Raw genomic sequence first — 56625 nt, forward strand, 5'->3', positions numbered from 1 at the left:
GCCGGCATCCTGTCGGCCGACGAGGCTTTGGCCAAGCGCTATATCGAGCTGGGCTGCACCTTCGTTGCCGTCGGCTCCGACCTCGGCATCCTCGCCCGCACCTCCGAACAGCTCGCCGCCAAGTTCAAGACGAACGCCTGAGAGGACCCCGTCCGATGTCCGACACTCCGCTCTACATCAAGGTGCATGGCGACGATAATGTCGCCATCATCGTCAACAACCTGGGCCTGCCGGAAGGAACGACGTTCCCCTGCGGCCTGAGATTGCGCGAGTTCGTTCCCCAGGGCCACAAGGTGGCGCTCGCCGATCTGGCGGAGGGCGAGCCGATCCTCCGTTACGGCGAGGTGATCGGCCTTGCCGCGCGCGACATTGCCCGGGGAAGCTGGATCGAGGAGTCGCTGGTGAGGCTGCCGTCCGCTCCGGCGCTGGGCAGCCTGCCGCTCGCCACCAACGTGCCGCCGGCGCAACCGCCGCTGGAGGGCTACACATTCGAAGGCTTCCGCAACCCGGACGGTTCGGTCGGCACCAAGAACGTGCTGGGAATCAGCATGAGCGTGCAATGCGTGGCCGGGGTGATGGACTTCGCCATCGAGCGCATCAAGAAGGAGCTGCTGCCCCGCTACCCGAATGTCGACGATGTCGTCGCCATCGAGCACGCCTATGGCTGCGGCGTGGCGATCAACGCCCCCGAAGCGGTGGTTCCGATCCGCACCCTGCAGAACCTCGCCCGCAACCCCAACCTGGGCGGTCAGGTGATGGTGGTCGGGCTGGGCTGCGAGAAGCTGCAGCCGGAACGCCTGCTGCCGGCCGGCACGGCCGGCGACACCAGCATCATGACGCTGCAGGACGAACGCCATGTCGGCTTCGGCGCCATGGTCGCCTCGATCATGGAGATGGCGGAACAGCGCCTTCGGGAACTGAACGGGCGCCGGCGCGTGACCTGCCCGGCCGCCGACCTCGTGGTCGGCATGCAGTGCGGCGGCAGCGACGCCTTTTCCGGGGTCACCGCCAACCCGGCGGTCGGCTATGCCTCGGACCTGCTGGTGCGGGCCGGCGCGACCGTGATGTTCTCCGAAGTGACGGAAGTGCGTGACGCCATCCACCTGCTGACGCCGCGCGCGGTCGACGAGGAGGTCGGCCGGGCCCTGATCCGCGAAATGGACTGGTACGACCGTTACCTCTCCGCCGGCCAGACCGACCGCAGCGCCAACCCGTCGCCGGGCAACAAGAAGGGCGGGCTGGCGAATGTGGTGGAAAAGGCGCTGGGCTCCATCGCCAAGTCGGGCAGCAGCCCGATCGTCGGGGTGCTGTCGCCCGGCGAGCGGGCCGAACGCAAGGGGCTGATCTACGCCGCCACCCCCGCCAGCGACTTCGTCTGCGGCACGCTGCAGCTGGCGTCGGGCTGCAACATGGAGGTGTTCACCACCGGACGCGGCACGCCCTACGGCCTCGCCATGGTGCCGGTCATCAAGGTCTCGACCCGGACCGCACTTGCCGAGCGCTGGCACGACCTGATCGACGTGGATGCCGGACGCATCGCCACCGGTCAGGCCACCATCGAGGACATCGGCTGGGAAATCTTCCGCATGATCCTGGATGTCGCCAGCGGCAGGAAGAAGACCTGGGCCGACCATTGGGGCATCCGCAACGCGATGACGCTGTTCAACCCGGCGCCGGTCACCTGATCGGACCGGTTCCCTTGCACAATGTCCCGGCGTCGGTTGCCGGACGCAAAAATTTGTTTCAGATTGTTGCAATCAAAAGGGTTGGATTGACACTGCACGTATGGCCTATTCCAGGCGCATGCGGGACGTGGGGCGCTTCCATGCCATGACCGGGCATCGCATGGAAAGACACGATACGCAGCATGATCATGTGGCTCGATTCCCTGTTCCGTCCCGCCGCGCCCGGCCCCTTGGACGCCGTGTTGGTCGGGTCCTACACCCCCTGGTTGGTGGGACTGTCCTTCCTGGTCGCGGCTTTCGCCTCCCTGGCTGCCCTGATGATCGCCCAGCGGCTGTCCACCGCCGCGCCGCTGGCCCGGGCGGTGTGGCTGGCCGCCGGTTCGGCCAGCATGGGCGGCGGAATCTGGGCCATGCATTTCATCGGCATGCTGGCGTTCGCGCTGCCCTGCGGCGTCAACTACAGCACGGGCCTGACCCTGCTGTCGCTCCTGCCCGGAATGATGGCCAGCGCCGTCGCCCTGCGGGTGATCGGACGGACCGACGAGATCGGGCGGAAGCGGCTGGCGCTCAGCGCCGTCCTCATGGGCGCCGGCATCGGCGCCATGCACTACACCGGCATGGCCGCCATGGATATCGACGCGGTGCTGCGCTATGACGCGCGGCTGGTGGTGCTGTCGGTCGTGGTCGCGGTGGTGCTGGCCTTCGTCTCGCTGAGCATCCGCGGCCTGACCCGCCGGGCCAAGGCGGCCGGCGGCCGGCTTCTGGCGATGTCGGCGGCGGCGGCCGTGATGGGCGGCGCCATAACGGGCATGCACTACACCGCCATGCATGCCGCGGTCTTCTTCCCCGCCGAACAGCCGGAGGCGCTCGTCGCCACGCTGCCGCCGACGACGCTCGCGCTGCTGGTCGTCGTCTTCGCGGTGTCGCTCGCCACCGCCACCATGGCCGCCGCCGTCGCCGGGCGCCAGGTCGAGACCGCCCAGGCTCTGCGCGAGGAGATCGCCCGCCGCGCCGCGCTGGAGCGGGACGCCAAGGCCGGCGAGGCGCGGCTCCAGGCGATCTTCGATACGGTGGTCGACGGCATCATCACCATCAACGAGCGCGGCACCATCCTGCGGTGGAGCCCGGCCGCCGCCCGCATTTTCGGCTACGGCGCCGAGGAGACCGTCGGCAACAACGTCTCCCTCCTGATGCCCGAGCCGCATCATTCGGCGCATGACGGGTATCTGCGTCATTTCCTCGACACCGGCGAGGCCAAGATCATCGGGATCGGGCGCGAGACCGTCGGCCGCCGCAAGACCGGAGAGCTCTTCCCGCTGGAGCTGTCGATCAGCCAGGTCCGGCTGGGCGACGAGATGCTGTTCACCGGCATCGTCCGCGACGTCACCGAACGCAAACGCGTGCAACGGGAGCTGGAGGAGGCCGTGCGCGGCGCCGACGCCGCCAACCGTGCCAAGTCGGCCTTCATCGCCAATGTCAGCCACGAGGTGCGCACGCCGCTGAACGCCATCATCGGCATGGCGCATATTCTCATGCGGGCCGGCATGGAACGGTCCCAGCATGACCAGGCGGCCAAGATTCTGAACGCCGGCCGCTCGCTTCTGTCGATCATCAACGACATCCTCGACTTCTCGAAGGTCGAGGCCGGCCAGCTCACCATCGAGGCGATCGAGTTGGACCTGGAGCGGGTGCTCCAGGACGTCGCCGACATGGTGGTGGAGAAGGTGGCGGCGAAGGGGCTCGAGCTGGTCGTCGACATCGGTGCCGACGTGCCGCTGCGCCTTGTCGGCGACCCGCTGCGGCTCGGCCAGATCCTGCTGAACTACGTCAGCAACGCCGTCAAGTTCACCCAGTCGGGCGAGATCAAGGTGACGGTGCGGCGCGACGACCGCGCAGGCGAACCGGCGGAAGGGCGCGTGCGCCTGCATTTCGCCGTCAGCGATACCGGCATCGGTCTGTCGGAGGAAGCGCGGGGCCGCCTGTTCCAGCCCTTCCAGCAGGCCGACGCCTCGACCACCCGGCGCTTCGGCGGCACCGGGCTCGGCCTCGTCATCAGCAAGCGGCTGGCCGAGATGATGGGCGGCAGCGTCGGGGTGGAGAGCCGCCCCGGCGAGGGCAGCACCTTCTGGTTCACCGCCGCCCTGGGCGTCGCCGCCAGCGCCGCGGACCGGAAGGCCGCCACGCCGGTCGGGCTGCGCGGCCGCCGCGCCCTGGTGGTCGAGGACAACGACAGCACCCGCACCGTGATCTGCGACATGCTGCGCTTGATGACCTTCGAGGTGCAGGGGGCCGCGGGCGGCAACGAGGCCGTCGCGGCGACCGGCGCGGCGCTCGCCGCCGGCAAGCCCTTCGACATCGTCTTCGTCGACTGGCGGATGCCGGGCATGGACGGAATCGACGCGGTGCGCGCGATCCGCGCCCTGCATGCCAAGGACCCGGTTTCCGCCGCCGACCCGGCCTTCGTGCTGGTCACGGCCTATGGCGGGGCGGAGATCATGCACCGTGCCGCGCGTGCCGGCGTCGACGAAATCCTGGTCAAGCCGGTGAATCCCAGCATCCTGCTCGACGCCGCATCCCGCGCGCTCGGCATCGTCGGCGCCGAGTTGGTTCCGCCCGACGCGCCCGATGCCGCGATCGGCGCGCAGTTGGCCGGGCTGCGCATCCTGGTCGCGGAGGACAATCCGCTGAACCAGGATGTCGCCCGCGAGCTGCTGACCAGCGTCGGCGCCCTGCCCGACATCGCCGACAACGGCGCCATCGCTCTGGAACGGCTGGCGGCACAGCGCTACGACCTCGTCCTGATGGACATGCAGATGCCGGTGATGGACGGATTGACCGCCGTCCGCCTCCTCCGCGAGCGGCCCGAACTGACGACGCTGCCGGTGGTCGCGATGACGGCCAACGCCATGGCAGGCGACCGCCGGGCTTGCCTGGACGCCGGCATGAACGACCACCTCTCCAAGCCGATCGATCCGGATGAGTTGTACGCGATGGTCGCCCTCTGGGCCGGACGTACGACTGAGGCTTCGGATGGGTCGGCGGGATGCTCCCAGGACACTGCCGCGCCCGGCATCCGCCGTGCGGCGGCCAGCGTGCCGTCACCCTTCGACGCCGTCGGACCGGAGATCGACGCGGCGGCCGGCCTGCACCGGGTGCTGAACCGGCCGCAGCTCTATCGCTCCCTCCTCGACCGCTTCCGGGCCGAACAGGAAGGATCGGACGCGCTGATCGCCGATGCGCTTGCCGATGGCAACCTCGCCCTTGCGGAGATCATCGTTCACACCGCAAAGGGCCTGTCGGCGCAGATCGGGGCCGGCCCGCTCGCCGATGCGGCGTCGGCCTTGGAGGCTGCCGTGCGCGCTGGCGAGACCGGGGCCGCAACGGACGGGCTCGTCGCCGTCTACGCGCAGGCGCTGCGCCGGACGCTGGGCGCCATCGACCGCGCGATCCCGCAACGGGCGGCACCTCCCACCGGATCGCCGGCTGCCGCGCCGTCTTGCGCCGCCACTCTCGACGCACCGTCCGGCACGCCAGCGGCTTTCGCCCCCCTCCCGCCGCTGAGCGCGGCGCAGGAGGACCTGCTGCGCCGGCTCGACGCCCTGCTGGCCGACGACGATGCCGATGCCCACGACCTGGTCCAGCGGGAGGAGCAGGCTCTGCGCGCTGCGCTGGGATCCGAAGCCTACCGGACTTTGGCGACGGCCGTCGGGCGTTTCGATTTCGACCAGGCGCTGGCCGTCACGCGCGGCCGCCTGGCCGCCATCGCCGCCTCCACCTGATCCCTGCCATGTCCACAGCCGACCTGCCGACCGAAAGACAGTTTGCGATGACCGACGCCGAAGTCCGCCGCCCCCTCGTGCTCGTTGTGGACGATACACCGGACAATCTGATGTTGATGGCCGGCCTGCTGAAGGAGAGCTACCGCGTCAAGGTGGCGAGCGGCGGCGAGAAGGCGTTGCGGATCGCGCAAACCGCTCCGGCTCCCGACCTGATCCTGCTCGACATCATGATGCCGGACATGGACGGCTACGCCGTGTGCCGCCGGCTGAAGGCCGATGCCGCCACCCGGGACATCCCGGTGGTCTTCCTGACCGCTTTGTCGGAGCAGGCGGACGAGCAGGCCGGGCTGGAACTGGGTGCGGTGGATTACATCACCAAGCCGATCAGCGCTCCCATTCTTCTGGCCCGCGTGCGCAATCACATCCGCCTCAAGGAGGCGGCCGACTACATCCGCGACAAGAATCTGTTCCTCGAAGCCGAAGTGGAGCGCCGCACCGCCCATGTGCGGGCGATCCAGGACGTGACGATCATGGCTTTGGCCTCTCTGGCGGAGACGCGGGACAACGAGACCGGCAGCCATATCCTGCGGACCCAGCATTACGTCCGCGCCCTGGCCGAAGAACTGCGCCACCACCCGCGCTTCGCCGCCTTCCTGACCGACGGCGTCATCGACCTGCTCTACAAATCGGCGCCGCTGCACGACATCGGCAAGGTCGGCATCCCCGACGCCATCCTGCTGAAGCCGGGCAAGCTGACGCCGGAGGAGTGGGACATCATGAAGACCCACGCCACGCTCGGTAGCGATTCCCTGGCGCGGGCGGAGGACCGGCTGGAAGGCGACACTCCATCCTTCCTGCGTTTCGCCCGCGAGATCGCCGATGCGCATCACGAGAAGTGGGACGGCTCCGGCTACCCGCGCGGCTTGAAGGGGGAGGAAATTCCCGTGTCGGCCCGGCTGATGGCGCTGGCCGACGTCTACGATGCCCTGATCTCCAGGCGCGTCTACAAGGAACCGATGAGCCATGAGCAGGCCATGGCGATCATCCTGGACGGGCGGGGCCGCCACTTCGATCCGGATGTCGTCGACGCGTTCCGGCGGCTTGCCGGACGTTTCCAGGAAATCGCCGAGCGCTACGCCGACCAAACCATGTCGTGAGAACCCCACTGGACCGTACCGGGCTTGCCGGAGGCCGACAGCGCCTTGGCCAGGCGATCAACGGCCTCTACAAGACCGAAGCGATCCGGCGCGGTTCGGTATTCGGGAGATCCGTCCTCAATCGGCCCTTTTGAAATCCATGGTCCAGTTCGTTTCCCAGCTTTCTCCGCCGTCGGCCGACATCGCCTGTTCCCACCGCGGAGTGGCGGTGTGGGTGTCCAGCCAGAGGAAACGAGTTTTGACCGGCCGGCCCTTGAAGCATTCATCCGCGTAGAAGGTCCCGACATTTTCCTCGAACCGGCCCACCACGGGCGTCTCGATTGAATGCGGGTCGGCAGCGGAAAGCCACCAGATGGCCCAGAGCCCGCGCTGCGGATCATAGGACCTGATCGCAATCGCCCTGTAAGCGCCCTGCGGAAGGTTCAGGAAATTATCTTCGATGTTCCCGTTCCCTCCGAGCACCGGCCGCATGTCCGCCGTCCCGGTAAAGCTGTCCCACTCCTGGCAACCGGCCAGACGCTCCCGCAGACGGCGATGCGAGACGTGCCAGGACCCGATTTCGAAATCAAAGGCACGCGCCATCAAGTCACGGTCACTCATCTGCAATCCTCCCGGCCGGAAACGGATAGCATGTTCGCTTTATGTTCCCTCAAGTGTCAATGGCATACTTCAACTGGCGCATTTCCGAACTGCGATGTCGCGTGAGGAGCGGGTGTCAGCCGAGGCAATGTTGTGGTCTGCGACTGGCTGAGGGAGGAGTTCGTCGGCCCCCCTCCCCCACCGCCAGGGTAATAGGACGCGAAGGGAATCAATGAGTGTGCGGGCGGGAGAGCGCGCAGTCCGGGTTCAGGCGCACACCGAAGCCGGGCCGGTCCGGAACCTTCAGCCGGCCGTTGACTGGAACCGGCTCGTCGAGAAGCAGCGGGTTGAACATCGGCACGACGGTGTCGGCCTTCGGCGCCATCATCAGGAACTCGGCGAACGGGCTGTTGTGGCGTGTCACGACGAAGTGATAGCTGTAGACACTCGACCCGTGCGGCACGACCAGCGTGTTGTGCGCGTCGGCCAGCGCCGAGATCTTGATCAGTTCGGTGATGCCGCCGCACCAGCCGACATCGGGCTGGACGATGTCGCAACAGCCCATCTCCAGCAGCATGCGGAAGCCCCAGCGGGTGGATTCATGTTCGCCGGTCGTCACCATCATGCCCTTGGGCACGTTGCGGCGCAACTCGGCATAGCCCCAGTAATCGTCGGGCGGCAGCGCTTCCTCGATCCATTTCAGGCCCAGGCCGTGGGCCGCCTGCGCCAGCCGGGTGGCGTAGTTGACGTCCAGGCTCATCCAGCAATCATACATCAGCCAGAAATCGTCGCTGACGCGTTCGCGCATGTCGGCCAGAAGCGCGATGTTCTTGCGAAGCCCCTCCTCGCCTTCGGCCGGGCCATGGTGCAGCGGCAGCTTGCCGCCGATGAAGCCCATCTGCTTGGCCAGATCGGGGCGGGCGCCGGTGGCGTAGAACTGCAACTCCTCGCGCACCGGACCGCCCAGCAGGTGATGGACCGGCTCGCCGCGCAGCTTGCCCAGCAAATCCCACAAAGCCAGATCAACACCGGAAATGGCGTTCAGGACGATGCCCTTGCGGCCGTAGAACAGGGTGCCGTTGAACATCTGGTCCCACATCTTCTCGATGTCGGTCGCCCGCTGGCCCTCGACGAAACGGGCGAGATGCTTTTCGACGATCCAGGCGCCGATCTCACCGCCGGTGGTGACGGCGAAGCCGACGGTGCCGTCCGACGCCTCGACCTCCACCACCAGCGTGCCCAGCACGTTCAGGCCGAAGGTCTGGCGGCTCTGGCGGTATTCGGGATATTTGCTCATCGGCGTGGCGATGTGGTCGTCGATCCAATGCCCGCCGCTCTGGTCGTGGTAGTCGGCGCCGCCGCCGCGCACGGTGAAGGCGCGGACCTGACGGATGGTGGGCGTGTGGGTGGATGCGCTCATGGAACGGATTTCCGATCAGGATTGGTGTTGCGGGAGGACGGCACTGGACGGCCGCTTGCCGCCTGCCGACGCTTCGACCAGCCCCAGGCCCTTCAGGCCGAGGATCAGCAGCGCGCCCAGCAGGGTGGTGCCGGCCAGCAGGTAGAGTCCGGCTGCGGGCGAGGCGAAGGCGCTTTCCGCCCAGGTCTTCACGTTGGGAGCGACGAAGCCGCCGAGCGCGCCGAGCGAGTTGACCATGGCTATGCCGCCGGCAGCCGCGACGCCGCCGAGGAAGCCGGTGGGGAAGGTCCAGAACAGCGGCTGCACCGCGATGAAGCCGGCGGCGGCGACGCAGAGCGCCATCAGGGCGACCAGAGGAGAGGCGACACCGGCGGAAACCGCAATGCCTGCGCCGGCCGCGGCCAGCGTGAGGGCGGCGGTCACCCGGCGCTCTCCGGTGCGGTCGGAATGGCGCGGGATCAGATAGGCGGCGGCCAGCGCGCAGATCCAGGGAATGGCGGTGACCAGACCGACCTCGAAGCCGATATTCTTGCCCAGCAGGCCGGCCACCTGGGTCGGCAGGTAGAAGACCACGCCGTAGACGCTCATCTGGATCAGGAAATAGATGGCGCAGAGATAGAGCAGCCGCGGGTTGGACAGGGCCGCCAGGATCCCGCGCGGGCCGTGGGCGTTCTTGTGCGCCTCCTCCGCGGCGACGGCGCCGGTGATGACCGTCTTCTCCTCCGCCGACAGCCAGCGGGCATCGCCGGGGCGATTGTCGAGATACCAGTAGGCCCAAACGCCGACGGCCGAGGCCGCCAGCCCCTCCACCAGGAACATCCACTGCCAGCCGAGCAGGCCGCCGGCGCCGTGCAGGTCGAGCAGCAGGCCGGACGCCGGGCTGCCCAGGATGAAGGCGATGGGGGCGCCGAAATAGAACATGCCCATGACCCGTGCCCGCGCATTCGCCGGGAACCAGTAGGTCAGGTACAGGATGACGCCGGGGAAGAAACCGGCCTCCGCGACGCCCAGCAGGAAGCGCAGGACGTAGAAGGTCGTCTCGTCATGGGCGAACGCCATGGCCGCCGACAGGATGCCCCAGGTCACCATGATCCGGCACATCCAGGCCCGCGCGCCGACGCGGTGCATGATCAGGTTGCTCGGCACCTCGAACAGGGCATAGCCGATGAAGAAGATGCCGGCGCCGAGCGCGAAGGCGGCGTCGCCGATGCCGGTGTCCGCCTGGAAAGCCTTCTTGGCGAAGCCGATGTTGGCGCGGTCGAGGAAGGCCAGCACATACATCAGCAGCAGGAAGGGCAGCAGCCGGGCCTGAACCTTGGCGACGGTGCGGTCGAGCAGCGCCGGCGGCGCCGCTGCGGAAGAAGCGGTTTGGGCCATGAGCGTTTCCTCAGGTAGGCGGGCTGTTCTTGTTTGATTGGTTGCCCGGCGAAGAATGGAGTCAGTAGACTGCGCGTCCGCCGGAGATGTCGAAGACCCCGCCGGTGGTGAAGGAGCAGTCCTCCGTCGCCAGCCACGCGATCATCGCCGCCACCTCGCCGACCTCGACGAAGCGGTTCATCGGGATCTTCGACAGCATGTAGTCGATGTGTTCCTGCTTCATCTGGGCGAAGATGTCGGTCTTCGCGGCGGCCGGGGTCAGGCAGTTGACCAGCACGCCCTTGGTCGCCAGTTCCTTGCCCAGCGACTTGGTGAGCGCGATCAGCCCCGCCTTCGACGCGCTGTAGTGGGAGGCGGTCGGGTTGCCTTCCTTCCCGGCGATGGAGGCGACGTTGACGATGCGGCCATAGCCGCGCCCGATCATGTGCGGGACCACCGCACGGCAGGTCAGGAAGGGGCCGACCAGATTGACGTCGATCACCCGGCGCCAGACCTCCGGCGACAGTTCCCATGTGGGGGCGTTGCCGCCGGTGATGCCGGCATTGTTGACGAGGATGTCGATCTTGCCGAAGCGCTCCAGCGTCGTAGCGGTGCCGGCCGCCACGCTGTCGGCGTCGGTGAGTTCCACTACGGCGGTGGCGACGCTGCCGAGTTCGGCCAGACGGCCGGCGGCATCGTCCAGGGCTGCGGCATCGACGTCCCACAGCGAGACGGCGGCGCCGGAGCGCAGCATACGGTCCGCGGCGGCATAGCCGATGCCGCGCGCTCCGCCGGTGACGATGGCGACGCGCCCATCGAGGTCGAGGCGGTTCATGATGGCGTACTCCTGCTGTGTGGGCGGTGACGGACGGTCAGGCGGCGATGGTGCGTTGCTGCTGTTCGCCCAGCCCGGCGATGCCCAGCCGCATGGTCTGGCCGGCGCGCAGGTAGAGCGGCGGCTTCTGGCCCAGACCGACGCCGGGCGGGGTGCCCGTGGAGATGATGTCGCCCGGCTGCAGCGTCATGAACCGGCTGATGTAGGAGACCAGATGGGCGACGCCGAAAATCATCGTGCGGGTGGAGCCGTCCTGGAACCGCTGGCCATCCACCTCCAGCCACATGTCGAGCGCCTGCGGATCCTCCACCTCGTCGGCAGTGACCAGCCAGGGGCCGAGCGGGGCGAAGGTGTCGTGGCCCTTGCCCTTGTCCCACTGGCCGCCGCGTTCAAGCTGGAAGGCGCGTTCGGAGACGTCGTTGACGATGCAATAGCCGGCGACATGCTCCAGCGCGGTCTCTTCCGAAACATATTTGACGGTCTTGCCGATAACGACACCCAGTTCGACCTCCCAGTCGGTCTTCTCGGCGCCACGCGGGATCTCGACATCGTCGAAAGGGCCGCAGATGGAACTGGACGGCTTCATGAACAGCACCGGTTCCGTCGGTATGGCCATGCCGGACTCGGCGGCGTGGTCGGAGTAGTTCAGCCCGACGCAGATGATCTTGCCGACAGAACCGACGCAGGCGCCGATGCGCGAGGCCGCCGGTAGCTCCGGCAGGGTGGCGGTGTCGAGGCGGCGCAGGCGATCCAGGCTGTCGGGCAGCAGGGTGGCGCCGGCGATGTCCTGCGACTGGGCCGGCAGGTGGGCCGAGAGGTCGCGGAGTTTTCCATCGCGGTCCAGCAGCGCAGGCTTCTCCTGGCCGGGCCGGCCGACGCGCAGCAGCTTCATGACATGTCCTTTGGTTTGCAACACTGACTGTCAGCAGTGTAGAAACTCAGCCGATAGCGATCCAATCGAAACATGGACGGTTGCGATCGGATTTTTCTATCGCACCTATCTCGATCGGATTGGACATGACGCCCGCCCCGTTGCTGCCCGTGCTGATGAATCGCCTGCGTCTGAAGCAACTGGCGCTGATCGCGGCGCTGGGACAGCAACGGAACCTGCACCGCGCCGCCGAGGCGGTACATGTGACCCAGCCGACGGCGACCAAGATGCTGCACGATGTGGAGCTGGTCTTCGGCTTCCTGCTGTTCGAACGGTTGCCGCGCGGCATGCAGCCGACGGAACTGGGGGAGGAGGTGGTGCGCTTCGCGACGCGGCTGCTTGCCGACTTCGATCGCTTTGCCCAGGATTTGGAAGGCAAGCGCCGCGGCGGATTCGGTCAGCTTGTGGTCGGTGCCATCATGGGGGCCGCGCCGGACATCGTGGCACGGGCGGTTGCCGACCTGAAAGCGGCGCGGCCGCTGCTGGTCGTCCGGCTGCTGGGGGAAACCAGCGACGAAATCCTGGATCTGCTGGCGGCACGCAAACTCGATCTTGCGGTCGGCCGGTTCAGCGGGCCGCTGCAGCACAACGAGTTCGACTTCGAACCCTTGGCCAACGAAACGCTCTACGTGGTGGCGCGGACCGGCCACCCTTTGCAGGCGCGGTCCGATCTGGCCCTGAGCGATTTGGGTGGTACGCCCTGGGTGATGCAACCGCTGACCAGCCCGGCCCGCCAGCTTCTGGAGCAGGAGTTCGCCAACGCCCTGATGCCGACCCCTGCCGACATGGTGGAGGCAAGTTCGATCTTCGCGACTTTGCAACTGCTGCAGACAAGCGACGCGGTGGCCATGCTGCCGGAGTCTGTGGTGCGCGACCACCTGCGCGCGGGTCTTCTGTGCTGCCTGCCGATGACGATCGGCAAGAACCTGACCGGCTTCGGTATTCTGACGCGAAAGGGGGAGGCCTTGAGCGGCGCCGCACGGGATTTCGTGCAGGCGCTGCGTCTCTATGCCCGGGCGGTGCCGGCCAATCCCAAAAACACCGCTTGATTACCTATATTTTATTCCGCTTTTCCGGTGGCGCGGCGATGAACGATGCGCTGCTGTCCGGCAGCATCGATCTGGGGTCTGCCGGCGTCGGGCCGCTGCTGACCATCTGCGACCCGACCGGGGGCAACGCCAACGCCCCTTCGAACACCACGCCCCTTGCGCCGTTCGATGGGCGGCCTCATCGCCCATGCGGCAGCGAGACATGCCCGACGGTGTAGATCTGCATCGTCTCCGTCGCCACGGGCGGCAACTTTGGCCAGAGCGTGAAGCTGGCCGTCGCCCACCGCGTCGGATCGAACGCGGCGACGGCCGCCAATGCTCCGGCCTGGATCGCCGATCTTGTCTCCGCGATGGCGCTCTCCCGTTGCGAAGCCAGATCCGAATGGGCCGCGACCGGTCGGATATCACGGGTGGCATGGGTCGCGGCGCTCAGGTTCGCCGTCAGTTCCGCATGCCGGATCAGCCAGGTCTGCACCGATGGCCAACCGAAGTCGCGTGTCACCGCCGCGAAGCCCGGGCCGGAAAGAAAATCGTCGATCCCTTCCGGCTCATCCCACAGGTAGAAGGGCGCATAGAGGTTTTCAGCACTGGCGAACCCGGCATCCTGCTTTCTTGCGGCGAGATAGGCCTTGAAACGCAGCCGTGGAAAGCCGTCCAGCAGCGGACCTTTCTCCCGAATGCGGCGGTCGATGACCGCCATGTCGTAATCGGCCGGCAGGACGAAGCTGTATTGCATCGCGATCATCGGGAAAGGTTCTCCTGTTCGACGGCTTCCATCCAATGGACGGCGGTCCCGCCCTGGACGGGTTGGACGCTGACGTAACTGAAAGGGCTGGACGGTGCCGCGCCATGCCAGTGGCGTTCGCCGGGGGCAAACCAGACGGCGTCGCCGGCACGCACTTCGACCGGCTCGCCGCCATCGCGTTGAACGACGCCGACGCCATCGAGCACGAACAGAAGCTGCCCGGACGGATGGCTGTGCCAATGGGTCACGACGCCGGGTGGGATGAAGGCACGCATCGCCGTCATTTCGCCGTCGGTCCGGCTCGACAGCAGCATCTGAGCGAGGAAGGAACCGTTGGCGATCCCCTCGGGCGCAGCGGCAATGCCCTCGCCGGCGCGACGGATGGTCATGACCGGCGGGCAGGAGGATTGCATTTCGAAATACCCGGTCATCGGCAAGCCTCCTCCAGCAGCAGGGCGGCCGACAGGCCGGATGCGAAAGACCAATCCTCAGAGCCCGATTGGGCGATCACGACCATCACGTCCTCGGGCCGAACACCCGGCGACGCCGCAAGATTCTCGACCAGCCGCCGATAGAAGCGGGCCTTCGTTTCCGGTGATCGCTCTTTCCCGGTGGTGATGTGGAAGACGATGTAATCGTCCGAGCGGGGGCCGCCGCCATAGCTTCGATCGAAGATCAATTCATAGGGCTGATGCTGGTGGATGGCGGCGAAGCGGTCTCTTTCCGGAACGTCGAAACCATCGACCAACGCTCGGTCGAGACTGTAGGAAACAGCCGCGAGGTAGGCCGGGGATTTGCCGGCGAGCAGGGAAATTCGAGTGAAGGGCATCTGTGCCGCTCCTGCGAAAGCGTTTGACAGGGGCAGTATGGCGCGCCACGATCATCCCGATAATCAGATTATTCAGTATGGATGATCCTGTTTTTCGGGACTTTGGTGATGCGTCTGACCAACCTCGACATGGATGCGCTGCGCAGCTTCGTCGTCGGCATCGACGCCGGCTCCTTCGCCCAAGCCGCCGACCGGCTGGGGCGATCGACGTCGGCGGTCAGCGCCCACCTCAAGAAGCTGGAGGATCAGACCGGAACGGCGCTGGTGCGCAAGGCGGGGCGCGGCCTGACGCTCACCGATGGCGGTGAAGTGCTGCTGTCCTATGCCAGACGCCTGTTGACCCTCAATGACGAGGCGATGAACGCCGTTCGCGGGGCCGAGTTGGAGGGCTGGATCCGCCTGGGAATCCAGGAGGATTTCGGCGAGGCCGTGCTGCCGCAGGTGCTCGGCCGTTTCGCCCGTGCCCATCCCAAGGTCCGGATCGAGGGACGCATCGCCCGCAACGGCGAGTTGCTTGAGAAAATTGCCTCCGGCCATCTCGATCTGGCGCTGGCGTGGGACGACGGCACCGCGTCCGCCATCGACAGGATCGCATCCTTGCCACTGTGCTGGCTGGGTTCGGCGGAGGAGGAGCCGGCCTGGCGGGCAGATGGCCGCGAACCACTCGGACGCGAGCCACTGCCACTTGCGGCCCTGGAGGCTCCCTGCCTCCTGCGCGCCATCGCCTGCGACCATCTCGACCGCCAGGGGATCGCCTGGCGCATCGCCTTCGTCAGCCCGAGCCTGGGCGGACTCTGGGCGGCGACGGCGGCGGGCCTCGGCATCGCCTTGCGAACCCCGGTGGGACGGCCGCCGTCGGTGCGCGTGCTCGATCCCGCCGCCTATGGCTTGCCGCACCTGCCGTCGCTCGGCCTCAGACTTCTGCGGTCAGACAAGGGACCGAACCCGATCGGCGACCATCTCGCGACGATCATCCGGCAGGCGGTGCGCGAAACGCTGCCGGCAGGCTGGATGCCGATGCCATCGAACGCCGAGTGACGCCTGAGGGCTTGCAGGCGACAGGCGCGGTCCAGGGAGCAAGCATGAGCGGCGGCTTCCACTTCATATGCATACTATGATAGTGATTGTCATTCTCATATCTGGCGTCCAGGCGGACCAGCGGGCGGGGAGTTCCTTACATGTCTGTCAAGCAATCTGCACTTGAAGACGCCTGTGAGACCACTCGATTTGGTTTGCTATACAGCGAGCATCATGGCTGGCTTCATGCCTGGCTGCGCCGAAAACTGGGCTGCGCGCACAACGCGGCCGATGTCGCGCAGGACACTTTCCTGCGTATCCTGGCGTCACGCGACGGGTTGTTGGGCATCCGCGAGCCGCGCGCCTTCCTCACCACCACGGCGAAGCGCCTGCTGCTGGATCGTGCGCGCCGGCAAGTGATCGAGCAGGCCTATCTCGCCGAACTGACGCTGGCCGCCGAGACCGTACCCGGCCATCCGTCGCCGGAGGACGTGCTGGAGGCCGTGCAGGCGCTGGAACAGATCGGCGCCGCATTGCAGGCCGTATCGGTCAAGGCCAGGGAGGCCTTCCTGATGCACTATCTGGACGGCGAGACCCACGGCGCCATCGCCGGCCGGCTCGGCGTGTCGACGCGGATGGTGCAGAAGTACCTGGCGCAGTGCCTGCTGCAGTGCTGCAGCGTACGTGACCAGCACCTGTGAGGCGCCCCGCATGAGCACGCAGTCCCGGAACGGGGCGGAGGACGCCATCGCCGAACAGGCGGCACAGTGGGTGGTCGCGCTGACGGCGGACGATGCGGCCGAGCGCGAACGGGCCCGGACCGGGTTCGAGCGCTGGCGGAAGGCGGACCGCCGACACGCCGAGGCCGCCGCCCGCATGGAACATCTGGTGGAGCAGTTGCAGCGCATGCGCGCCGACGGCACCACCCGGCCGGCCCGCGCTGCCCTGAACGCAGCGCTCGCCGACGGGAAGCACGGACAGGCCCGCCGCCTGGGGGCAGCGCTCGCGATCGTTCTAGCGCTCGGCCTGCCGGGCTGGCTGGCCGTTCAGGTCTATCCGCCCGCTGAACTGATGGCCGCCCTGACCGCCGATGCCCGCACGGGAACCGGGGAGTGGACGACCCGGACGCTGGCCGACGACACCCGGCTGACACTCGGCAGCGGCAGCGCCGTCGATCTGCGTTTCGACGACAGCCGGCGCACCGTGGAACTGCTGCGCGGAGAGATCCTCGTCGATGTGGCGCCCGATGCCCGCCGCCCTTTCGTGGTGGAAACGCCGCATGGCCGGATGCGCGCGCTGGGCACCCGCTTCGCCGTGGCCAGGGAGAGGGACGCCACCGTTCTGACGGTGATCGAATCCAAGGTTTCAGTCGAGACTCCGGGATCGCCGGACAGCCTGGTCGTCCGGGCCGGCGAGCGGGTGCGGCTGACCGCGGCCGGACCTGGACCGGCCACACCCGTCGACGTGCGCAGCGTGGAGGGTGCCTGGCGTTTCCGCCAGCTGGTGGTGCAGGGAGAGCCGCTGCCGGACGTGCTGGAACGGTTGAGCCGCTACCGCCGCGGCGTCATCCACTACGACCGCGCCGCGTTGCAGTCATACACGGTCTCGGCCGTCCTACCGCTGGACGATACCGACCGTGCGCTCAGCCTGCTGGCGGCCAGCTTCCCGGCGATCCGCGTGCGAACCCTGACGCCCTGGGTGGTGCTGGTGGATGCGCCGGGCCGCCCGTAAACGGGAACGCGGAAAAAAAGATTCACCGGACCGGTTCGGCTTTCCGGGTCTCGTCCGTCAGGAGAAGCGAGACCTTCGCCATGGAAAGCCGTCCATCATGCCGTTCAAGCACGTCCGCACCGTCGTCCTTCCCCTTGCCGCCGCATTGCTGCTCACCACTGCCGGCATCGTGCCGGTCCGTGCCCAGTCCGCCGTCCAGCCCGCCGTCCAGCCCGCTGCCCGTTACGACATTCCGGCCGGTCCGCTGGCCGACACGCTGAACCACTTCGCGCAGCAGTCCGGTACCGCCATCGTCATGAATGCCGAGACGGTGAAGGGACTGCGATCCCCGGGCCTCAACGGCACCTACGGCGTGGAGGAGGGTTTCGAGGCACTGCTGCGGGGCAGCGGCTACCGCATCGCCAGGACGCCGGCCGGCTATGTTCTGGTGCCGGTGGCGGCGGCGGGACAGGCGGGGGCGGACGGTGCCATGACGCTGCCGGAGGTGACGGTGGCTGCCAGCGCGACGCATCCGGACGCGCTGCCGCAGGCCTACGCCGGCGGGCAGGTGGCGCGCGGCGGGCGCATCGGCGTGCTGGGCAACCGCGATATCATGGACACGCCGTTCAACGTCACCAGCTACACCGCTGGTAAGGTCGAGGACGATCAGGCGACCACCATCGCCGACGTGGTGGCCGGCGATCCGTCGGTGCGGACCAGCGGCCAGACCGGCGGCATGCTCGATGCCTTCTTCATCCGCGGCTTTCCCGTCGGTGAAGGCAATCTGGGTGAGATCAGCTTCGACGGCGTCTATGGCGTCGCGCCCAACTACCGCGTCTTCGCCGACTACGCGGAGCGGATCGAGGTGATCAAGGGCCCCACCGCGCTGCTGTCCGGCATGGCGCCCAGCAGCAGCATCGGCGGCGGCATCAACATCGTTCCCAAGCGCGCCACCGACACCGACCTGACGCGGCTGACGGCCGAATATGTCGGCACCTCACAGTTCGGCGGACAGCTGGATGTCGGCCGTCGCTTCGGTCCCAACGGGGAGTTCGGCGCCCGCTTCAACGGCAGCTACCGGGGTGGAGACACGCCGTTGGACAAGCAGTCGCGCGAGGCGCGCGTCGGCGCGCTGGCGCTGGACTATCGCGGCGAACGGCTGCGCGCATCCCTCGACCTGCTGGAGCAGAAGGAGGATTTCAACGCGCCGTCCCGTCCGTTCCTGGTCGCGACCGGCGTGTCCGTGCCTTCGGCGCCCGATGGCCGGCGCAACATCACCCAGCCCTGGGCGTGGTCGGAGGTCACCGACCGCGCGGCGCTCCTGCGCGGCGAATACGACCTGGGCGACAGCGTGACGGTGTTCGCCAACGCCGGCGGCGGCTGGACCGAGGTGGAGCGGCTTTTCGGCACGCCGACGATCCTCAACGCGCGTGGCGACACCAGCGAAACGCCGGAGCACTACAAGTTCGACGTCGAGCGCTCGACGCTGGATGCCGGATTGCGCGCGCGCTTCGACACCGCCATGGTCAGCCATCGCATGACCGTCCAGGCAAGCCGCTACCACGACACGCTGTCACGCGGTCTGATCGGCGGCCGGGCGGTGGCGTCGAACATCTACAGCCCGGTCGACCGGATCGCCCAGTCGGTTGCCGCGCCCGGTTGGGTGCCGAAGATCTCGGAAACCGATCTGACCGGCTTCGCACTGTCCGACACCCTGGGCATCCTGGACGACCGCGTACAGCTGGTCCTCGGCGTGCGTCAGCAGACCATCAAGTCGGAGAATTTCAGCGCCACGACCGGTGCAACCACCTCGTCCTATAGGAAGAGCGCGGTGACGCCCATGGCCGCCCTCGTCCTGAAGCCGCGCGACAACGTCACCGTCTATGCCAACTACATCGAGGGGCTGAGCAAGGGCGACGTCGCGCCGACCACCGCCGTCAATGCCGGCGAAGCCCTGTCACCCTATGTCGCCAAGCAGTACGAAGCCGGCGTGAAGGTCGATTTCGGCCATCTCGGCGCCACCGCCAGCCTGTTCCAGATCACCAAGCCGTCCGGGCAGCTGACCGGCAATGTCTATTCGGCCGGAGGCGAGCAGCGCAACCGCGGCCTGGAATTCTCCGTCTTCGGCGAGGTGGCGCCGTCGGTCCGGCTGCTGGCCGGCGTGACGTTCATCGACGCCGAACTGACCAAGACCAACAGCGCCGCCACCCGCGGCAACCGGCCGATCGGCGTGCCGAAGATGCAGGCGAACCTCAGCGCCGAATGGGACACGCCGTTCCTGGACGCCCTCACCCTGGTGGGCAGCGTCGCGTACACCAGCGGGCAATACGTCAACGCCGCCAACACGCAGCGCATTCCGGCCTGGACCCGGCTCGACCTGGGTGCGCGCTACCGCACCACCATCCACGACCGTCCCGTCACCGTCCGCGCGACGGTGCAGAATGTGCTGGACACCGAATACTGGTCCGGCGTGGCGAGCTGGGGCGGCGTGTCGCAAGGGGCGCCGCGCACCGCGCTGCTGTCCGTCTCGACCGATTTCTAAAGCCGGATGACCAGCGTTTCCCTGGCACCGGACCGCGTCCGGCGCGCCGTCCGGATCCTGTTCGTGGTCCAGTTCGTCTCCATGGGGGCCATGGAGATGAGCGGCCCGTTCTGGCCTGTCCATCTGGCCTCCTTCGACCAGCCGGGCTGGCTGTTCGGCGTCGCGGGCACCGCCGTCTATGTCGGGCCGATGCTGGGCATCGCGCTGACCAGCTCCTTCTGGGGGCGGGTCGGCGACCGCTTCGGACACCGGCTGATGATGATCCGGGCTTTGCTCGGGCTCGCGCTGACACAGCTGGCCCTGGCATTCGCGGCAGACGTCTGGTCCATCCTGGCTCTGCGATTCCTGCAGGGGGCCTGTGCCGGATACATCGCGCCGGCACAGGCCTATGGGGTGGGCATCGCATCTCCCGCGGTGCGGACCCGTCTCTTCGCGCACCTGCAGGTCTCCACCAATGTCGGCTCGGTCGTCGGGGCGGTGGCGGGGGGCGTGATCCTCGACCATGCGGCGTTCTTCTGGATAAACGCGGCCGCCGCCGCGATATGCGCCGCCTGTGCGGGGGCCGTGGCGCTGCTGCTGCCCGATGTGCCCGCGCCCCTACCCGTCCCTGTTCCCGAGACCGCGTTGCCGCCGGACCGGCCAGCGGCGGGCTTCCGGCTGCCGGCGCCGGTTCTCGCCCTGCTCGGCGTCATGGGGCTGCTGCTCGCCGCCCGGATGATCACGCAGGCCCCCTTCTCGCTGTATGTGACGTCGGTGCTGGGTGCGGGCACCGGGGTGACGGGCCTGTGCTATGCGATGCTGGCGCTGGGCTTCGCGGTCTCGGCGCCCGCCTGGGCCCGGCACTTCGAGGGCATGGCGCGGAGCGCGACGCTTCGCCGAATGACGTGGGTGGCGGCGGGTTGCGCCGGCCTTACGGCGATTGCCGGCCTGACCACCAGCGTCACCGTCTTTGCCGCCGCCTATCTCGGCTGGGGCGTCCTGCTGGGCGCCACGACACCGGTGCTGATGGCGCTGCTTTCCCGCACGACGGACGGGGCGCGCCAGGGCCGGCTCCTCGGCGTGGCGCAAAGCACGGCGCAGGGCGCCTCCATGGCCGGCATAGCCTTGGGTGTCGGGATCGGCCAGACGGTCGGGCTGGAGCACACATACCTCTTCGTCGCCGCGGCCTACGCGGCGGGCGCCGTCGCCCTGTGGGCGATGGCAAGCGACAGACACAGGTGACATCATGGCGTTCTTTGGCAAATCGACGATGCTGGCGGGCCTTTCCGCCCTGTGCATGCTGACGGCGTTCGACCCCATGGCATCGGGTGCGGCGAAGGCGGCATCGGTGACCGACCTGGCCGGACGCACGGTGGAGGTCCGCACGCCGGTGCGGCGCGTCATCCTGGGCGAGGGGCGGCAACTCTACGTCGTGGCGCTGCTGGACCGCGAGGATCCGATCCGTCGCATTGCCGGGTGGCGCAAGGATCTGATCCAGGCCGACCCGGACACATATACTCAATATCTGCGGGCCTTCCCGGACATCGTCCATATTCCGACCTTCGGCGGGATCGAGGACGGCACCTTCGACCTGGAGAAGGCGATCGCCCTGCAGCCCGACGTCCTCATCCTCAACATCGAGGCGCAGCGGTCCAGCGAAGACGCACGCACCATCGAGAAGCTGGGGGCGCTGGGCATCCCGGTCGTCTACGCCGACTTCCGCCATCGGCCGCTGGAGAACACCGAACCGACGATCCGCCTGTTCGGCCGGCTGTTCGGGCAGGAGGAGCGCGCCGAGGCATTCATCGCCTTCCGGGCCGCGCAGATCCGGCGCGTCACCGACGTGATCGCCGCCGGGATGCCGCCGCGCCCGAAGGTCTTCATCGAGCGCATCGGCGGCTACACCCCGGATTGCTGCCTGACCTTCGGCGACGAGAATTTCGGCCGGCTGGTGGAGATGGCCGGCGGCAGCAACATCGCGAAGGATCTCATCCCCGGCACCTTCGGCCAGCTGAGCCCGGAGCGGGTGATCGCCGCCAACCCCGACCAGGTCGTGGTGACCAGCGCCAACTGGGAGGCCTATGTCCCCGGCGGCGGCTGGATCGGCGTCGGGCCGGGTGCCGACCTCGGCGAAGCCGCGCGCAAGCTGAGCGCCTTCCCCAGGCGCCCCGCCTACACGGGCATCCGGGCGAACGCCACCGGGGCTTTCCACGCCATCTGGCACCAGTTCTACAACAGCCCCTACCAGTTCGTGGCGCTCCAGCAACTCGCCAAGTGGTTCCATCCCGCCCTGTTCGCCGACCTCGACCCGGAAGCGAACTTCCGCGAGCTGCACGAGCGCTTTCTTCCCATCCCGTATCAGCCCGGCTACTTCGTGTCGCTCGGCGGAAAGGCGACAAGCCCGTGACCCAAGCGATGCCATTGCCGGCTCCCAGGACCCGCCATGGCTACCGCGCCATGGCGCGGCGCAAGCGGCTGCTGCTCGCCCTGCTGGCGTTCGCACTGCTGTGCAGCCTGCTGCTCGACCTCGCCTTGGGATCCGTGCGCCTCGGCCCATGGGAGGTGGTGCAGGCTTTGCTGACCCCGGACAGTGTCCCGCCGCAGGCGCACGTGGTGGTCTGGGACATCCGCCTGCCCGTGGCGCTGATGGCCGTGGTCGTCGGCGCGGCGCTGTCGCTGGCCGGAGCGCAGATGCAGACGATCCTCAACAACCCTCTGGCCAGCCCCTTCACCCTGGGCATCTCGGCGGCCGCCAGCTTCGGCGCGGCGCTGGGGCTTGCCTTCGGCCTGCGATTGCTCCCGGTGGCGGCGGAGTACATGCTGCCTCTGAACGCCTTCCTCATGGCCATGCTCACGGCCTTGATCATCCACGCGCTGAGCCTCAAGCGCGGGGTGACGGCGGAGACCATCGTCCTCCTGGGCATCGCGCTGGTCTTCACCTTCAATGCCCTGCTGGCGCTGGTGCAGTATTTCGCGACCGAGCAGGCGGTCGCCGCCGTGGTGTTCTGGACCATGGGAAGCCTGACCAAGGCGACCTGGGGCAAGCTGGGCATCACCACGGCGGTGCTGGCGGCGACCCTTCCACTCTTCCTGCGACGATCCTGGGCGCTGACGGCGCTGCGCCTGGGCGACGACAAGGCGGCGAGCTTCGGCGTGGACGTGCGCCGGCTGCGCCTGCACACCTTGGTGCTGGTCAGCCTGCTGGCCGCCTTTCCGGTGGCCTTCGTCGGCACCATCGGCTTCATCGGACTGGTCGGCCCGCACATCGCCCGCATGCTGGTCGGCGAGGATCAGCGCTTTTTCCTGCCGGCCTCGATGCTGGCCGGGGCGGTCATCCTGTCGTTGAGTTCGGTCGTCAGCAAAATCCTGATTCCCGGAACGATCTTCCCGATCGGGGTCGTCACCTCGCTGATCGGCATTCCGTTCTTCATCTCCTTGATCTTGGGAAGCAGGAGGCGCTCATGGTGACGCTGCGGCTGGAGGATGTCGGCGCTTATCATGGACGCCGCCTCGCCCTTTCCGGGATCAGCACCCCGGCCTTCACGGATGGCGACGTGGTGGCGGTGATCGGCCCGAACGCCGCCGGCAAATCGACGCTGTTCAAACGCATGGCCGGCCTCCTTGGCGGCCCCGGCGATGTCGTGGTGACGGGAACGCGGCGCGGCGCGTCGGGAATCTGCTACATGCCCCAGGATTCGGCTACGAGTGCTGCGCTGAGCGTGTACGAGTCCGTCCTGCTGGCACGCAAGCAGAACGCATCGTGGATTGTGCAGGATGCCGATCTGGCAGCGGTGGACGAGGTTCTGGGATCCTTGGGCATCGCGGACATCGCATTCCGAAGCCTGGGGGAACTCAGTGGCGGCCAAAGGCAGCTCGCCTCGCTGGCACAGACGCTAGCCCGTGATCCCGAGATCCTGCTGATGGACGAACCGACGAGCGCGTTGGACCTGCACCGACAGATGCAGGTGTTGACCCTCGTCCGCGACCTTGTGCGACAGCGGCGGCTTCTCGCCTTCATCGCCCTGCACGATCTCAACCAGGTCTTGCGCTTTGCCGACAAGGTCCTGGTGCTTTCCGGCGGCACGTCTCGCGGCAGCGGCTCCTGCAAGGATGTCATCACCGTCGACCTGCTTCGCGAGGTCTACAATATCGACGCTCGTATCGAACGCTGTTCACAGGGCAATGGTCAGGTGATCATCGATGGCTACAGAACGCCTTTGCCGGGTTCCACGGAACCATGACGTCAGCCCCGACTGAGGGCGAGCGTCATTGGCATTGTCGGGCACGGCGAGAATTCTGAGCGGAGGGCCGGACGTTCGGGCCGGAACCGGTCGCCGTGAGTTGTCCCGCCCCGGTGATCGAGCCGGACAGAGAAAATCGTGCCTTACTATCACCTTGGCCAGCAAAATGCGGGAGCCACGCAATTCCGGCGGCAAATGAGCGTGACGCCGGCCACCCATATGTTTGCTGCCGCAGCCAGATGCTCATTCCGGCCGCCCATGACGGAATTGGATGCTCCCGGCAAACCGGACATTTGCCGGTGCCGTAGGGCGAGCCTCATTCGAATGCGCGACATCAAAGGAAATCGATGCGCAAAGCAGGATGAATGGCTGCATTCAAATAGGAAATTTCAGCATTATCACCGAATAACAACCAAATTTTATCTGATTTTCATTAATATAGGGCCCGGCGACTCCGTCAAGCACACACTGGTGGAGGAGATGTCAGTGCGGGTTGCGAGAAAATCATCTTTAAGAATTACTGCGCCACGTGCCCCTGATGACAGGGAGATAGGCACCGTTATCGACAGATTGGGATTCATTGTAACGTCGGTTTTATTATTTTATTCGGCACTGAGCTACTTTCTTGCTGCGTCGGATGCCCGAGATGGGGAGGTCGGCCTGCCCAATCAAGCCGCTTTCTTCGCTCGGTTGGCAGCATCCATCGCAGACTTCCCGATCCCGCTGGCGCATGCACTCACCGACGGCAACGTCTTCACCCATGATGGTCTTTATTTCCTGTCTTATTGCCTCCCGCTCGCCCTTCAGATCGCCGTGGCGGCATGGCTGTTCCGCTGGCTGTCCGATTGCAGCGGTCCGGTCACGAAGGCGGTGACGGACCGCCTCTTCTGCTGGCCGGTTCTTTTCACCGTCGCCTGCATTCCGTCGGTTCCGGTGATGACGCAGGACCTCTGGTTTTCCGCGCTGTGGGGCGAGAAAATCATCGATGGCCTCAACCCTTACTATATTCCCTTCACACCGGAACAGGCCAGCTTCTACCCCTTCGACGAGGTGTCGGCGATGATGACCTACGGCCCCCTGTGGGCGGTCATCTCGGCCGGAATCATGGCTCTCAGCGACGGCAATGTCTGGGTGACCGGGCTTCTGTTCAAGCTGGTCCTGGGGGGCGCCTGGATCGCCGCGCTCGCCATTGTCCGCCGGATCGGCCGCACCCATGACGAAGCGACCGCCGCAGCCGGCCTCGTCGCGTTCGGCTGGCTTCCCATCGGCCACATCTATTCGGCCGGCGAGGGACACAACGACCTGGCGATGGTCGTCTTCATGCTGCTGTGGCTGATGCGCCTTCCCTCCGGCGACCGTGCCGGCCCGCTGGCGCTGGCAGCATCGGCCGCCTGCAAATACACCAGCGCAGCCCTGGTCTCCGTCGATCTGCTGTACAGGGTCGGCAAATCCGGGCGCATGGATCTCAAGAGCATCCTGGTTCCATATCTTCTGCGCGGAATTCCGGCAGCCGCCTTCTTCCTGGTCGTCCTGTTCCTCTTTTTCCGCTCTCCCACCTTCTTCGATGGAGCCCGCGGCATGTCCGGCTGGCAGTGGCTTCAACCGGTCGACGTCGTCCGCGTGGCGGAGAGGCTGCTGGGCATGGACCTCGCTCCCCTCCGGTGGCTCGTGCGCGGTTCCTTTGCCGCTTTCGCCATGTGGACCCTGGCCACTCTGTACCGTCGGCCCACCACGGAAAATGCCTGGAAGGCCGCCACCGCGGTGATGGCGGCGGTGGTGTTCAGCATATCGACCCATATGTGGCCCTGGTTCATGCTGTGGATCCTGGCACTGGCCGCCCTCGTCCCCGCCTGGTGGTTCTCACGCTGGATCTTCGGCGTCGCGGCCCTGGCCCCTTTCTCGATCGTCCCGTTCTGGCGTTACGAAGTGGGGTTCGACCCCTTCTACACCAAGACGCTTCCGGCCCTGCCCCTCTATCTGGGTGCAACCCTCTTCATGGTCTGGATGCTCGGCCGCAAGGAGCGCGCCGCAATCACCGCATGGGCGGCGGCAGTGCCGAGACGCCTGGGCATCACCCGTCCGCACCGGTCATGAGTGAGCGCAAGATGACTGCCAGCCCGGCCGAAACCCTCGTCATGGCAAGCCGGGCCTCGGCTCGGCCCGTCCTTGGGAGTGAGCACATGCCACTGCCGAACCCACCGGCAACCAGAGACAGAAGCCTGGACATCATCCGCGTCTCCGCCCTTGTGTTCATGGTGGCGGGCCATTGGGGGCGCGCGATGCCGGACGCCTACCATCTCGTCAACATCCTGCAATTCGTCTTCGAACTGGCGCCGGTGCTGTTCTTCTTCGCCTTCGGAATGACGCTCGATCGCTTCCTGGGAAAGCCGCTGGGCCGGCGGATCGAGGATCATCTGAAGCTGTTCATCCTGGCGGCCATCCACAGCCTGTATCAACAGAACAACCCCTTCTCCAGCGACTTCTTCATGTTTCTGTTCGCCGCCCGGCTGCTGTTCGATATCGCCGCCAGGGTCGGCGCCGCCAACCGGATGCTTATCGGCCTTTTTCTTCTCGCACTCTGCGGCGCTTGGTTCGCCTTGCCGCTTCCCTTCATCTACGACTTGTTCGTGAGATCCTTTCCGGGCTGGTTCCCTGTCTTCCCGTGGATCCTCTTCGTCGTTGCGGGGCGGATGTTCGCCCACCACCGGCACTCCCGCAGGACTGCGATCGTCGCGCTGCTAGGCCTCTCGGTGGCATCGTTCGACATCCTGGTTCTCGGTCATGGGGTGTCGAAATGGCCGCTGTCGCCCGATTACGCCCTGCTCTTCGGCAGTGGGACTGCGGTGACCATCCTCGTCCTCGACCGCATCCGTTGGCCCACCTTCCTGCCCTGGCGAACCGTGGAGTTGCTGTCCGGCAATCTGCTGCTGGCGACGGCGCTGCATTACATCGCCGTCATCGGGGTAACAGCGGCGCATGGCGCATTGACTCCGATCCTCACCGCATCGCTTCCCGCCGGGTACCTGCCGGCGGTGTTCACCCTGGAATATGTCCTGATGGCCGGTATCGCCCTCCTCATCCTGATCGCGCTGGTTCACGTGGCCTTGGCGGCCGGCGCTTGGCTTGACGGCCGCGGCATACTCGGGCTCGCCGACACCCTGTTGCCGGCCATCGCCACGATCGGCATCGTTCTCTATGCCGCCATCCTCCACATCGATTTCCAAATGCGCGACGTCGGACTTCCCCTTCTCTGCACCGTGGCCTTCCTGATGGCCTACAAACGGGCATAGATAGCTCTAGCGGGCGAACACGGTGGAGCGGGGCTGCGACCAGTCGTGGCCGGCGATGAGGGCGGCGATCGCCCGGGCGATCTTGCCGCCGCCCTGCACCGACGGCTCGATCGGATTGGCATAGTCCGCCGCCTCGTCGCAGATCAGGCGGAGGTCGATCAGCGGCAGCCCGCGCGCGAAGGCGGCCCGCGTGATGACGTCGTTGAAGATGGTCAGGCCGGTGACGACCAGCCGCTGCCGCAGCGGGTCGGGGTAGTTCGCATCATAGATGGTGCAGACCGCCGTCGGCAGGCGCCGGGCCGTCACGGCGTCGAGCATCGCCCGATAGTCGCGCTGGAATTGCTCCCGCACCTCGCCCAGCGCATTCACGGCGCCGGCAACCGACCGCGCCCCCTCGTCGAGAACGCTGGAATGCCGAAGGGCGTCGTTGCCGCCGACGCTCACCACGAGATGGCTGGCATCCGGGGGGAGTTGCCCGACCTGAGCGGCAACGCTCCCGGTGACGCCGCCATCCACCGCCCGCAAGGTCGCCTGCCAGCCCTGCGGCAGAAGCGGGCGAAGCTGCGTCACCACGTCGGGACCGCCGCCCACATAGGCGGCATTGTCGAAGATCGAATCTCCGAGAAGGACAACGTTTGACATGGACGGCCATCTCCCTTGCATCCGGGCTCCCGGCATTGAGCCGTATGAAATGGCCCTGTCCAGGCAGGACGAACAGCACCCTCTTGCCTTATGCCGACCGGTCGGCGCCGCTGGGCGGGGCATGGCCAGGCCGGGCAAGATGGTCTTTCAGGAAGTCGATGAAGCGGGGATCGGTCGCGTAGGCGATGTTGATCCGCAAGGCCGGCGCGGTTGGCATCCTGGTCGGTAGGAACAGCGTCCCGGGCGCCAGGAAGATGCCGCGTTCCGCCGCTTGGTACGCCAGATCCACATCGTTGAGATGGTCGGGAAGCTCGCCCCACAGGTAATAGCTCCCAGAGACGGTTGGCGGCAGCCGCACGCCGATGCGGCCGAGCGCCAGCATCGCCGTTTCGGCATGCTCCTCGATCCGGGTCTTCAGCTTGCGCAGGTGGCGCAAATAATGCCCGGACGCGATGAAGCCGTAGACGATCCGCTCGACATAATCGGAGGTGCTGACGATGGTCAGCATCTTCACGTCGCACAGCCGGTCGATCAGCGGCCGCTTCGCCGCCACATAGCCGACGCGCAGGCTGGCCGACAGCGTCTTGGAGAAGGTGCCGATGTAGATTACCCGGTCCAGCTGGTCGAGAGCGGCCAGCCGCGGACTGGCGGCAGGCAGCACGTCGGCGAAGGGATCGTCCTCCACCACATAGAATCCATGTTGGCCGGCGACCTGCAGCAGGCGGTGCGCCACCGCCGGCGTGATCGAACTGCCGGTCGGATTGTGGGCCAGCGACTGGGTGAAGAACAGTTTGGGCTTGTGGGCTGCGGCCTTGGCGGCAAGATCGTCCAGGTCGGGACCGTCCTGGAGGCGCTGCACGCCGACGATGGCGATCCGCGACAGGCGCAGCTTGCCGAACAGCGGGTAATAGCCGGGACTGTCGACGAGAACGGTATCCCCCGGCTCCAGCATCTGGCGGGCGACGAGGTCCAGCGCATGGTTGGCGCCCTGGGTCAGCAGGATCTGGTCGGGCGACGCCTTGATCGAGCGTTCCCCCAGCGTCAGCGCCAGCCTCTCCCGAAGCGGCAGGAAACCCCAGGGCGAGCCGTATCCATGTTCCGACGCCAGACCGCGCGCCGCCGCCATGAAGCGCGGGGCGCTGCCGATCTCGAACCGCTCCATCCAGGACGGCGGCGGGCGACCGTCGCCGATCCGCACCGAGCAGGTCTGGACCAGCTGTTCGCGCAGGAGCGAGACGGAATCCACCGCTTCCGCCACATGGGCTGGCTGCTGTTCAGCCGAGGCACGGCGCACCCGCGCGACGTAATAGCCGGAGCCTTGCTTGGCTTCCAGATAGCCCAGCGCCACCAGCCGGTCATAGGCCTCCGCCATGGTGTTCTTGGAAACGCCATGTTCGACCGCACCGGCCCGGACCGATAGTAGCCGCTCCCCCGGCTTCAGCAGACCGTCGCCGATCAGACCGGCGATCTTGTCAACGATGCTGTTCACCCGCGTCATCGTGCAGCCGGCCCTTCCGGTAAGGTGTCCCACTAAAATCGCTGGGACAGTGTCCCGAATATACCGGCGAACTGTCCCTTGCTCTGTCCCTTTGTATCACTGATCATTCCGCATGCGAACAGCGCCGTCGCGGCTTTCGCCGCAGCGTCCTGTTCGCCATCCCCGCATCCGTTCGAACGCGACGATCCGCGAGTGACAACCCGGGCGCCCTCCCCGGCCGGCAACGCCCTCACAGCAAACAAGGTTCAGGAATGACCAATCCCCATCGCAGCTCCCGCATCTCCGGATTCCACAAGAAGTCGCCGGTGGAGCGGCTGGCGATCGTCTCCGAATTCGCCGGGCTCGACGCGGCGGCGGCGGCGGCGCTGCCCGGCACCGGCAACCTGGATATCGACCTCGCCGACCGGCTGGTCGAGAACGTCATCGGGTCGATGAACATCCCCTTGGGAATCGCGACCAACATGAAGGTCGACGGCGAGGATCTGCTGATCCCGATGGCGACGGAGGAATCGTCGGTGGTCGCGGCGGTCTGCAATGCGGCCCGGCAATGCTACGACGCCGGCGGCTTCACCACCTCGATGTCCGGCACGCTGATGATCGCGCAGATCCAGGCGATCGGCGTCGCCGATCCCCATGCCGCGCGCCTGCGCATCCTCGACCGGCGGGACGAGATCAAGGCGGTGTGCGACGGCTGCGACCCGATCCTGCTGAAGTTCGGCGGCGGTTTCCGCGATGTCGAGGTCCGCGTGCTCGACAGCCAGGGCGGTCCGATGCTGGTGACGCACCTGATCGTCGACACCCGGGATGCCATGGGCGCCAACGCGGTCAACAGCATGGCGGAGAAGCTCGCCCCCCACATCGCCGAATGGACCGGCGGGCGCGTCTATCTGCGCATCCTGTCCAACCTGGCCGACCGCCGTCTGGCGCGGGCGCATGCGGTGTGGCCTCTCGACCAGATCGGTGGCCAGATCGGCGGCGAGGCGGTGCGCGACGGCATCATCAGCGCCTATCACTTCGCCGACGCCGATCCCTACCGCGCCGCCACCCACAACAAGGGCATCATGAACGGCGTCAGCGCCGTCGTGCTGGCCACCGGTAACGACACCCGCGCGGTGGAGGCCGGCGCCCATGCCTATGCCGCCCGCAACGGCCGGTACGGCAGCCTGACCCGCTTCGAGGTGACGGCCGACGGTCATCTCAGCGGGTCGATCGAGCTGCCGATGGCGGTCGGCCTGATCGGCGGCGCCACCAAGGCCCATCCCACGGCGCAGGCCTGCCTGAGGATCCTCGGCGTTACCAGCGCCGAACGTCTGGCCCGCGTCATCGCCGCGGTCGGTCTGGCGCAGAACTTCTCCGCGCTGAAGGCGCTGGCGACCACCGGCATCCAGAAGGGCCACATGGCCCTGCACGCCCAGAACATCGCCATGATGGCGGGTGCGGTCGGCGAGGAGATCGACCGCGTCGCCCGCATCCTGGTGGAGCGCGGCACCGTCCGCCAGGACGTCGCCCAGGCGATCCTGGAGGACATGCGGGCGGCCGCCCAATAGCTAACAAGGCCACAACAAGCAGGTCCGTCGAAGGACCCGGCCAGGCAACCGGCAGGCCAGCCAACCGGCAGGGTCATGACGCTCCACCGCGGCATGACTCCGCCCCCCGATGAAGAGGAAACGCAATGAAGACGGGACAATTGATAGAGGTCTGGGGGGACACGGTCGACAGCGTCCATCTCGGATGGGCGATGGCGATCGGCTGCGCCATCAGCCTCGGCGCCTTTCTGTTGGCCAACCACATCCTTGCCGGCCTCGTCGCCGCGCCGGAGATGGCGCGCGCCTATTCGATGCTGGTCGGGCTGGCGGGGTGCCTGGTGTCCGGCGCGGTGTGCGCCCGCCTGTTCCCGCCCAAGCGGGAGGTCATCGACCGTGCCGCCGATCCTGCCTGGCGGGAGACGCTGATGGCCGAACTGCGATCGGAACCCGGCGGCTTCGGCCGGCTCGCCGACCTTCCCGCGCCGACCGTGGCCGAATTGAAGGAGATGGGACTCTACGACCTGTTCGCAGCCGAGGAAGCGGCCCAGGACGCCGGAAGGGATGCCGGCGGCCGCAAGGCGGCTCTGCACGGCGTTCCGTCCCCGAGCCCCGATGCCCTGCGCTCCGAACCGGCGGCACGGGGGGCGCGGGCGTGATGGAACTCCTTCTTTCCGACATCCTCTGGGCGGCGGGAATGGGGCTGCTCGGTGCCGTGCTGTTCGCAGCCATCGGGCTGGTGTCCGGCACCGACGAGACCACGACCATTGCGCCCCTGACCCTGCTGGTCGTCCTGCTGGGCGTGCCGCCGGCCGGCGTCTTCACCTTCTTTCTCGCCAGCGCGGTCGCCAAGCACATGACCCACGCGGTGCCGACCGCTCTGCTCGGCATCCCCGGCGACACCATGGCGATTCCGCTGATGCAGCAGGCCGGCGTCCTGCGCAATCTCGGCGTGCCGCACATCGCCCTGCGCAAGATGGTGTCCGGCGCCATCATCGCCGCCTTCGTCTCCGTTCCGCTGGCGGTGCTGTTCGCCGTACTGCTTGCTCCATTCGGACCGGCCATCACCAAGGCTGCACCCTGGATCTTCGTCGCCGCGGCGGTGATCATCGCCTATTTCTCCGCCGGGCGCTGGGCCTCGGTCGTCGCGCTGTTCCCCTTCGTGCTGGTGATCGTGGCGCTGCAGGGGCTGACCGCAAAGTTCGGCGTGAAGCTGAGCATCAGCTACTTCCTGGGCATCGCCATCGGTCCGCTGGTGGCCGACCTCTTCTCCGTCCTGTCGCCGGTCGACCGCAAGCGGATCGCCCGCGACAAGGTGCGCAGCTTCGCGCTCGCTCCCGACGTCAAGAGCTGGGGCGGCTATTTCCCGAACCCCTTCAAGGTGCTGGATGCCTCACAGCTGCGCTGGACGCTGGGCACCGCCGCCATTTCCAGCGCCACCTTTGTGTTCAGCCCGGTCGCGATGACCGTTCTGCTGGGCGAGGTGGTGGGCTCGCGCGTCCGCCATGTCTACCATCGCATGACGACGGTGCTGACCGCGCGCAACGGCGTCACGGAATCGACCTACATCGCCGAGGCGCTGATCCCGCTGATCGCCTTCGGCCTGCCGCTGAGCCCCGTCGCCGCCGGACCTGCCGCGCCGCTGTTCAACGCGCCGCCACGCTTCACCGTCGATGCGGCGACCGGGCAGGTCAACAACCTCCACAACCTGATGACCAGCTGGGAATTCTTGGGTTACGGCCTGCTGGCGGTCGTCCTGGCGGCGCTGGTCTCCTACCCCTTCGCGATGAATTATGCCCGCAGTGCCGCGGCCCTGGTCGCCCGCCGGCTGAGCCACGAAGCGATCATCGCCACCTTCTCCGGCCTGATCCTCGTCATCGGCGTGTGGGAAGGCGGGCTGATGGGCCTGCTGGTGATCCTGGCGATCGGACTCGTGGGCGGGTTGCTCTACCGGACGCTGGGCTTCAACACCGGGGTCCAGTTCATGGGCTACTACACCGCCGTCCTCACGGTCCCCGCCCTCACCAAGCTGCTGGGGGTCTGAAACCCGCGGCTTCGGCTCAACGGCAGACGCCGGTGCCGGCGTGCTGCACGCCATCCCTAAAGAGGCATCTCGGAATACACTGTACTAAGTGATGCCTCTTTTCGCTCCCATCCGAACACAAATGCGCAATGGCCTGCCAGGGCCATTCAGACAATCCTGTTATTGTTCAATGCTGCGGCCGCCAGGATTAAACATCCAGCATCCGCGGCAGTCCTCTTTGACCTGATCCCGGAACTCGGCCCTCTTTTCGTGTGAGGCGGAATGAGACATCTGGCTCGATTTCTATTTGCGCTTGTCCTCGTTTGCCAATCCGGATGGGCTTCGTCTGCGGAAATGACCCGCGCGGACAAGGCCCTCTGGTTGAACCTGGGGGTTGGCGCGGTGGCATTGGGCTGGGGCACATGGTCATGGGATTGGGGCTCGGGCGGTCCCAGATTTCAGGATGAGGGTTGGTTCGGCCGCACCACTGGCGAGGGCGGTGCCGACAAGCTGGGCCATGCCTGGTCGGGCTATGCGCTGAGCCATCTGTTCGCCCACAGTTACGAGCGGTTCGGCTACGGACGGACGGACGCCGCCCGCTACGGAGCATTTTCGTCCCTTGGCGTCATGACCGCGATCGAGATCGGAGACGCTTTCAGCGACGATTACGGCTTCTCCTACCAGGACATGCTGTTCAACACGGCCGGGGCGGCGCTCGGCTATGCGTTGTGGGAGTATCCCGAGATCAAACGGAAATTCGACTTCCGCGCAGAATACGATCCCTTCCCCCGCGGCAAGCGACAGCTCGACGTCACCACCGACTACCAGCGCCTGAAGTACCTTATCGCTGTCAAGGCCGATGGGTTCGAAGCGGTCACCGACCCGGTGCTGCGCCATCTGGAATTCCACGTCGGCTACTATGCCCGCAACTATGACAGCTATTCCGGCACGGGGGCCTCCGACCGACGCGAACGGCACTTCTACATCGGTGTCGGGCTCAATCTGACGAAACTCCTGTCGCCCTATGTCGACACCGGTGGCGTTCTGAACTACGTCCAGGTGCCATACAGCTATGTCGCCGCAGATCACAACTTCGACCGCCGTTGATCGTGCCCGATGACCATCGGCGACCGGATCATACGGCAACCATCTCCATCAACCGGGCACGGTCGGCGGACGAGGCCGCTTCGCCCTGAAGCGTGATGCGTCCCCGTTCCACCGCGTAGAACCGATCGGCGACGTCCAGCGCACGGTGGATGTTCTGCTCCACCAGCAGGATGGTGAGCCCCGCCCGCTTCAAGTCCGTGATGATCCCGAAGATCTCGTCGACGATCATCGGGGCCAGACCTTCCGTCGGCTCGTCGATCAGCAGCAGCCTGGCCGTGCCCACCATCACGCGGGCCATCGCCAGCATCTGCTGTTCGCCGCCGGACAGGGTGGTGCCGAGCTGCCGCCGCCGTTCGGCCAGCCGGGGAAAGCGGGCGAAGGCCTGCCCGATCGCCCGCTCGTTGTCCTGACGGGCGCGGCCGGGACATTGGTGCAGCCCCAGCCGCAGATTCTCCTCGACGCTGAGGCCGGGAAAGATGCGGCGATCCTCCGGCACCAGCCCGAGCCCGAGGCGGGCGATCGCGTCGGGAGTCTGCCCGGCGAGATCGACGCCACCGTATCGGATCGTTCCGGAACTGGCCGGCACCCAGCCGGCGATGGACTTCAGGATGGTGGTCTTGCCGACGCCGTTGCGGCCGAACAGCCCGACCACCTCGCCCGGACCGGCCTGCAGGGACACCCCTTGCAGGACGTGGCTGAGGCCGTAATGCGCGTGCAGGTTCTCGATGGATAGCATGGGTTTCACCCGTGTCCGAAATAGGCGGCCTGTACGGCGGGATCGGCGCGCACCACGGCGGGCGGGCCCTCGGCGATCTTCCGGCCCTGGGCCATCACGACGACATGGTCCGACAGGCTCATCACCAGGCCGATGTCATGCTCGATCAACAGCACGGTCAGGTCGCCGGCCAGCGAGCGGATCAAGGCGCCGGTGTCGGCCGTGTCGCCGTGGCTCATGCCCTGGGTCGGCTCGTCGAGCAACAGCACCCGCGGTTCGGCGGCCAGCGCCACCGCGATCTCCAGCCGCCGCTGCTCGCCGTGGGAGAGATTGCCGGCAAGTTCCCCCGCCTTCGCCGACAGGCCGAACCGCTCCAGCAGCGCCTCCGCCTTGGCCAGCGCCCGGCGGCTGTGGCCGACCGGACGCAGCGCGTGCCAGGGCCGTTCCAGCACCTGTGCGGCGATCCTCAGGTTTTCCAGGACCGGCAGTTCGAAGAACAGGTTGGTGATCTGGAAGGACCGCGCCAACCCGGCGGCGAGCAGCCGGTCGGGCGAGCGCCCGGTGACGTCGGCGCCGTCCAGCGTCACCCGGCCGCCGGTTGGGCGGATGGCGCCGCTGATCAGGTTGAACAGCGTGCTCTTGCCCGCCCCGTTGGGGCCGATGACCGAGGTGATCCGGCCGGCGGCTGCCTCGAAGCCGACGCCCGCAACCGCCTGGAGCCCGCCGAAATTCACTGACAGGTCGCGCACGCCCAGCGCACAGGCTCCGCCCGCACCGGCCGCCGCGGTCTTGAGGGAGGATGCCGTCATGGCGCCGACCTCCCCCGCCCGTTGCGGCGGTTGAGGCGCGCCAGCAGTGCACCGACCAGCCCCTTGCGCAGGAAGATGACGGACAGCATGAAGATGACTCCCACGACGATCAGGTGATGCTCGGTCCAGGAACCGACGACGGAGCGCAGGGCGGTCAGCAGCAGGCTGCCCACCACCGGTCCGACCAGTGTGCCGACGCCGCCGACGATGACGGTGATGACGGCATTGCCGGAGGTCTCGAAGAACATCAGTTCCGGCGAGACGAAGCCGCGCAGCATCGGGTAGAGCGCCCCCGCCAGCGCCGCGACGCAGGCAGCCAGCACATAGACCGCCAGCTTGTAGCGCCATGCGTTGAATCCCAGGAACGGCACGCGCCTCTCATTGGCGCGGATGGCGGCCAGCGTCCGGCCGAAGGGTGCATCCATCAGATAGGCCAAGCCCGAATAGGCGGCCACGGTCAGGGCCAGCACCAGCAGGAAGAAGGACAGCGGGTCGGCGGTGTCGAGACTGAACGGACCGAAGCCGACCTGGATCTGCGGGATGCCGATCAGCCCGTCCGAGGCGCCCAGCGCGCGGGTGTTGTAGACGGTCTTGGCCGCGACCTGGGCCAGCCCGAAGGTGATGAGGGCGAAATAGACGCCCTTCACCCGGTTGGCGATGACGCCGCCGATCAGGCCCGCCAGGACGCCCGACAGCAGGGCCGCCCCCATCGCCAGCCAGAAGCTGGGAGAAACGTCGCGCAGGACGAGTGCGGAGACATAGGCCCCCAGCCCGAAATACAGCGCCTGCCCGAGCGACAGCAGGCCGGTATAGCCCAGCAGCAGGTCGACGCTCATCGCCAGACCGGCGAAGATCAGCGCCTCGGTCGCCAGACGCAGGTAGAAGCCGTTGCCGGTCGCCCAGGCGACGGCGGCAAAGCCCAGCGCCGCCGCCAGGAAGGCGAACGCCAGCCAGTGGACCGGCGCCAGCCGGGAAAGACGGGAAACCGGCCCGGCGCGGCCGGGGTCGGACAGGGTGCGCAACGTGGTGGCGTCAGGCATGTCCCAGCCTCCCGAACAGGCCCTGCGGCCGGACCATCAGCACCAGCACCATGATCCCGAACACCAGCGGGTCCGACCAGACCGGCGAGATGTAGAGGCTGGACAGCGCCTGCACCTGGGTCAGCAACAGGCCGGCGATCACCGCCCCCTGGATCGACCCCATGCCGCCGACGATCACCACGGTGAAGGCCATCAGGATGAAATCGCGCCCCATGGTCGGGAATACTGAGTAGATCGGCGCCAGCAGCACTCCGGACAGGGCGGCCAGCGCCACGCCGAAGGCGAAGGTGCCGGCATAGACCCGGCGCACCGGCACGCCCAGGGACGAGGCCATGTCCTTGTCGAAGGCGGCCGCCCGCACCATGGCGCCCAGCCCGGTGCGGAAGACCACCAGCCAGACCGCGGCGATCAGCGCGAGGCCGAAGCCGATCAGGAACAGCCGGTAGTTCGGCAGGAACATGCCGAGGATCTCGGTGCCGCCCTCGATCGGGTTGTCGGGCCGCAGGGTGTTGGGGCCATAGACCAGCTTCAGCACATCCTCCAGGATCATCCCCAGCCCGAAGGTCAGCAGCAGGGTCAGGATGTGGCGGTCGCGGCTGTGGAAGACCCGCTCGATCAGCCAGCGCTCGGCCAGCCAGCCGATGGGGAGCATCAGCAGCGGCACCAGCACCAGCAGCGCCCAGAACCCGACCCCCAGCCCGGCCAGGGTCAGCGCCAGGAAGGCGCCCATGGCGTAGAACTCGCCATGGGCCATGTTGATGACGTCCAGCAGCCCGAAGATGATGGTCAGGCCCAGCGCCATCAGGACGACGGCGACCCCGAGCGACAGACCGTTCAGCGCCTGCGGCGCCAGGACGAATTGCAGATAGTCGATGAGTTCGGCCATGGCCGTCGGCTCCCTGGAAACGGTTCCTCAGAAGCGGGTGCACTGGTCCGGCCCGATGGCCGCGTCGCCCGGAACGGTGCCGACCACATCGAAGCGGGTGCTGCCGCCGTCCGCCGCGATACGCACGGCATACATGTCCTGGACGGCCTGATGGTCGCCCGCCCGCATGGTCTTGGCGCCCTGCGGCGTGCTCCAGCTCAGCCCCTCCATCGCCTTGCGCAGCGCGTCGGTGTCGGTGCCGCCGGCCTTCTCCACCGCGGCCTTGAAGAAGCCGATCAGGCCGTAGCTGTCAGCGCCGTAAAGGTCGGGGGCGGCGTCGTAGGCCTTGCGGAAAGCGGCGACGAAAGCCTTGTTCTCGGGCGTCGCCAGTTCCGCCGAATAGCCGACGCCGGTGACAAAGCCTTCGGCCGCCTTGCCGATGGCGCCGATGTTCTGGGCGGTCACGGTGCCCGACGCGCCGACGATGGTCAGGTTGCGCAGCAGCCCGTACTCGCTCATCTGCGTCAGCAGGCGCACGGTGTCGTTGCCGGCGGTGGAGGTGTAGAGCACGCTGGGCCGCGCGGCGCGGAGTTGGCCGAAATACTGCGAATAATCCTTGCTGCCGAGCGGCGCGAATACTTCGCCGGTCGATTGTGCGCCGGTCTTCTCCGCCGCCGCCTTGAATGCCGCGACGGTGGACCGTCCCATCTCGTAGTCGGGGCCGAGATAATAGACCTTGGCCTTAGGCTTGTCCTTGGCCAGCCATTCCGCCAGCGCCGCCGACTGCTGCCCCGCCCGCGCATTCACCCGGAAGACGTTGGGCGAGCATTTGTCGGTGGTGATGGCGTCTGAGAAGGAGACGGTGGTGGCGATCAGCCTGCCGTTGCGCTCCGCCAGCTGCCCGACCGCCAGGGTAGAGCCGGAATTGACCGTGCCGGTCAGGAAATCGACCTTGTTGACCTGGAACAGCTTCTCCGCCTTCTGGGTTGCGACGGCGGGGTTGGCCTCCTCGTCCTCGAACAACAGCTCGACCTGACGGCCGAGGATGCCGCCGGCGGCGTTGACCTCCTTCGTCGCCAGTTCCAGGCCCCAGCGGACCTGCTGGCCGATCGGCGCGTAGGTGCCCGACAGCGGGGTCACCACCCCGATGCGGATCGGCTCGGCCGCCTGCGCCGCCCCCGGGGCTGCCAGTGAAGCCGCCAACAGGGCCAGCAGCAGCGGCAGGGCATGGACTGACCTTGGAAGAGCGTTCTTGGACATGGATGGTCTCCCTCACTGGCGCGATGCCGCGCCCTGTTGTCGGAAATGCGGCGCCTGCTCGTTCGATGGCGGGCGCTCATGCCGGTGCCGTGACCGGCGTGGCGGGGATCAGATCCCCTTGAAGGCGGGCTTGCGCTTCTCGTGGAAGGAGGCGACGCCCTCCTTGAAATCCTCCGAGCCGCGCAGGCGGCCGTAGGCCTGCCCCTCGATCTCGATGGCGCCGTTGACCGACACGTTGTTGCCGCTGTTCAGCACCCCCTTGATCGTGCGCTGGGCCAGCGGCGAGAAGCCGCGCAGTTCGTCCACCAGGGCGGCGACCGTCGCTTCCAGTTCGGCGTCGGCGACGCAGTCGGTGACGAAGCCCCAGTCGGCGGCCTGCCGGCCGGGGACGCGCCTGGCCCGCATCACCATGTCCTTGGTCCGGCAGATGCCGATCATGTGCAGCAGGCGGGCCGACCCGCCGGAACCGGGGATCATGCCGATGCGCATCTCCGGCAGGGCGAACTGCGCGGTTTCGGACGCGATCCGGAAGTCGCAGGCCAGCGACAGCTCGAAACCGACACCAAAGCAATAGCCGCGAACCTGGGCGATCACCGGCTTGCGGCAGCGTTCCGGAGCGGCGATGTTGACGGCCAGTTCGGACACATGTTCCGCCGGCATTTCCATGAAGCCGGCGATGTTGCCGCCGGACGAGAAATTCTCGCCCTCGGCACGCAGGACGATCACCCGCACCCTGTGATCGCGGTCGAGCGCCGCGAACACGGCGGCGAACTGGTCGCGCTGGAGCATGCTGACGATGTTGAAGGGCGGGCGGTGCAGCACGATGTCGGCGCGCTCCTTGGCCTCGTCGATCTCCACGCGGAAACCGTCGAGGTTGGCGAGCAGGCTGTCGGTGCTGACGAAACGGTAGGGGGTCACGGTCGGAAACTCCATGGCTGAAGGCTTTGTTCGGTCGGGCTCAGTTCCGGCGCGAATTCGCCGGCCTGGAGCTTGCGGCGCAGGATCTTGCCGACCGGCGATTTCGGGATTTCATCGAGGAAGACGTAATCGCGCGGGCGCTTGAAGTTGGCGAGGCCGGAACTGCGGCAATGGTCGTCGAGATCCCTCGCCTCGACACCGCGGGCGCGCTTGACGAAGGCGACGACCCGCTGGCCCCAGCGCTCGTCGGGCAGGCCGGCGACCGCGACCTCCAGCACGCCGTCATGCAGCGACAGGACGCTTTCGATCTCGACCGGCGAGACGTTCTCGCCGCCGGTGATGATCATGTCGTCGACCCGGCCGGTGACGAACAGGTCGCCGTCGCCGTCGAGAAAGCCGATGTCTCCGGTGAAGTACCAGCCGGCATGCAGCGCCTTGGCGTCGGCGTCCGGCCGCTTCCAGTAGCCTTCGAAGGCTTCGTCGCCGGACAGATCGGCGACGATCTGCCCCTCCTCCCCGGCAGCGGTCCGCTCGTCGGGATCGAAGCTGCCGAGGCGGACGATGCGGATGCGCTGGTTCAGCGCCGCCTTGCCGGCCGAACCCGGCTTGGCCGGCGCGTTCTGGTCGATGGTGAAGGTGTAGATCTCGGACGAGCCGTAATGGTTGACGAACAGCTCGGGCCGGAAGGCGGCGTCGAGCCGCTTCAGCAGGCCGTCGGTCATCGACGCCCCGGCGAAGCCGAGCTTGCGCACCGAAGACACGTCGGTTTGCGCGAAATTCGGGTCGGCCAGCAGATCGTGGTACAGCGTCGGCACCAGATAGAGGCAGGTCAGGCGTTCCGCCGCGATCAATTCCAGCGCGCGGGCCGTATCGAACCGCGGCAGGCAGACGAAGCAGCCGTCGATCAGCGCCATCGCCAGCAGGGAGCGCACCCCCATCGTGTGGTAGAGCGGCATCACCCCCAGCGTGCGCTCGCCCCGGCGGTAGCAGTTCTGCGCGACATGGGCGACGGCGGAGGCCCGCTCCGTCCGGTGGCGGCGCGGCACGCCCTTGGGCTTGCCGGTGGTGCCGGAGGTGTAGAGGAACAGCGAGACATCCTCGGCCGTGGCGCGGGGATGCGCGTGAGCCGGCTCGCTTTCCAGCAGGTCGGCGAAGCGGTGGTCGGTTCGGAGTCCGCCCCCATTTCCTGGATCGCCGACCGCCCAATCGCCGATCACAATGCGGGGCAAAGCCTGCGCCGCGGCGGAGCCCCGGACGGCGTCGGCCGACACCTCCTGATAGAACAGGGCCCGCACCTCGGCATTGGGCAGGCAGTAGTCCAGCTCGTCGGCTTTCACCCGCCAGTTCAGCGGCACGACGGCGATGCCGGCCAGTTGGCAGGCCCAATGGAGGGTCGCCATCTCCCAGCTGTTCTGCAACGCGGTGGCGACGCGGTCGCCGGGATGCAGGCCGAACCGGTCGAAGGCGCCGACCAGCCGGCGGATGCGCTCCAGCCATTGCGCGTAGGTCAGCCGCAGGTCGCCGTCGACGATGGCGACCGCGTCGGGGCTGCGCTCCGCGCTGGCCAGGATGCTGCGGCCGAGGTCAAACATCGGCGGCCTCCGTCCTCGTCCGGTCGGTGACGTCCATCACGGCGCGGACGATGCCGGCATAGCCGGTGCAGCGGCAAAGATGGCCGCTCAGCATGTCGCGTAGCTCCTCTTCGGTTGGCTTGGGGTTGCGGCCCAGGTAATCGGTCAGCGACATCAGGATGCCCGCCGTGCAGAAGCCGCATTGCAGGGCGTGATGGCGGCGGAACGCCTCCTGGAGCGCGGTCATGCGTCCCTGGTTGGCCTGCGCCAGCCCTTCGACGGTGTCGATGCGCCGGCCGTCGGCCTGGACCGCCAGCGTCAGGCAGGCGCGGACCGCCACGCCGTCGATGCGGACGGTGCAGGCGCCGCATACGCCATGCTCGCAGCCGACGCGGGTGCCGTGGGCGCCCAGTTCATGGCGCAGGAAATCGCTCAGCAGCAGGCGCGGGTGTGCGTGGCCGGTGCGCGGCGTGCCGTTCAGGACGACGGAGACGGCGTGGCGCGTCTCCGCCGCCAGCGGCGATGTGGATTTCAGCGGCGGCATGACAAGGCTTCCTCAAGGACGGTACGGCCGATCCGGCGGACGAGGTCGCGGCGGTAGCGCGCGGTGGCGTGCTGGTCGTCGTCGCCGCCGAGATCCCAGGCGAAGGCGTTCAGCGCCTCGTCGAGATCCGGCGGCAGCCCGCCGGCAACCAGCGGCCAGGACCGGAGGGCCGGCCGGTCGGCGACCCCGCCGACGGCGACGCTGGCGCGCTCTCCATCGACCGTGGCTGCGCAGGCGGTGATGGCGAAATCGCCGTGCCGCATCGACAGCTCGCGGAAGGCATGGCCGCTGCCCGGCCGGGCGAGCGGGAAGCGGACGGATTCGACGATCTCGTCCGCCGCCTTCACCGTGGTCAGCGGTCCCAGGAAGAAGTCGGCGGCGGGCACGGTGCGGCGGCGGCGCAGGTTGCGCAGCACCACCTCGCCGCCGGTGGCGACCAGACAGAGCGGCGTCTCGGCGCTGGGGTCGGCATGGGCGACGGAGCCGCAGAGCGTGCCGCGGTTGCGGGTCTGGAAATGGCCGACCCACGGCAGGGCGGCTGCCAGCAGCGGAACCTCCCGCGCCAGGGTCGGGCGGGCCAGCACCTCGGCCTGGGTGACGGCGGCGCCGACGGTCAGCCAGCCGTTCTCGGCGCGCAGCGTGCGCAGTTCCTCCAGCCGGCCGAGGTCGATCAGCAGGCGCGGCTGGACCAGCCGCATGTTCAACATCGGCATCAGCGACTGGCCGCCGGCGATCACGCGGGCGTCCTCACCCCCGGCCGCCAGCGCCGCCAGCGCGTCGGCGACCGTCGCCGGCCGCAGATAGTCGAAGGATGCGGGTTTCATCGGGCGATCCCCAGAAGGCGCAGCAGACGCGCCAGAAGTGACGGCTGTTCGGCCGGAGCAGCGGAGCCACCGGCCCGGGCGGCCAGCTTTTCGAAGAACTGGCCGATCAGCAGGCGGGACGCGCTGTCGAGCATCCGGCCGCCGACCGCGGCGACCTTGCCGCCGACCGACGCGCCGTAGCGGTAGGTGACGCGCGTGCCGGTGGCCGTGCGTTCCAGCGTGACATGCCCGGTGCCGGTGCCCGATCCCAGTGCGCTGGTGCCGCTGCCGGTCAGGGTCAGCGCGTTGGGCGGGTCGAGGTCGGACAAGGCGACCTCCGCGATATAACGGCCGCGCACTGGTCCGATTCCGACCACCACCTCCGCCCGGTAGGCGTTGGGACCGACGAGGTCTAACGCCTCGCAGCCGGGCAGCAGCGCCGCCAACTCCTTGGGATCGAGCAGGATGGCCCAGACCTGTTCGGGCGTGGCCGGCACCTCGCGGCTGCCCTCCCCGGTCAGACCGCGCCCGCCCGGTGCGGCGGTCGGCGGCGGTGTCTCCCTGGCGCCACCGGCGGGTGCCGGTCGCGGCGGTTCCGGCGGATGGATCAGCGCAGCCAGCTTGGCCGGGGTGATCGGCAGGGACGGCACCTCGCCCGCCGATACGCCGGACACCGACAATCCGGACAGGGCGTCCGCCACCGCGTTGGCGAGGCAGACCGGGGTGCTCATGCAGTTCCCCTCCCCCACCCCCTTGGCGCCGAGCGGCGTCACCGGTGACGGGCTTTCGCGGTGGAGGATGACCGGAACCGGCACCTCGCAGGCGGTCGGCACCAGATAATCGGCGAAGGTGCCGGACAGGAACCGGCCATCGTCGCCATAGGCGTATTCCTCGTACAGCGCGGTGCCGACGGCATGGGCGAAGCCGCCCAGGATCTGGCCTTCCACCAGCAGCGGGTTCAGCAACCGTCCGGCGTCGTGCATGGTGACGTAGCGGTCGATCCGCGGCGCCCCCGTCGCCCGGTCGATCTCCACTCCGCAGAAATCGAAGATGAAGCCATAGCAGGCGGAGCTGTTGATGTGGTCGGCATCGGTCGGCGCCTTCAGCGGCTCCGGCGTCCAGAAGGCGGTCTCGCGCAGCGCCGCCTCCTGCCCGTCGGGCAGCGTTCCCGGCGACCAGTGGCCGGCGGCGGCGACGCGGGAGAACGACAAGCCGTTGTCCGGATTGGCGGCGGAGAAGACCTTGCCGCCGGCGAAGCGCACATCCTCCGCCCGGCAGTTGAGCTGCCCGGCGACCAGCACCGCCATGCGGCCGCGCAGCCGGGTCGCCGCCACCTGGGCCGCCCCCGCCACCGCCCCGGCGAAGCGGCTGGAATAATTGCCCGACGCGATCGACCAGGCGTCCTTGCCGGTGTCGAGGTCGGTGTTGACGCGGATGTCCTCGAACCGCAGGCCGAAGACGTCGGCCACCACCTGGGCCAACACGGTGCGGTGCCCCTGCCCCTGGGGTGCGGAGGCCACCGTCACCGACACGCCGCCGGTGGGATCGACCGCGACGCTGGCGGTCGCCTGCGCTCCGTTCTTCGGCCCGGCCTTGCGCCGTTCCTCGGCGGTCAGGACGGTGGTGATGTAGCCCATGTTGGAAATCGACGGCTCGACCACCGCGGCGTAGCCGATGCCGTACAGGCGCCCCTCCGCCCGCAGAGCGTCGCGCCGCGCCTTCAGCGCGTCGAGTGCGCCCTCGCGCACCGCCTGCTCCAGCGTCGCGCGGTAGTTGCCGCTGTCGAGCATCCCGCCCGACGCGGTGCGGTAGGGCATGGCGTCAGCCGCCACCAGATTGCGGCGGATGACATCGAGCGGGTCCAGCCCAAGTTCCGCCGCCACGCGGTTCATCAGCCGCTCCAGCCCGTAATAGAGCTGTCCGCCACCGAAGCCTCGGTTGAGGCCGGTCGGCGTCTTGTTGGTGACGACGATGCGGTTGGTCACCGCCAGATCGGGAATGTCGTAGGCGCCCGTCAGGTTGCCGTGGTTGCGGTAGAGCGAGGCCGGTTCCGGCGCCCGCAGATAGGCGCCGCAGTCTTCGGTCTGCTCCATCCGCAGCGCCAGCACCCGGCCGTTCGGTTCCACCGCCGCGTCGATGCGCATGCGGCGCGCGGTGGCGGAGGTGGCGGCCATCAGATGCTCCAGCCGGTCCTCCACCCACTTCACCGGCCGGCCGGCGACACGGGCGCACAGCCCCATCAGCACGACATAGGGGAAGACCGCCTGCTTGTTGCCGAAGCTGCCGCCGGAATGGGGCGGGGTCTTCAGCCGCAGCCGCGATCCCGGCACGTTCAGCGCGCGGGCCATCACCGGATGGACGGCGAAGGGGCCGGAGAAGTTCGACAGCACCTCGTAGGAATCCTCGGCCGCGTCGTAGTCGGCCAGGACGACGAAACACTCCATCGGGGTGCAGGAATTGCGGGGATATTCGACCTCGACCGACACGGTGCGGGCGGCGCGGGCGAAGGCGGCGTCAGGGTCGCCGTAGCGGAAGCTGCGGCTGTTGACGAGGTTGGACCCCACCGCCGGGTGCAGCGGCTCCGATCCTTCGTCCAAAGCCTGGGTGATCGAGGTCACCGGCGGCAGCGAGCGATAGCGCACCTCGATCCGGTCGAGCGCGTCTTCGGCCTGATAGCGGCTGTCGGCCAGCACCACCGCCACCGGTTCGCCGACATGGCGCACGCGGTCGATGGCGAGGCACCAATGCTCCATCGGCGCCCGGACGCCGACCAGGAAGGCGCCGGCAAGGCGCTTGGCGTCGGCTCCGGTGACCACGGCGGCGACGCCGGGCACCGCCAGGGCGGCGGCTGTGTCGATGCCCAGCAGATCCGCATGGGCGTGGGGCGAGCGCAGGATCGCGGCCTGCAGGGTGCCGGGCTTCACCGGCAGATCGTCGGCATAGCGGGCGACGCCGGTCAGCAGCGCCGCATCCTCCACCCGCGGCATCGCGCGGCCGACGAACGGGGCCGCCGCCGACTGCGCCGGATCGCCTTCTATTCCAGTGGTCTGCGTGGCGGTCTGCGTGGCCGTCATCGTCATCCTCCCGTTACCGGGGGAGACTAGACCGTTCGCCAAGCAAAGCTTTTACCGTGGAGTGTCGCGATTTACCCTAGCGTCTCATTTTCGCGCGTCTCATCGTCAGGCATGCCCGGCCTCGGGCGTTCCCCCGCCCGGCCGGTCAACCAGATTGACGACGCGGCGGTATTCGGTGGGCGTCACGCCCTGGTGGTTGCGGAAGAAGCGGCTGAAATGGCTGGGCGCCGAAAAGCCGAGCCGCCCGGACACCTCGGTCGCGCTCTCCAGACCGGCGGCCATGGCGTCGATCGCCGCCTCCATCCGCAGCACGTTGAAATAGAGCGCCGGGGTGATCGCCATCGTCTGCTGGAACAGCCGGAACATGTGGGCGCGCGACAGGCCGGCGGCGGCGGCGACGCGGCCGGCGTCGAACTCCTCCCCCAAGCTCCCCCGCATGAAGCGGATGGCCTGACGGATGCGGAAGTCGCCGGCCGCCGGGGCGGCACAGCGCGCGCCGCCCAGCCTCCGCCATTCGGAAAAGCGGTCGATGATGGCGATCATCAGGTCGAACAGCGCCTCCTCCATCCGTTCGCCCGACGGGTCGTCATACAGCAGTTCCGCCGCCATGCGGTCGGCCAGCCGGCGGATGTGCGGCGTCAGCTCTCCGCAGGACTGCGCGAAGAAGCCGGGATTGCCGCTGGCGTTGAGTTCGCGCTGCATGGCGCCGAGCCAGCGCGGCTCGATGTACAGCGCCAGGATCACCGTGCGCGGGGCGCCCGGCTGATGGGCGTAGGAATGGGCCTCCCAGCTGTTGACCAGCACCGCGGTGTCGTCGCGAAGCGGGTAGAGCCGTTCCCCCACCGCGAAGCGCGTGTCCGCGCCGGAGGCCTTGATCAGCACATGGCAATGGGGATGCGCGTGATGGATCAGCGCGTTGTCCATGTCCAGCAGCGCGACGCGGCCGAAGCTTCCCTGATGGATGCGCATCGCTTTCGACATGGCCGCCCGTCCCTTTCCACACGCCCGCAGCCATCGGCTGCCGGGACGCTCTTTGATCATTTGTTTGACAAGCTAATCGTCAATGCCAGCCTTTACCAGAGCCATCGGACAGGAACGGTCGGACGCGCGGCTGTCGGCGGCAGCACAATGGGCAGCATCAAATCATCAAGAGGGCGCCCCGCCGTATAAGGGACCTTCAACAAGCTACGGACACGCTTGCCGAACATCTCCAGGCACGGCGGGACACGCCAAAGTAGCCCACACCCTCCGGCTGCGCGATTAGGGATGACCCTGCGACAGGAGGTCCGGCGGAGTGAACCGGACGGACGTCGTCGGGAAGCTGAGGACAGGGATCAACACCCCGTTGGTTCCGGCAGCCCGGCAACGGGAGGAGCGGGCGCACAGGACTTCGCCACCCCTTGTTCCGCACTGCCGCCGGCGGCCGGTGCGGTGCGGACGCCTGTTCCGCTCAAGTCGTAGCCGGTCCAGGCAAGATGGCCGGGCGACATCAGCAGCGGAGCCCAGATCACGGCCGACAGGACATTGAATGTCTGAAATTTCCGATGGGGCATCGCCATCATGCCGGCCGTCGTCGGCACCACCGCGCGCAACGGGCCGATGAAGCGCGCCAGGAACACGCTCTTGCTTCCATGACGCTGGAAGAAGGCTTCGCCACGGCGGCGCAGTTCGGGTTGCCTGCTCAACGGCCATATCCGGAACATGTGCTCGCCATAGCGGCGGCCCAGCCAGTAGGAGGTCGCGTCCCCCAGGATGGCGCCGCCCGCGATCGCCAGATAGACCGACCAGAAATCGAGAACGCCCGCGCCTACGAGCGCGCCGGCCGCGGTCAGCATGACGACGCCGGGAATAAGAAGCCCGACGAGTGTCAGCCCCTCCGCAAACGCCATCAGGAAGATGATGGCTTCCGCCCAGTCCGCATGCGTTTCGATGAAGGCGGCGACAGCGGCCCCCTGGGCTGCGAAATCCGGCAGTCCCGTCAGCAAGGCGTTTGCGCCCGCGTCGTCCCGATCCTCGCAGGACGCTGGCTGACGACAAGCCGTCGATGCAGGTCGGTCATGAAAAGCGCCACGTCCTTTTCCAAGTCCTTTTCCAAGTCGGTGAAGCTGCCGAAGTTCCAAAATGCGATCATGCCCGATTTATCGCATGCGGGGCAATCGAAGCAAGCGGCGGCCGCGCATCGGCACGGCCGCCACCCACACCGGTCAGGCCGCCTTGAAGGCGCGCTGATTGACCTCGCCCTCGGCAAGCTGGGTCAGCTTCTCGTCCGTCGCCTTCTCCTCGCTGAGAGTCTCATCGAGCAGCTTGGCGATGTCCGTCATTCCGCACGTCTCCGCCAAAGTCCTGAGGGAGCCGTAGCTGGCAATCTCGTAATGCTCGACCTTTTGGGCGGCCATGATCAGGGCGACATCGAGAACCTCCGGCGAAAGGCCCTGGTCCATGATCTCCTCGGCTTCCTCGATCAGACCCTGGGTCGCTTCGCAGGTGTTGCCCGCCGGATCGGCCTGGAGGATCTGGAAGATCCGCTCCAGCCGCTTGACCTGCCCATCGGTCTCCTGGAGATGGGTCTGGAACGCCTGCTTCAACTGAGGAGACGAGGCCGCTTCCGCCATCGCGGGCAGCGCCTCGAGGATCTGGGTCTCGGAACTGTATGCGTCCTGAAGCTCCTCGATGAGGAGATCCTTCAATGCTTCCTTGGACATGCTGGTGCTCCTGACTGCTGATTCCGGTGAGTGCGGTTGGCAAGGGCGCCATAGCCTCAACAGGGGTGCGGCACATTCAATGCGGCACCCCCCTCGAATTGGCTGTCGGCAGGGCTAGGATGCGGCACGCCCGCTCGCCCCACCGCCCTCAATCCGGCGGGTCCAGCCGTCGTAACGCAGGGTCTTACCCGGCAGTTTTCCGCAATTTACCGCCAAAGCCGGCGGATTGGCGGATACCGCCCGTCGCACAGCCGGTACAGGCTGATGGACGGACTGTGGGTGAAACGCACGGAAGGGAAAGACGCAGGCATGTACCATGACCATGTGCGCCGGGACAGATTGACGAACAAGGCGTGGTTCCTGGGCGTGCTGGCGCTCGCCATCACAGCGGCCGGCATCCTTGGCGGCATCGGGCACACCGGCCTTGCCGCCGCCTTCGCGCCGGTCACCGCGGCCCTGCCGGGCGGCGAAGCGCTGGTGAGCGTCTGGGCCGCTCTCGGCCTTGCGCTGATCCTCACGCTGAACGTCCATCTTCTCGGCCGGCTCAGCCTTCGGCTGCAGGTCGCCGCCGTCTGGCTGGAAGTGCTCAGCCTGTTCCTGGTCTTCTTCTACAGTTTCGACCTGTCCTACAGCTTCATCCTGGGCAAGCTGTCGTTCCTGATCACCCAGGGCGTCGCCACGACGCTGTACATCTCGGCGATTTCCATCGCCATCGCCTTCGTCCTGGCCATGATCGGCGCCATCGCGAGGCTGTCGAACAATGGCTTCGCCATCGCCATCTCGTCCTTCTACACGTCCTTCTTCCGCGGCGTGCCGCTGCTGATCCAGATCTACCTGATCTATCTCGGCATTCCGCAGCTGGGCTACGTCATCGGGGCTATTCCGGCCGGCGTGGCGGCGCTGTCGCTGTGCTACGGCGCCTATATGACGGAGATCTTCCGCGCCGGAATCATGAGCATCCCCAAGGGCCAGTGGGAGGCCGCGCGCGCGCTGGGCTTCGGGCCGATGCACACGCTGGTGCTGATCATCCTGCCGCAATCCCTGCGCCTGATCATCCCGCCGACCGGCAACCAGTTCATCGCCATGCTGAAGGACAGCTCGCTCGTCTCGGTGATCGGCGTGTGGGAATTGATGTTCCTCGCCCGCACCCAGGGCCGCGACGAGTTCCGCCACCTGGAAATGCTGATCACCGCCGCCGCCCTTTATTGGCTGATCTCCATCGTCCTGGAGCAGTTGCAGGCCCGGCTGGAGCGCCGACTGGCGCGCGGCCACCGCCACTGAGCCGGTCCGCTCTTGTCCCAAGAATTCAAATCGTCCGAACGCCAAGGCTTCCCCTCACGTCAGGAGACCGTCCATGAGCCTGCTCAAATCCCTGTGCCTCGGCGCTGCCGCCATCGGCGCGCTCGCAATTTCCACCGGTGCCGCCAATGCGGGCGCCACGCTGGACCGCATCACGCAGAAAAAGGAAATGGTGGTGGCGACCGCCGCCAACTGGCCGCCGCAATCCTTCATGAACAAGGACAACCAGCTTGACGGCTTCGACGTCGAGGTGGCCAAGGAGATCGCCAAGCGGCTGGGCGCGACGGCCCGCTTCATCACGCCGGAATGGGGCATCATAACCGCCGGCAACTGGAACGGCCGCTGGGACGTCTCCGTCGGCTCGATGACGCCGACGACCGGCCGGACCCGTGTGCTCGACTTCCCGGCGATCTATTACTACACGCCCTATGTCTTTGCCGTTCACAAGACATCGAAGCTGGACAGCCGCGCGGCGCTGAACGGCAAGACCGTCGGGGTCGAAGGCGGCACGACCTCCGAGGATTACATCGGCGGGAAGCTGAAGATCGACGCCGTCGGCGTCCCCGACTTCACGGCTGACGTGAAACCCGGCACCGTCAAGACCTACGGCGACAGCGTCGGCCCGCTGGACGACCTGCGGCTCGGCGACGGCGTGCGGGTTGACGCCATCGTCTCCGCCCTGCCGACCGTCGAGGCGGCGGTGAAGCGCGGCTATCCGATCCGCGCCATCAACGACAAGCCGGCCTACCACGAGCCGCTGGCCATCGCCATCGACAAGGGTGACGCGGAGCTGAACGCCAAGCTGACGGAGATCGTGGCCGCTCTGAAGGCGGACGGCACGCTGAAGTCGCTGTCGGAGAAGTGGTACGGCATGGACTACACCGTCGCCAAATGAGGCAGCCGGAGGTCGGCCGCACCGCTCCCCCGGCGGCCGGCCTCCGCCCGCTTCCCGAAAACTGACACCAATCCGGCAAACGGAACCCAACCGGCATGCGTGACTACCCGAACACCTATTACAGCGCCACCCGCCGACCGGCGAGCGACCACGCCCCTCTGCGCGGTACGGTGACGGCCGACGTCTGCGTGGTCGGCGGCGGCTTGGCCGGCCTGTCCACGGCCTGGGAACTGATCCGGCGCGGCCGTTCGGTCGCGCTGCTGGAGGCGCAGCGGATCGGTTGGGGAGCATCCGGCCGCAACGGCGGCTTCGTCCTGCAGGGCTGGTCGGAGGGGCTGCGAACCATCGAGGCCCGCTGCGGCCGGGATCATGCCCGCGCGCTGTTCGGCCTTTCGGTGGAAGGCGTGGAGATCGTCCGCGACACCATCGCCGGCCATTCCCTGCCCGGCTGCAACCCGACCACGGGGAAGCTCGGCGTCACCCGCTATGAGGCGGCGGACCAGTTGCAGCGCCACCGCGACCACATGGCGCGGACCTACGGCTATGAGTTCGCCTACATCGACCGCCCGACGCTGCGCGGCCTGCTGAAAAGCGACATCTATTTCCAGGCCCTGCGCGACCCGGTCGGCTTCCATTTCCACCCGCTGAACTATTGCCTCGGCCTTGCCGACCTGATCGCCGGCGCCGGCGGGCGGCTGTTCGAGGGCACCGCCATGATCGGCATGAGCCGCACCGACACGCCCGGCCCCGGCGGCCGCTGGCGGGTGGATACGGTGGACGGTTCGGTCATGTGCCACGACGTGGTGATGTGCGGCGGCGGCTACGGCGGGCCGGAGTTCGGTCCCCTGCGCCGGGCCTTCCTGCCGATCGCCACCTATGTCGTGCTGACCGAGCGGCTGGGCGACCGACTGGCGGATTTCGTCGCGACCACCGACGCTGTCGGCGACGACCGTCGTTCCTCCGACTATTACCGCATCGTCGACGGCGACCGCCTGCTGTGGGGCGGACGGATCACCACCCGCTATGAACAGGACGAAAAGCGCTTGGCCGCCCTGCTGCGCCGGGATATCAGCGGGGTCTTCCCCGGCCTTGCCGATGTGCGGATCGAAAAGGCATGGTCGGGCTTGATGGGATACGCGCGCCACAAGATGCCGCATATCGCCAAAGTTGAAGAAGGGTTGTGGAGCTGTTCGTCCTTCGGCGGACATGGCATGAACACGGCGCCGATCGGCGGGCGCGTCGTTGCCGAGGCGATCACCGGCGAAAGCGACCGGATTCGGTTTTTCGCCCCTTACGGTTTGACCTGGAATGGCGGTATCTTCGGCCCCCCTGCCGCGGAAATGGTCTATGCGGGACTGCGCCTGATGGACTTCTGGCAGGAGTCGCGATCCCGGCGCCAGGGTTCTTAAGGTATCGGCCACCGATGCGAGGGGATGAGGGTATGTCTGGGCCGGGCAACGAACAGGGTTTCCGCCTGACGGACAAGGACAAGCAACTCCTCGCCCTGTTGCAGAAGAACGCGCGGGAACCGACCTCCGCGCTCGCCCGCAAGATCGGCGTGTCGCGGACGGCCCTGCAGGAGCGCATCCAGCGGCTGGAAACCGCCGGCGTGATCGAGGGCTATTCGGTCCGCATCAACCACAGCAAGCTGATCTACACCGTCAACTGCTTCACCATGGCGGTCTGCAACAACAAGACCTATTCCGACGTCATCGCCCAGATGCGGACGATGGAGGCGGTGCAGGCGGTGTACGCCATTTCCGGCGACTGGGATTTCGTCATCCATGTCGCCACGGAAACACTGGAGAAGCTGAACACCGAACTGACGCGGATCAACATGATCAAGGGCGTCGTCCGCACCACCTCCTGCATCGTCATGGAGACGAAATTCGACCGCCGGCTCGCCTTCATGGGCAGGATGGGAGCCAATCTGCTCGAGAATGCCGCCGATCTGCCGGCATCGGGACATGACGCCGAGGCGGCATGCGCGTCGCCGGGCGGAAGCGGAGAAGACCGGGCCGCGGATTGATGCGCCGGCCGGTTTTGGGCCGTTTCGACGCCCGCGCTGTTCACGCAGCAGACGCGTCGGAGATTTCACTTGTCCACCAAGCCCAGCCCGCTCACCACCCCCGATGGCCGCTACATCGTGGTGCGCGGACGTCTGTGGCGTGCGGCCAACCCGGCCTTGTCCGATGAGGCCCGCGCCGGCCTGATCGCCGATCTGATGCGGGCCCGCCGGGCCGTGGCGGCCGCACGGCGTTCTGCCGACCGCAGCGCGGAAGCGGCGGCCCACGCCGCCGTCGATCAGGCCAAACAGGCTCTCGGCGAGCGGGGACCTGTCTGGTGGTCCGATGGTGCGCCGGATCTGAACCGGCACATGATCCGGACCACACCCTATGCCGCCTGGTTCCGTATCGTCAGCGCAGGCGACCTCTGAATCCCGGCTGCGCGGCGCCGCCAACCGTATTGCTCCCAAAGAGCATATCCAGAGCTTGAGAAACGTCTGCCTCGGCCGTATCGTCAGTGTTCCGCAGATAGACTGCGGCGTTCTTTCAGCAAGGAGCTTGCTGAGCATGCCACCCATCACCGTCACCGGACGCGAGTCCGGAGCCCTGAAGTTTGATTTCCTGGTCTTCGTCGGCCGCTTCCGTCCTTTCCATCTCGGCCATCTCGCCGTCATGAAGCGGGCCCTGTCGCTGGGGCGGCATCTGATCGTGCTGGTCGGATCCTCGCGTCAGGCGCGCAGCCACCGCAACCCCTTCCGCTTCGAAGAGGTTCGCTCCTGCATAGCGGGAGCCTTCACACCGGAAGAGTGCGAGCGCATCACGGTGCTTCCCCTGATCGACCGCTACAACGACCTGGAATGGATCCGCGATGTTCAGGCTGCGGTGCACGGCGTCGTCGTGCAGCACCACCGGCCTGCCGACGGCTCGGCCCCCAGGGTCGGCCTGATCGGCCATTCGAAGGACCACAGCAGCTACTATCTGCGCATGTTCCCGCAATGGGGCGCCGTGGAATGCATGAACTGCCGGGGGATTTCGGCCACACCCATCCGCGATGCCTATTTCATCGACGCGGCGGCGGCGCTGGAGACGTGGAAAGACGCGCTGCCCGCGAATGTCGCCGCCTTCATGGCGGAGTTCGCGCGCACCGACGAGTACAAGCGGCTGGCCGAGGAAAGCGCCTACATTGCCAAATACAGGTCCGGGTGGGCCAACGCTCCCTACCCTCCGACCTTTCTGACCGCCGATGCCGTGGTGGTCCTGTCCGGGCACGTCCTGCTGGTCGAGCGCCGGGGCCTGCCCGGACGCGGCCTGCTGGCCCTCCCCGGCGGCTTCGTCGGTCAGCATGAGCGGATCAAGGACGCCATGATCCGGGAATTGCGGGAAGAGACGAAGCTCAAGATTCCGGCGGGCTTCCTGGAGGGCGGCATCCGCGCCAGCCAGATCTTCGATCACCCCTACCGCTCGTCGCGCGGGCGCACGGTGACCCAGGCCTTCCTCATCCAGCTCAAGGCCACCGACGAAGGCTTCCCCAAGGTGCGTGGCGGTGACGACGCCAAATCGGCGCGCTGGATGCCGATCGCGGAAATCGATCCCGAACGGATGTTCGAAGATCACTTCCACATCATTCAGACCTTGATCGCCTCGTCCAACGCCTGAACACGCTGTCCGTCAGCCTCCGGGCGTCGTCATCGCCGCGCGGACCCACGGGCCGGGCCGGCGCCCGCCGGCCACCAAACAGTACGGGCTGTGCCCCGGTCAGCCGAGAACAGGAGGTTTCAGCCATGCTCGTCAATTTCAGCAGCCGCGCCCACAACCACAATTTCGCCACCGACTTCATCGTCCGCTCGCTGCTCGACACCGACTGGTACAAGCTGGCGATGCTGCAGTTCATCTGGCGGCATTTCCGCGACGTGAAGGTCCGCTTCAGCCTGATCAACCGCACCCGGTCGGTGAAGCTCGCCCGGATCATCGACGAGGCCGAGCTGCGCCGCCAGCTCGACAATGTGCGCTCGCTACGCCTGAAGCGGTCCGAAGCGGTCTGGCTCCAGGGCAACACCTTCTACGGCCAGCGCGGGATCTTCCGGCCCGAGTTCGTAGCCTGGCTCGCCGATGGATTCGCCCTGCCCGACTACCGGCTGTCGGAGGAGGACGGCCAGTGGCGCCTGGATTTCGAGGGGTCGTGGGCGATGACGACGATGTGGGAAATCTACGCGCTCAGCATCATCAACGAACTGAAGACGCGCGCCGCGCTGGCGAGCATGACGGAAACCGAACTCGACATCCTCTACGCCCGCGCCAAGGTCCGCCTCTGGGACAAGATCGAACGGTTGCGCCCGCTCGAACACCTCAGCCTCTCGGATTTCGGCACCCGGCGGCGGCACAGCTTCCTCTGGCAGGAATATGTCGTGGAGACGATGGCGGCTGAACTCGGCCCGCGCTTCATCGGCACCTCCAACACCCATCTCGCCATGAAGCACGATCTGGAGGCCATCGGCACCAACGCGCACGAGCTGCCCACGACGGTCGCAGCGCTGGCGCGGACCGAAGACGACCTGCGCGCCGCACAGTACGAGGTCCTGCGGCTGTGGCAGGAGACCTATGGCGGCGCGATGCTGGTGTTCCTGCCCGACACCTTCGGATCGACCCAGTTCCTCAGGAACGCGCCGGACCTGGTGGCGGACTGGACCGGCATGCGGGTGGACAGCAAGGAGCCGGTGGCGGCAGGCGAGGAATACATCGCCTGGCTGGAGCGGCATGGCCGCGATCCGCGGGAGAAGCGCGTTCTGTTCAGCGACGGGCTGGACGTCGAGGACATCCTGCGGCTCCATCGGACCTTCGGCGGCCGCATCCGCGACGGCTACGGCTGGGGCACCCTGCTGACCTCGGACTTCCGGGGCTGCCATCCGCGCAACGGCCAAGGACTCGATCCGCTGAGCCTCGTCTGCAAGGTGACGGCGGTCGAGGTGGACGGCGCCTGGAAGGGAGCGGTCAAGCTCAGCGACAATTACGAGAAGGCCACCGGGCCGGCCTCCGAGGTCGCCCGCTACCGCGCCATCTTCGGCACCGAGGGCGTCGCGAACGTGCCCGTACTGGTCTGAACCTGAGGAGACGCATCATGACCGAACCGATCATCAGCCCGGCCGCCGCGCTGGGGGCCGTCGCGGCCACACTGCCGGTGCGCAGGACCACCGTGGCCCTGGCCGAAAAGGGGGTTGGAAAGCTCGACGTCGATCCCGTGAAGGGCTTCGCCGCCATCGGCGGCGGCAATCTGGCGCCGCCGTCGGCCAACGCCCAGGTCACCCGTATGATCGCCGAGATCGACCGCACCAACCGGCTGTTCATCGAGGCCGGCCACCCCATCGCGGTGTTCCTGGACACCCATGAGCCGGGCAAGCCCGAGCATCCCTACCCGCCCCACTGCGAAGCCGGCACCGGCGAAGAGGATCTGGTCGAGGAATTGTCGTGGCTGGACGGCGCCCCCGGCGTCACGCTGATGCGCAAGGACTGCATCAACGGCGTGGTCGGGACGACCGACCTCGCGACCGGCCGGAACCGGCTGTTCGACTGGATCGCGGGAAACGGCATCGAAACGCTGGTGGTGGACGGCATCTGCACCGACATCTGCGTGCTCCAGGCGGTGCAGGCCCTGCTGTCGGCGCGCAACCACGGCATGACCGGGCCGCTGCGCGAGATCGTCGTGTATGAGCCGGGATGCGCCACCTACGACCTGCCGCTCGCCACGGCCCGCGTCCTCGGCCTGCCCGACACCGCGGCCCACCCGCAGATGGTCGCCCACCACATCGGGCTTTATCTGATGCAGGCGAGCGGCGCGGTCATCGCCGACGAGCTTTTCCTTCAAACCCCGTAAGACGGACGAGCCGGCTCTTTCCGCATATTGGCCTTCTTCAAGGCCTGAGGATGCCCCGCTCAGGGCTCAGGGTTTGGTCAGGCTGGTGCGTGCCGCCTCCAGGATCTCGTCCGACAGGTCCGGGTCGTCGACGGCACGGGCGAGGATGAGGGCACCGACCATCCCCGACAGGGTGGCAAGCGCCGCCTTGCGCTTCGCCTCCTCCGAGCGGCCCGGCACCAGCCGCTGCAGCATGTCGATGAAGGGGCGCAATCCCCGGGTGAAGGCACTGCGCGCCACGCCGCCCTGCCGGGCCACATCGACGCCAAGCGCCGCGATG

50 protein-coding genes and 1 pseudogene are annotated in these 56625 nt (G+C 67.4%); 26 read left to right on the top strand and 25 right to left on the bottom strand.

What is annotated here, in order from left to right:
• Positions 1–155: 155 nt before the first annotated feature.
• From garD to VD964_RS09845, 3 genes are all read left to right on the top strand, one after another.
• A complete protein-coding gene (garD, locus tag VD964_RS09835) occupies positions 156–1685 on the top strand; it encodes a galactarate dehydratase (RefSeq protein ID WP_324868058.1) in 1530 nt (509 codons plus the stop codon).
• A gap of 182 nt (positions 1686–1867) precedes the next feature.
• The gene (locus VD964_RS09840) at positions 1868–5464 is read left to right on the top strand and encodes a response regulator (RefSeq protein ID WP_324868060.1); all 3597 of its coding nucleotides are present in this window, start codon (positions 1868–1870) and stop codon (positions 5462–5464) included.
• A 47-nt stretch (positions 5465–5511) separates the two neighbouring features.
• Entirely contained in the window at positions 5512–6621 is a 1110-nt protein-coding gene (locus VD964_RS09845; protein ID WP_324868062.1) for a two-component system response regulator, read from the top strand.
• Between the two features lie 117 nt (positions 6622–6738).
• On the opposite strand, the gene VD964_RS09850 is transcribed toward VD964_RS09845, so the two are convergent.
• The 5 genes from VD964_RS09850 to VD964_RS09870 all read right to left on the bottom strand — a co-directional run bounded on the left by VD964_RS09850 (position 6739) and on the right by VD964_RS09870 (position 11703).
• Entirely contained in the window at positions 6739–7221 is a 483-nt protein-coding gene (locus VD964_RS09850) for a DUF1579 domain-containing protein (protein WP_324868064.1), read from the bottom strand.
• 208 nt (positions 7222–7429) lie between these two features.
• Positions 7430–8620: an L-rhamnonate dehydratase gene (gene rhmD / locus VD964_RS09855; protein ID WP_324868066.1), complete on the bottom strand. Its 1191-nt coding sequence runs from the start codon at positions 8618–8620 to the stop codon at positions 7430–7432.
• Between the two features lie 15 nt (positions 8621–8635).
• Positions 8636–9997: an MFS transporter gene (locus VD964_RS09860; RefSeq protein ID WP_324868068.1), complete on the bottom strand. Its 1362-nt coding sequence runs from the start codon at positions 9995–9997 to the stop codon at positions 8636–8638.
• Positions 9998–10058: 61 nt separating this feature from the next.
• The gene (locus tag VD964_RS09865) at positions 10059–10811 is read right to left on the bottom strand and encodes an SDR family NAD(P)-dependent oxidoreductase (RefSeq protein WP_324868070.1); all 753 of its coding nucleotides are present in this window, start codon (positions 10809–10811) and stop codon (positions 10059–10061) included.
• A gap of 37 nt (positions 10812–10848) precedes the next feature.
• Positions 10849–11703, bottom strand: a complete 855-nt coding sequence (locus VD964_RS09870) for a fumarylacetoacetate hydrolase family protein (RefSeq protein WP_324868072.1) — start codon at positions 11701–11703, stop codon at positions 10849–10851.
• Between the two features lie 149 nt (positions 11704–11852).
• On the opposite strand from VD964_RS09870, the gene VD964_RS09875 reads away from it, so the two are divergent.
• The gene (locus VD964_RS09875) at positions 11853–12791 is read left to right on the top strand and encodes a LysR family transcriptional regulator (protein WP_324868156.1); all 939 of its coding nucleotides are present in this window, start codon (positions 11853–11855) and stop codon (positions 12789–12791) included.
• Positions 12792–12969: 178 nt separating this feature from the next.
• On the opposite strand, the gene VD964_RS09880 is transcribed toward VD964_RS09875, so the two are convergent.
• The 3 genes from VD964_RS09880 to VD964_RS09890 are packed head-to-tail and all read right to left on the bottom strand — an operon-like array spanning position 12970 to position 14365.
• A complete protein-coding gene (locus VD964_RS09880; RefSeq protein ID WP_324868074.1) occupies positions 12970–13491 on the bottom strand; it encodes a DUF4865 family protein in 522 nt (173 codons plus the stop codon).
• 41 nt (positions 13492–13532) lie between these two features.
• Complete coding sequence (locus tag VD964_RS09885) at positions 13533–13967, bottom strand: cupin domain-containing protein (RefSeq protein ID WP_324868076.1); 435 nt, start codon at positions 13965–13967, stop codon at positions 13533–13535.
• On the bottom strand, positions 13964–14365 hold the full coding sequence (locus tag VD964_RS09890) for a tautomerase family protein (RefSeq protein ID WP_324868078.1): 402 nt from the start codon (positions 14363–14365) through the stop codon (positions 13964–13966). The genes VD964_RS09885 and VD964_RS09890 overlap by 4 nt, the downstream gene beginning before the upstream one ends.
• Before the next feature lie 108 nt (positions 14366–14473).
• Here VD964_RS09890 and VD964_RS09895 point away from each other — a divergent pair, with 108 nt between their 5' ends.
• The 10 genes from VD964_RS09895 to VD964_RS09940 all read left to right on the top strand — a co-directional run bounded on the left by VD964_RS09895 (position 14474) and on the right by VD964_RS09940 (position 27144).
• A complete protein-coding gene (locus VD964_RS09895; protein WP_324868080.1) occupies positions 14474–15403 on the top strand; it encodes a LysR substrate-binding domain-containing protein in 930 nt (309 codons plus the stop codon).
• A gap of 140 nt (positions 15404–15543) precedes the next feature.
• A complete protein-coding gene (locus tag VD964_RS09900; RefSeq protein WP_324868082.1) occupies positions 15544–16083 on the top strand; it encodes a sigma-70 family RNA polymerase sigma factor in 540 nt (179 codons plus the stop codon).
• A gap of 10 nt (positions 16084–16093) precedes the next feature.
• The gene (locus tag VD964_RS09905) at positions 16094–17113 is read left to right on the top strand and encodes a FecR family protein (RefSeq protein ID WP_324868084.1); all 1020 of its coding nucleotides are present in this window, start codon (positions 16094–16096) and stop codon (positions 17111–17113) included.
• A gap of 97 nt (positions 17114–17210) precedes the next feature.
• Complete coding sequence (locus tag VD964_RS09910; RefSeq protein WP_324868086.1) at positions 17211–19634, top strand: TonB-dependent receptor; 2424 nt, start codon at positions 17211–17213, stop codon at positions 19632–19634.
• A 6-nt stretch (positions 19635–19640) separates the two neighbouring features.
• Positions 19641–20855, top strand: a complete 1215-nt coding sequence (locus tag VD964_RS09915; RefSeq protein WP_324868088.1) for an MFS transporter — start codon at positions 19641–19643, stop codon at positions 20853–20855.
• Positions 20856–20859: 4 nt separating this feature from the next.
• Positions 20860–22020: an ABC transporter substrate-binding protein gene (locus VD964_RS09920; protein WP_324868090.1), complete on the top strand. Its 1161-nt coding sequence runs from the start codon at positions 20860–20862 to the stop codon at positions 22018–22020.
• The gene (locus VD964_RS09925; RefSeq protein WP_324868092.1) at positions 22017–23081 is read left to right on the top strand and encodes an iron ABC transporter permease; all 1065 of its coding nucleotides are present in this window, start codon (positions 22017–22019) and stop codon (positions 23079–23081) included. The genes VD964_RS09920 and VD964_RS09925 overlap by 4 nt, the downstream gene beginning before the upstream one ends.
• Positions 23075–23854 carry an ABC transporter ATP-binding protein gene (locus VD964_RS09930; protein WP_324868094.1) on the top strand — a complete coding sequence of 260 codons (780 nt, stop codon included), beginning with the start codon at positions 23075–23077 and terminating at the stop codon, positions 23852–23854. Before VD964_RS09925 ends, VD964_RS09930 begins: the two co-directional genes overlap by 7 nt.
• A 324-nt stretch (positions 23855–24178) precedes the next feature.
• Positions 24179–25948, top strand: a complete 1770-nt coding sequence (locus VD964_RS09935; RefSeq protein ID WP_324868096.1) for a hypothetical protein — start codon at positions 24179–24181, stop codon at positions 25946–25948.
• Positions 25949–26034: 86 nt separating this feature from the next.
• Positions 26035–27144: a hypothetical protein gene (locus tag VD964_RS09940; RefSeq protein WP_324868098.1), complete on the top strand. Its 1110-nt coding sequence runs from the start codon at positions 26035–26037 to the stop codon at positions 27142–27144.
• Between the two features lie 6 nt (positions 27145–27150).
• Here VD964_RS09940 and VD964_RS09945 read toward each other — a convergent pair whose 3' ends face one another.
• Together VD964_RS09945 and VD964_RS09950 are read right to left on the bottom strand one after the other, a co-directional pair.
• The gene (locus VD964_RS09945; RefSeq protein WP_324868100.1) at positions 27151–27786 is read right to left on the bottom strand and encodes an SGNH/GDSL hydrolase family protein; all 636 of its coding nucleotides are present in this window, start codon (positions 27784–27786) and stop codon (positions 27151–27153) included.
• Between the two features lie 88 nt (positions 27787–27874).
• Positions 27875–29275 (bottom strand): PLP-dependent aminotransferase family protein, encoded by a 1401-nt coding sequence (locus VD964_RS09950; RefSeq protein WP_414637118.1) that lies wholly within the window; start codon positions 29273–29275, stop codon positions 27875–27877.
• A 260-nt stretch (positions 29276–29535) separates the two neighbouring features.
• Here VD964_RS09950 and VD964_RS09955 point away from each other — a divergent pair, with 260 nt between their 5' ends.
• From VD964_RS09955 to VD964_RS09970, 4 genes are all read left to right on the top strand, one after another.
• Entirely contained in the window at positions 29536–30831 is a 1296-nt protein-coding gene (locus VD964_RS09955) for a hydroxymethylglutaryl-CoA reductase, degradative (protein WP_324868104.1), read from the top strand.
• A gap of 125 nt (positions 30832–30956) precedes the next feature.
• Positions 30957–31466: a hypothetical protein gene (locus VD964_RS09960; protein WP_324868107.1), complete on the top strand. Its 510-nt coding sequence runs from the start codon at positions 30957–30959 to the stop codon at positions 31464–31466.
• Positions 31466–32851, top strand: a complete 1386-nt coding sequence (locus tag VD964_RS09965) for a tripartite tricarboxylate transporter permease (RefSeq protein ID WP_310116973.1) — start codon at positions 31466–31468, stop codon at positions 32849–32851. The genes VD964_RS09960 and VD964_RS09965 overlap by 1 nt, the downstream gene beginning before the upstream one ends.
• Before the next feature lie 333 nt (positions 32852–33184).
• Positions 33185–33937 carry a DUF2279 domain-containing protein gene (locus tag VD964_RS09970; RefSeq protein ID WP_324868111.1) on the top strand — a complete coding sequence of 251 codons (753 nt, stop codon included), beginning with the start codon at positions 33185–33187 and terminating at the stop codon, positions 33935–33937.
• Between the two features lie 28 nt (positions 33938–33965).
• On the opposite strand, the gene VD964_RS09975 is transcribed toward VD964_RS09970, so the two are convergent.
• From VD964_RS09975 to VD964_RS10040, 14 genes are all read right to left on the bottom strand, one after another.
• On the bottom strand, positions 33966–34673 hold the full coding sequence (locus VD964_RS09975; RefSeq protein ID WP_324868113.1) for an ABC transporter ATP-binding protein: 708 nt from the start codon (positions 34671–34673) through the stop codon (positions 33966–33968).
• Between the two features lie 5 nt (positions 34674–34678).
• The gene (locus VD964_RS09980; protein ID WP_324868115.1) at positions 34679–35461 is read right to left on the bottom strand and encodes an ABC transporter ATP-binding protein; all 783 of its coding nucleotides are present in this window, start codon (positions 35459–35461) and stop codon (positions 34679–34681) included.
• Positions 35458–36501, bottom strand: a complete 1044-nt coding sequence (locus VD964_RS09985; RefSeq protein ID WP_324868117.1) for a branched-chain amino acid ABC transporter permease — start codon at positions 36499–36501, stop codon at positions 35458–35460. The genes VD964_RS09980 and VD964_RS09985 overlap by 4 nt, the downstream gene beginning before the upstream one ends.
• The gene (locus VD964_RS09990; protein WP_310116978.1) at positions 36494–37387 is read right to left on the bottom strand and encodes a branched-chain amino acid ABC transporter permease; all 894 of its coding nucleotides are present in this window, start codon (positions 37385–37387) and stop codon (positions 36494–36496) included. Before VD964_RS09990 ends, VD964_RS09985 begins: the two co-directional genes overlap by 8 nt.
• 27 nt (positions 37388–37414) lie before the next feature.
• Complete coding sequence (locus VD964_RS09995) at positions 37415–38626, bottom strand: ABC transporter substrate-binding protein (protein WP_324868121.1); 1212 nt, start codon at positions 38624–38626, stop codon at positions 37415–37417.
• A 108-nt stretch (positions 38627–38734) separates the two neighbouring features.
• The gene (locus tag VD964_RS10000) at positions 38735–39544 is read right to left on the bottom strand and encodes an enoyl-CoA hydratase/isomerase family protein (protein ID WP_324868123.1); all 810 of its coding nucleotides are present in this window, start codon (positions 39542–39544) and stop codon (positions 38735–38737) included.
• Positions 39541–41136 (bottom strand): AMP-binding protein, encoded by a 1596-nt coding sequence (locus VD964_RS10005; RefSeq protein ID WP_324868125.1) that lies wholly within the window; start codon positions 41134–41136, stop codon positions 39541–39543. The genes VD964_RS10000 and VD964_RS10005 overlap by 4 nt, the downstream gene beginning before the upstream one ends.
• The gene (locus tag VD964_RS10010) at positions 41129–41659 is read right to left on the bottom strand and encodes a (2Fe-2S)-binding protein (RefSeq protein ID WP_324868127.1); all 531 of its coding nucleotides are present in this window, start codon (positions 41657–41659) and stop codon (positions 41129–41131) included. Before VD964_RS10010 ends, VD964_RS10005 begins: the two co-directional genes overlap by 8 nt.
• On the bottom strand, positions 41647–42483 hold the full coding sequence (locus VD964_RS10015; protein ID WP_324868129.1) for an FAD binding domain-containing protein: 837 nt from the start codon (positions 42481–42483) through the stop codon (positions 41647–41649). Before VD964_RS10015 ends, VD964_RS10010 begins: the two co-directional genes overlap by 13 nt.
• On the bottom strand, positions 42480–45536 hold the full coding sequence (locus tag VD964_RS10020) for a xanthine dehydrogenase family protein molybdopterin-binding subunit (RefSeq protein WP_324868131.1): 3057 nt from the start codon (positions 45534–45536) through the stop codon (positions 42480–42482). Before VD964_RS10020 ends, VD964_RS10015 begins: the two co-directional genes overlap by 4 nt.
• A gap of 105 nt (positions 45537–45641) precedes the next feature.
• The gene (locus VD964_RS10025) at positions 45642–46517 is read right to left on the bottom strand and encodes an AraC family transcriptional regulator (protein ID WP_324868133.1); all 876 of its coding nucleotides are present in this window, start codon (positions 46515–46517) and stop codon (positions 45642–45644) included.
• Between the two features lie 353 nt (positions 46518–46870).
• Positions 46871–47521, bottom strand: a complete 651-nt coding sequence (locus VD964_RS10030; protein WP_324868135.1) for a DedA family protein — start codon at positions 47519–47521, stop codon at positions 46871–46873.
• The gene (locus VD964_RS10035; RefSeq protein ID WP_324868137.1) at positions 47515–47667 is read right to left on the bottom strand and encodes a hypothetical protein; all 153 of its coding nucleotides are present in this window, start codon (positions 47665–47667) and stop codon (positions 47515–47517) included. Before VD964_RS10035 ends, VD964_RS10030 begins: the two co-directional genes overlap by 7 nt.
• Positions 47668–47740: 73 nt before the next feature.
• On the bottom strand, positions 47741–48238 hold the full coding sequence (locus VD964_RS10040) for a ferritin-like domain-containing protein (RefSeq protein ID WP_149226886.1): 498 nt from the start codon (positions 48236–48238) through the stop codon (positions 47741–47743).
• 309 nt (positions 48239–48547) lie between these two features.
• On the opposite strand from VD964_RS10040, the gene VD964_RS10045 reads away from it, so the two are divergent.
• The 8 genes from VD964_RS10045 (at position 48548) to VD964_RS10080 (ending at position 56306) form a co-directional block, all read left to right on the top strand.
• Complete coding sequence (locus VD964_RS10045) at positions 48548–49519, top strand: amino acid ABC transporter permease (RefSeq protein ID WP_324868140.1); 972 nt, start codon at positions 48548–48550, stop codon at positions 49517–49519.
• 73 nt (positions 49520–49592) lie between these two features.
• Positions 49593–50432 (top strand): transporter substrate-binding domain-containing protein, encoded by an 840-nt coding sequence (locus VD964_RS10050; protein WP_324868142.1) that lies wholly within the window; start codon positions 49593–49595, stop codon positions 50430–50432.
• Positions 50433–50527: 95 nt separating this feature from the next.
• Positions 50528–51841, top strand: coding sequence for an FAD-binding oxidoreductase (locus VD964_RS10055; RefSeq protein WP_324868144.1), 1314 nt, complete (start codon positions 50528–50530; stop codon positions 51839–51841).
• Positions 51842–51873: 32 nt separating this feature from the next.
• A complete protein-coding gene (locus tag VD964_RS10060; protein WP_324868146.1) occupies positions 51874–52461 on the top strand; it encodes an Lrp/AsnC family transcriptional regulator in 588 nt (195 codons plus the stop codon).
• 69 nt (positions 52462–52530) lie between these two features.
• Positions 52531–52869, top strand: coding sequence for a hypothetical protein (locus VD964_RS10065; protein WP_324868148.1), 339 nt, complete (start codon positions 52531–52533; stop codon positions 52867–52869).
• On the top strand, positions 52829–54094 hold the full coding sequence (locus VD964_RS10070; protein ID WP_324868150.1) for a bifunctional nicotinamide-nucleotide adenylyltransferase/Nudix hydroxylase: 1266 nt from the start codon (positions 52829–52831) through the stop codon (positions 54092–54094). The genes VD964_RS10065 and VD964_RS10070 overlap by 41 nt, the downstream gene beginning before the upstream one ends.
• A gap of 125 nt (positions 54095–54219) precedes the next feature.
• Positions 54220–55536, top strand: a complete 1317-nt coding sequence (locus VD964_RS10075) for a nicotinate phosphoribosyltransferase (protein ID WP_324868152.1) — start codon at positions 54220–54222, stop codon at positions 55534–55536.
• A gap of 17 nt (positions 55537–55553) precedes the next feature.
• Positions 55554–56306: an isochorismatase family protein gene (locus tag VD964_RS10080; RefSeq protein ID WP_324868154.1), complete on the top strand. Its 753-nt coding sequence runs from the start codon at positions 55554–55556 to the stop codon at positions 56304–56306.
• A 66-nt stretch (positions 56307–56372) separates the two neighbouring features.
• Here the strand turns inward: VD964_RS10080 and VD964_RS10085 are convergent.
• A pseudogene (locus VD964_RS10085) lies at positions 56373–56625 on the bottom strand (TetR/AcrR family transcriptional regulator); the annotation flags it as partial.

Origin of the sequence: Azospirillum sp. (assembly GCF_035628975.1) — a bacterium.
Classification (GTDB): Bacteria; Pseudomonadota; Alphaproteobacteria; order Azospirillales; family Azospirillaceae; genus Azospirillum.

What these genes read in the sequence shown, in the direction of transcription:
- VD964_RS10020 (WP_324868131.1), bottom strand. Translation starts at nt 45,536, where the DNA reads ATGACGGCCACGCAGACCGCCACGCAGACCACTGGAATAGAAGGCGAT.
- VD964_RS10070 (WP_324868150.1), top strand. Translation starts at nt 52,829, where the DNA reads ATGCCGCCTGGTTCCGTATCGTCAGCGCAGGCGACCTCTGAATCCCGG.
- VD964_RS10010 (WP_324868127.1), bottom strand. Translation starts at nt 41,659, where the DNA reads ATGCCGCCGCTGAAATCCACATCGCCGCTGGCGGCGGAGACGCGCCAC.
- VD964_RS10055 (WP_324868144.1), top strand. Translation starts at nt 50,528, where the DNA reads ATGCGTGACTACCCGAACACCTATTACAGCGCCACCCGCCGACCGGCG.
- VD964_RS09935 (WP_324868096.1), top strand. Translation starts at nt 24,179, where the DNA reads ATGCGCGACATCAAAGGAAATCGATGCGCAAAGCAGGATGAATGGCTG.
- VD964_RS09915 (WP_324868088.1), top strand. Translation starts at nt 19,641, where the DNA reads ATGACCAGCGTTTCCCTGGCACCGGACCGCGTCCGGCGCGCCGTCCGG.
- VD964_RS09965 (WP_310116973.1), top strand. Translation starts at nt 31,466, where the DNA reads ATGGAACTCCTTCTTTCCGACATCCTCTGGGCGGCGGGAATGGGGCTG.
- VD964_RS09985 (WP_324868117.1), bottom strand. Translation starts at nt 36,501, where the DNA reads ATGCCTGACGCCACCACGTTGCGCACCCTGTCCGACCCCGGCCGCGCC.
- rhmD (WP_324868066.1), bottom strand. Translation starts at nt 8,620, where the DNA reads ATGAGCGCATCCACCCACACGCCCACCATCCGTCAGGTCCGCGCCTTC.
- VD964_RS09930 (WP_324868094.1), top strand. Translation starts at nt 23,075, where the DNA reads ATGGTGACGCTGCGGCTGGAGGATGTCGGCGCTTATCATGGACGCCGC.
- VD964_RS09945 (WP_324868100.1), bottom strand. Translation starts at nt 27,786, where the DNA reads ATGTCAAACGTTGTCCTTCTCGGAGATTCGATCTTCGACAATGCCGCC.
- VD964_RS10075 (WP_324868152.1), top strand. Translation starts at nt 54,220, where the DNA reads ATGCTCGTCAATTTCAGCAGCCGCGCCCACAACCACAATTTCGCCACC.
- VD964_RS09910 (WP_324868086.1), top strand. Translation starts at nt 17,211, where the DNA reads ATGCCGTTCAAGCACGTCCGCACCGTCGTCCTTCCCCTTGCCGCCGCA.
- VD964_RS09990 (WP_310116978.1), bottom strand. Translation starts at nt 37,387, where the DNA reads ATGGCCGAACTCATCGACTATCTGCAATTCGTCCTGGCGCCGCAGGCG.
- VD964_RS10060 (WP_324868146.1), top strand. Translation starts at nt 51,874, where the DNA reads ATGTCTGGGCCGGGCAACGAACAGGGTTTCCGCCTGACGGACAAGGAC.
- VD964_RS09905 (WP_324868084.1), top strand. Translation starts at nt 16,094, where the DNA reads ATGAGCACGCAGTCCCGGAACGGGGCGGAGGACGCCATCGCCGAACAG.
- VD964_RS10025 (WP_324868133.1), bottom strand. Translation starts at nt 46,517, where the DNA reads ATGTCGAAAGCGATGCGCATCCATCAGGGAAGCTTCGGCCGCGTCGCG.
- VD964_RS09920 (WP_324868090.1), top strand. Translation starts at nt 20,860, where the DNA reads ATGGCGTTCTTTGGCAAATCGACGATGCTGGCGGGCCTTTCCGCCCTG.
- VD964_RS09840 (WP_324868060.1), top strand. Translation starts at nt 1,868, where the DNA reads ATGATCATGTGGCTCGATTCCCTGTTCCGTCCCGCCGCGCCCGGCCCC.
- VD964_RS10045 (WP_324868140.1), top strand. Translation starts at nt 48,548, where the DNA reads ATGTACCATGACCATGTGCGCCGGGACAGATTGACGAACAAGGCGTGG.
- VD964_RS09850 (WP_324868064.1), bottom strand. Translation starts at nt 7,221, where the DNA reads ATGAGTGACCGTGACTTGATGGCGCGTGCCTTTGATTTCGAAATCGGG.
- VD964_RS09860 (WP_324868068.1), bottom strand. Translation starts at nt 9,997, where the DNA reads ATGGCCCAAACCGCTTCTTCCGCAGCGGCGCCGCCGGCGCTGCTCGAC.
- VD964_RS09900 (WP_324868082.1), top strand. Translation starts at nt 15,544, where the DNA reads ATGTCTGTCAAGCAATCTGCACTTGAAGACGCCTGTGAGACCACTCGA.
- VD964_RS10005 (WP_324868125.1), bottom strand. Translation starts at nt 41,136, where the DNA reads ATGTTTGACCTCGGCCGCAGCATCCTGGCCAGCGCGGAGCGCAGCCCC.
- VD964_RS09865 (WP_324868070.1), bottom strand. Translation starts at nt 10,811, where the DNA reads ATGAACCGCCTCGACCTCGATGGGCGCGTCGCCATCGTCACCGGCGGA.
- VD964_RS09960 (WP_324868107.1), top strand. Translation starts at nt 30,957, where the DNA reads ATGAAGACGGGACAATTGATAGAGGTCTGGGGGGACACGGTCGACAGC.
- VD964_RS09895 (WP_324868080.1), top strand. Translation starts at nt 14,474, where the DNA reads ATGCGTCTGACCAACCTCGACATGGATGCGCTGCGCAGCTTCGTCGTC.
- VD964_RS09870 (WP_324868072.1), bottom strand. Translation starts at nt 11,703, where the DNA reads ATGAAGCTGCTGCGCGTCGGCCGGCCCGGCCAGGAGAAGCCTGCGCTG.
- VD964_RS09980 (WP_324868115.1), bottom strand. Translation starts at nt 35,461, where the DNA reads ATGACGGCATCCTCCCTCAAGACCGCGGCGGCCGGTGCGGGCGGAGCC.
- VD964_RS09975 (WP_324868113.1), bottom strand. Translation starts at nt 34,673, where the DNA reads ATGCTATCCATCGAGAACCTGCACGCGCATTACGGCCTCAGCCACGTC.
- VD964_RS09970 (WP_324868111.1), top strand. Translation starts at nt 33,185, where the DNA reads ATGACCCGCGCGGACAAGGCCCTCTGGTTGAACCTGGGGGTTGGCGCG.
- VD964_RS09880 (WP_324868074.1), bottom strand. Translation starts at nt 13,491, where the DNA reads ATGGCGGTCATCGACCGCCGCATTCGGGAGAAAGGTCCGCTGCTGGAC.
- VD964_RS09890 (WP_324868078.1), bottom strand. Translation starts at nt 14,365, where the DNA reads ATGCCCTTCACTCGAATTTCCCTGCTCGCCGGCAAATCCCCGGCCTAC.
- VD964_RS10040 (WP_149226886.1), bottom strand. Translation starts at nt 48,238, where the DNA reads ATGTCCAAGGAAGCATTGAAGGATCTCCTCATCGAGGAGCTTCAGGAC.
- VD964_RS09995 (WP_324868121.1), bottom strand. Translation starts at nt 38,626, where the DNA reads ATGTCCAAGAACGCTCTTCCAAGGTCAGTCCATGCCCTGCCGCTGCTG.
- VD964_RS09955 (WP_324868104.1), top strand. Translation starts at nt 29,536, where the DNA reads ATGACCAATCCCCATCGCAGCTCCCGCATCTCCGGATTCCACAAGAAG.
- VD964_RS09845 (WP_324868062.1), top strand. Translation starts at nt 5,512, where the DNA reads ATGACCGACGCCGAAGTCCGCCGCCCCCTCGTGCTCGTTGTGGACGAT.
- VD964_RS09885 (WP_324868076.1), bottom strand. Translation starts at nt 13,967, where the DNA reads ATGACCGGGTATTTCGAAATGCAATCCTCCTGCCCGCCGGTCATGACC.
- garD (WP_324868058.1), top strand. Translation starts at nt 156, where the DNA reads ATGTCCGACACTCCGCTCTACATCAAGGTGCATGGCGACGATAATGTC.
- VD964_RS09940 (WP_324868098.1), top strand. Translation starts at nt 26,035, where the DNA reads ATGCCACTGCCGAACCCACCGGCAACCAGAGACAGAAGCCTGGACATC.
- VD964_RS10080 (WP_324868154.1), top strand. Translation starts at nt 55,554, where the DNA reads ATGACCGAACCGATCATCAGCCCGGCCGCCGCGCTGGGGGCCGTCGCG.
- VD964_RS10050 (WP_324868142.1), top strand. Translation starts at nt 49,593, where the DNA reads ATGAGCCTGCTCAAATCCCTGTGCCTCGGCGCTGCCGCCATCGGCGCG.
- VD964_RS10035 (WP_324868137.1), bottom strand. Translation starts at nt 47,667, where the DNA reads ATGATCGCATTTTGGAACTTCGGCAGCTTCACCGACTTGGAAAAGGAC.
- VD964_RS10015 (WP_324868129.1), bottom strand. Translation starts at nt 42,483, where the DNA reads ATGAAACCCGCATCCTTCGACTATCTGCGGCCGGCGACGGTCGCCGAC.